The organism is Ferruginibacter paludis (assembly GCF_030409685.1).
Lineage (GTDB): Bacteria > Bacteroidota > Bacteroidia > Chitinophagales > Chitinophagaceae > Ferruginibacter > Ferruginibacter paludis.
This window is the reverse complement of the sequence record NZ_JAUFQJ010000024.1, coordinates 634,386-692,056: the sequence shown is the minus strand read 5'-3', so window position 1 is coordinate 692,056 and position 57,671 is coordinate 634,386. Positions and strand designations below refer to the sequence as shown.

The 57,671-nt window shown below is 40.5% G+C and carries 44 protein-coding genes (2 of these 44 cut by a window edge); 36 read left to right on the top strand and 8 right to left on the bottom strand.

Annotation, left to right across the window (positions count from 1 at the left end; translation table 11 throughout):
- Positions 1-16, top strand: the final stretch of a protein-coding gene (locus QWZ08_RS27310; protein WP_290340982.1) for a hypothetical protein. It extends 1,463 nt beyond the left edge of the window; the window shows 16 of its 1,479 coding nt (coding positions 1,464-1,479); its start codon lies beyond the left edge, outside the window; it ends in the stop codon at positions 14-16.
- Between the two features lie 31 nt (positions 17-47).
- Positions 48-1,133, top strand: a complete 1,086-nt coding sequence (gene selD, locus QWZ08_RS27305; protein ID WP_290341194.1) for a selenide, water dikinase SelD — start codon at positions 48-50, stop codon at positions 1,131-1,133.
- On the opposite strand, the gene QWZ08_RS27300 is transcribed toward selD, so the two are convergent.
- From QWZ08_RS27300 to QWZ08_RS27290, 3 genes are all read right to left on the bottom strand, one after another.
- Positions 1,130-1,360: a 4a-hydroxytetrahydrobiopterin dehydratase gene (locus QWZ08_RS27300; protein WP_290340979.1), complete on the bottom strand. Its 231-nt coding sequence runs from the start codon at positions 1,358-1,360 to the stop codon at positions 1,130-1,132. The genes selD and QWZ08_RS27300 overlap by 4 nt on opposite strands.
- Positions 1,361-1,513: 153 nt before the next feature.
- Positions 1,514-1,948 carry an IPExxxVDY family protein gene (locus tag QWZ08_RS27295; RefSeq protein ID WP_290340977.1) on the bottom strand — a complete coding sequence of 145 codons (435 nt, stop codon included), beginning with the start codon at positions 1,946-1,948 and terminating at the stop codon, positions 1,514-1,516.
- 60 nt (positions 1,949-2,008) lie between these two features.
- On the bottom strand, positions 2,009-3,646 hold the full coding sequence (locus QWZ08_RS27290; protein ID WP_290340974.1) for a M28 family peptidase: 1,638 nt from the start codon (positions 3,644-3,646) through the stop codon (positions 2,009-2,011).
- Positions 3,647-3,868: 222 nt separating this feature from the next.
- On the opposite strand from QWZ08_RS27290, the gene feoB reads away from it, so the two are divergent.
- The 8 genes from feoB to QWZ08_RS27250 all read left to right on the top strand — a co-directional run bounded on the left by feoB (position 3,869) and on the right by QWZ08_RS27250 (position 16,461).
- Positions 3,869-5,986, top strand: coding sequence for a ferrous iron transport protein B (feoB, locus tag QWZ08_RS27285; protein WP_290340972.1), 2,118 nt, complete (start codon positions 3,869-3,871; stop codon positions 5,984-5,986).
- Positions 5,987-6,213: 227 nt separating this feature from the next.
- On the top strand, positions 6,214-6,666 hold the full coding sequence (locus tag QWZ08_RS27280; protein ID WP_290340970.1) for an Hsp20/alpha crystallin family protein: 453 nt from the start codon (positions 6,214-6,216) through the stop codon (positions 6,664-6,666).
- A 432-nt stretch (positions 6,667-7,098) separates the two neighbouring features.
- Positions 7,099-7,467 carry a PadR family transcriptional regulator gene (locus tag QWZ08_RS27275; RefSeq protein WP_290340968.1) on the top strand — a complete coding sequence of 123 codons (369 nt, stop codon included), beginning with the start codon at positions 7,099-7,101 and terminating at the stop codon, positions 7,465-7,467.
- Positions 7,468-7,530: 63 nt separating this feature from the next.
- On the top strand, positions 7,531-9,753 hold the full coding sequence (locus tag QWZ08_RS27270; protein WP_290340964.1) for a PspC domain-containing protein: 2,223 nt from the start codon (positions 7,531-7,533) through the stop codon (positions 9,751-9,753).
- A 235-nt stretch (positions 9,754-9,988) separates the two neighbouring features.
- Positions 9,989-11,074 carry a glycine cleavage system aminomethyltransferase GcvT gene (gene gcvT, locus QWZ08_RS27265; protein ID WP_290340960.1) on the top strand — a complete coding sequence of 362 codons (1,086 nt, stop codon included), beginning with the start codon at positions 9,989-9,991 and terminating at the stop codon, positions 11,072-11,074.
- Positions 11,075-11,269: 195 nt separating this feature from the next.
- The gene (locus QWZ08_RS27260) at positions 11,270-11,743 is read left to right on the top strand and encodes an SRPBCC family protein (RefSeq protein WP_290340958.1); all 474 of its coding nucleotides are present in this window, start codon (positions 11,270-11,272) and stop codon (positions 11,741-11,743) included.
- A 10-nt stretch (positions 11,744-11,753) separates the two neighbouring features.
- Complete coding sequence (locus QWZ08_RS27255) at positions 11,754-12,503, top strand: 2-phosphosulfolactate phosphatase (protein WP_290340956.1); 750 nt, start codon at positions 11,754-11,756, stop codon at positions 12,501-12,503.
- 205 nt (positions 12,504-12,708) lie between these two features.
- Positions 12,709-16,461, top strand: coding sequence for a DEAD/DEAH box helicase (locus QWZ08_RS27250; RefSeq protein WP_290340955.1), 3,753 nt, complete (start codon positions 12,709-12,711; stop codon positions 16,459-16,461).
- A 332-nt stretch (positions 16,462-16,793) separates the two neighbouring features.
- On the opposite strand, the gene lspA is transcribed toward QWZ08_RS27250, so the two are convergent.
- A complete protein-coding gene (lspA, locus tag QWZ08_RS27245; protein WP_290340954.1) occupies positions 16,794-17,303 on the bottom strand; it encodes a signal peptidase II in 510 nt (169 codons plus the stop codon).
- Positions 17,304-17,427: 124 nt separating this feature from the next.
- The gene (gene mqnC / locus QWZ08_RS27240) at positions 17,428-18,552 is read right to left on the bottom strand and encodes a cyclic dehypoxanthinyl futalosine synthase (protein WP_290340953.1); all 1,125 of its coding nucleotides are present in this window, start codon (positions 18,550-18,552) and stop codon (positions 17,428-17,430) included.
- Between the two features lie 190 nt (positions 18,553-18,742).
- Here mqnC and QWZ08_RS27235 point away from each other — a divergent pair, with 190 nt between their 5' ends.
- From QWZ08_RS27235 to QWZ08_RS27210, 6 genes are all read left to right on the top strand, one after another.
- Positions 18,743-19,933 carry an aspartyl protease family protein gene (locus QWZ08_RS27235; protein WP_290340951.1) on the top strand — a complete coding sequence of 397 codons (1,191 nt, stop codon included), beginning with the start codon at positions 18,743-18,745 and terminating at the stop codon, positions 19,931-19,933.
- Positions 19,934-19,969: 36 nt separating this feature from the next.
- Positions 19,970-21,208, top strand: coding sequence for a M16 family metallopeptidase (locus QWZ08_RS27230; protein ID WP_290340949.1), 1,239 nt, complete (start codon positions 19,970-19,972; stop codon positions 21,206-21,208).
- Positions 21,209-21,249: 41 nt separating this feature from the next.
- Positions 21,250-22,527 carry a M16 family metallopeptidase gene (locus tag QWZ08_RS27225; protein WP_290340947.1) on the top strand — a complete coding sequence of 426 codons (1,278 nt, stop codon included), beginning with the start codon at positions 21,250-21,252 and terminating at the stop codon, positions 22,525-22,527.
- A gap of 142 nt (positions 22,528-22,669) precedes the next feature.
- The gene (locus tag QWZ08_RS27220; RefSeq protein ID WP_290340945.1) at positions 22,670-23,029 is read left to right on the top strand and encodes a phage holin family protein; all 360 of its coding nucleotides are present in this window, start codon (positions 22,670-22,672) and stop codon (positions 23,027-23,029) included.
- 291 nt (positions 23,030-23,320) lie between these two features.
- Positions 23,321-25,309 carry an alpha-ketoacid dehydrogenase subunit alpha/beta gene (locus QWZ08_RS27215; protein ID WP_290340943.1) on the top strand — a complete coding sequence of 663 codons (1,989 nt, stop codon included), beginning with the start codon at positions 23,321-23,323 and terminating at the stop codon, positions 25,307-25,309.
- A 70-nt stretch (positions 25,310-25,379) separates the two neighbouring features.
- Positions 25,380-26,657, top strand: coding sequence for a hypothetical protein (locus tag QWZ08_RS27210; RefSeq protein WP_290340941.1), 1,278 nt, complete (start codon positions 25,380-25,382; stop codon positions 26,655-26,657).
- A 170-nt stretch (positions 26,658-26,827) separates the two neighbouring features.
- On the opposite strand, the gene QWZ08_RS27205 is transcribed toward QWZ08_RS27210, so the two are convergent.
- The 3 genes from QWZ08_RS27205 to purN all read right to left on the bottom strand — a co-directional run bounded on the left by QWZ08_RS27205 (position 26,828) and on the right by purN (position 29,165).
- The gene (locus QWZ08_RS27205) at positions 26,828-27,370 is read right to left on the bottom strand and encodes a DUF8685 domain-containing protein (RefSeq protein WP_290340940.1); all 543 of its coding nucleotides are present in this window, start codon (positions 27,368-27,370) and stop codon (positions 26,828-26,830) included.
- A 34-nt stretch (positions 27,371-27,404) separates the two neighbouring features.
- Positions 27,405-28,121: a peptidase associated/transthyretin-like domain-containing protein gene (locus QWZ08_RS27200; RefSeq protein WP_290340937.1), complete on the bottom strand. Its 717-nt coding sequence runs from the start codon at positions 28,119-28,121 to the stop codon at positions 27,405-27,407.
- 114 nt (positions 28,122-28,235) lie between these two features.
- The gene (purN, locus tag QWZ08_RS27195) at positions 28,236-29,165 is read right to left on the bottom strand and encodes a phosphoribosylglycinamide formyltransferase (protein ID WP_290340935.1); all 930 of its coding nucleotides are present in this window, start codon (positions 29,163-29,165) and stop codon (positions 28,236-28,238) included.
- Between the two features lie 172 nt (positions 29,166-29,337).
- On the opposite strand from purN, the gene QWZ08_RS27190 reads away from it, so the two are divergent.
- The 20 genes from QWZ08_RS27190 to phnA form a co-directional block, all read left to right on the top strand.
- Entirely contained in the window at positions 29,338-30,579 is a 1,242-nt protein-coding gene (locus tag QWZ08_RS27190) for a c-type cytochrome (RefSeq protein WP_290340932.1), read from the top strand.
- Positions 30,580-30,673: 94 nt separating this feature from the next.
- Positions 30,674-33,877, top strand: a complete 3,204-nt coding sequence (locus tag QWZ08_RS27185; RefSeq protein WP_290340930.1) for a TAT-variant-translocated molybdopterin oxidoreductase — start codon at positions 30,674-30,676, stop codon at positions 33,875-33,877.
- Positions 33,878-33,984: 107 nt separating this feature from the next.
- Positions 33,985-35,436 (top strand): NrfD/PsrC family molybdoenzyme membrane anchor subunit, encoded by a 1,452-nt coding sequence (nrfD, locus tag QWZ08_RS27180; RefSeq protein WP_290340927.1) that lies wholly within the window; start codon positions 33,985-33,987, stop codon positions 35,434-35,436.
- Positions 35,437-35,471: 35 nt separating this feature from the next.
- On the top strand, positions 35,472-36,065 hold the full coding sequence (locus tag QWZ08_RS27175; protein ID WP_290340925.1) for a DUF3341 domain-containing protein: 594 nt from the start codon (positions 35,472-35,474) through the stop codon (positions 36,063-36,065).
- 53 nt (positions 36,066-36,118) lie between these two features.
- Positions 36,119-36,769, top strand: a complete 651-nt coding sequence (locus QWZ08_RS27170) for a c-type cytochrome (protein WP_290340923.1) — start codon at positions 36,119-36,121, stop codon at positions 36,767-36,769.
- A 32-nt stretch (positions 36,770-36,801) separates the two neighbouring features.
- Entirely contained in the window at positions 36,802-38,040 is a 1,239-nt protein-coding gene (locus QWZ08_RS27165) for a quinol:cytochrome C oxidoreductase (RefSeq protein ID WP_290340921.1), read from the top strand.
- Positions 38,041-38,108: 68 nt separating this feature from the next.
- Complete coding sequence (locus QWZ08_RS27160) at positions 38,109-39,170, top strand: cytochrome c oxidase subunit II (RefSeq protein WP_290340919.1); 1,062 nt, start codon at positions 38,109-38,111, stop codon at positions 39,168-39,170.
- Positions 39,171-39,198: 28 nt separating this feature from the next.
- Positions 39,199-41,001: a cytochrome c oxidase subunit I gene (locus QWZ08_RS27155; protein ID WP_290340917.1), complete on the top strand. Its 1,803-nt coding sequence runs from the start codon at positions 39,199-39,201 to the stop codon at positions 40,999-41,001.
- 141 nt (positions 41,002-41,142) lie between these two features.
- The gene (gene cyoE / locus QWZ08_RS27150) at positions 41,143-42,072 is read left to right on the top strand and encodes a heme o synthase (protein ID WP_290340914.1); all 930 of its coding nucleotides are present in this window, start codon (positions 41,143-41,145) and stop codon (positions 42,070-42,072) included.
- 95 nt (positions 42,073-42,167) lie between these two features.
- A complete protein-coding gene (locus tag QWZ08_RS27145; RefSeq protein WP_290340912.1) occupies positions 42,168-42,734 on the top strand; it encodes a cytochrome c oxidase subunit 3 in 567 nt (188 codons plus the stop codon).
- 57 nt (positions 42,735-42,791) lie between these two features.
- Positions 42,792-43,529 carry a cytochrome c oxidase subunit 3 gene (locus tag QWZ08_RS27140; RefSeq protein WP_290340910.1) on the top strand — a complete coding sequence of 246 codons (738 nt, stop codon included), beginning with the start codon at positions 42,792-42,794 and terminating at the stop codon, positions 43,527-43,529.
- Positions 43,530-43,577: 48 nt separating this feature from the next.
- The gene (locus QWZ08_RS27135) at positions 43,578-44,012 is read left to right on the top strand and encodes a cytochrome C oxidase subunit IV family protein (RefSeq protein ID WP_290340908.1); all 435 of its coding nucleotides are present in this window, start codon (positions 43,578-43,580) and stop codon (positions 44,010-44,012) included.
- Positions 44,013-44,100: 88 nt separating this feature from the next.
- Positions 44,101-44,817, top strand: coding sequence for an SCO family protein (locus QWZ08_RS27130; protein WP_290340906.1), 717 nt, complete (start codon positions 44,101-44,103; stop codon positions 44,815-44,817).
- 64 nt (positions 44,818-44,881) lie between these two features.
- On the top strand, positions 44,882-45,478 hold the full coding sequence (locus QWZ08_RS27125) for a DUF420 domain-containing protein (protein ID WP_290340904.1): 597 nt from the start codon (positions 44,882-44,884) through the stop codon (positions 45,476-45,478).
- 123 nt (positions 45,479-45,601) lie between these two features.
- Positions 45,602-46,177 (top strand): helix-turn-helix domain-containing protein, encoded by a 576-nt coding sequence (locus QWZ08_RS27120; RefSeq protein WP_290340901.1) that lies wholly within the window; start codon positions 45,602-45,604, stop codon positions 46,175-46,177.
- Positions 46,178-46,328: 151 nt separating this feature from the next.
- Positions 46,329-49,712, top strand: a complete 3,384-nt coding sequence (locus QWZ08_RS27115; protein WP_290340899.1) for a SusC/RagA family TonB-linked outer membrane protein — start codon at positions 46,329-46,331, stop codon at positions 49,710-49,712.
- A gap of 29 nt (positions 49,713-49,741) precedes the next feature.
- Positions 49,742-51,319 carry a SusD/RagB family nutrient-binding outer membrane lipoprotein gene (locus QWZ08_RS27110; protein ID WP_290340897.1) on the top strand — a complete coding sequence of 526 codons (1,578 nt, stop codon included), beginning with the start codon at positions 49,742-49,744 and terminating at the stop codon, positions 51,317-51,319.
- Between the two features lie 126 nt (positions 51,320-51,445).
- Positions 51,446-54,250, top strand: coding sequence for a bifunctional YncE family protein/alkaline phosphatase family protein (locus QWZ08_RS27105; RefSeq protein WP_290340895.1), 2,805 nt, complete (start codon positions 51,446-51,448; stop codon positions 54,248-54,250).
- Positions 54,251-54,257: 7 nt separating this feature from the next.
- A complete protein-coding gene (locus QWZ08_RS27100; protein WP_290340894.1) occupies positions 54,258-56,441 on the top strand; it encodes a TonB-dependent receptor family protein in 2,184 nt (727 codons plus the stop codon).
- A 72-nt stretch (positions 56,442-56,513) separates the two neighbouring features.
- A protein-coding gene (phnA, locus tag QWZ08_RS27095) for a phosphonoacetate hydrolase (RefSeq protein WP_290340890.1) crosses the window boundary here: on the top strand, positions 56,514-57,671 show its 5' portion. The gene runs 81 nt beyond the window's last position; the window shows 1,158 of its 1,239 coding nt (coding positions 1-1,158); the start codon lies at positions 56,514-56,516; the stop codon falls past the right edge of the window.

Genomic DNA, 57,671 nt, shown 5'->3' with positions numbered 1-57,671 from the left:
GAAAAAGCGGGAATAAATTTTTTAATAAGATGAATAATGACGATTTGATGAATAATGATGGAACAATAATTTCATTGGATAATATACCGGTTCCGGTTTTTAAGCTTACGCAATATTCTCATGGTGCCGGCTGTGGATGTAAAATTTCGCCTAAAATATTGGATGAAATTCTGACCAGTAATATAGCCCGCCCAGATAATGATAAACTCATTGTAGGCAACCACAGTAAAGATGATGCTGCGGTGTATGATTTGGGCAACGGTACCGCACTTATCAGCACCACAGATTTTTTTATGCCTATTGTGGATGACCCGTATGAGTTTGGCCGCATCGCTTCAGCCAACGCCATCAGTGATGTGTATGCCATGGGCGGAAAACCCATTTTAGCAATTGCAATACTGGGCTGGCCCATCAATGTGTTGCCACCCGCGGTTGCACAAAAAGTAATTGAAGGCAGCAGAAGCATTTGCCTGGAAGCCGGAATACCATTGGCTGGTGGCCATAGCATTGACAGCCCGGAACCCATTTTTGGACTGGCCGTAAACGGCCTGGTCTCAGTGCCAAACATCAAACAAAATAACCTGGCACAAGAAGGGGATCTGTTGTTTTTAACCAAACCACTGGGTGTTGGAATATTAACTACGGCAGAAAAAAAAGGGTTACTGAAAGAAGAACACAAAGGCATGGCTGCAAAACAAATGATGCAGTTGAACAAAGTGGGTGAAGCATTGGGAGCTATTAAAGGCGTTCATGCAATGACCGATATTACAGGCTTTGGTTTATTGGGCCACCTGGTTGAAATGGCAGAAGGCAGCGGTGTATCTGCTGTTATTCAATTCGACAACATACCCTTGATTACTCCTGAAATTAAAGACTATCTTGATCAAAACTGTGTGCCCGGCGGTACGCATAGAAACTGGGATAGTTACGGAGAAAAGATCGGCACCATTACAACTTATCAAAAAACAATTCTTGCAGATCCGCAAACAAGCGGCGGTTTGCTGATTGCTGTAAGTGTAGCTGCAGCGGACGAAGTAAAAAATATCTTAAAACAGCATGGACTTGAAAAATTCACGACACCGGTCGGTAATATAATTGCTGTACAAACAGATAGTGTGCTGGTACAATCTTAAGCCAGCGCATCAATTTTAATGGATAGCATTCTGTCTTTTTCTGTAATGGTATCCCCCGCATCATGCGTACTTAACCAGATTTCCACCTTGTTGTACACATTGGTCCATAGCGGGTGATGGTCCATTTTTTCTGCCGCTAATGCCACCCTTGTCATGAATCCAAAAGCTTCAGAAAAATTTTTGAATTCGAATTTTTTATAGAGCGTATCGTTTTTTTCTTCCCACATAGTGTTTAATTGAAAATGATTGAATGGATAATTGATACTATTTCCGGTTTGAAAGCTATTTATCGCTTTAACCAAAAACATGATAACAGCGTATCTAATCTGGTGCCAGTATTTTAAAGGAGGCTAATAATTTAACAGGCAGTAGGGTAGTTATCAAAAAATAAGGTGCTGCTTGTGCTTTATTTTTTCGTTGGTCATTTCATTTACCAGCTGTACGCCGGGCAATGATTTAATAGAATAAATGAGGGCTTTTAATTCTTCCTTACTCACATATTCGCCCTTCATCAGCCATAAAAAATCAAGGTGTTTAAATTCGGGCAATAAATATTCTCCGTCAAACTGGTTATTGTATAAATAGTGTATAAGACAGGTAGATGGCACCTGGTATTCGTAAATGGAAAAGAAATATTTCCGTTCTTTTTTACTCAGCTGAATTTCAAAATCATTGTTGATACGAAAATCAAAACCCAGCACCTGGTTTAGCTGCCAGCATAACTGGTAATCCTTAACCGGCGCAACAATGCCAAGCAGGATGGAATCTTCAAAAAACTCCTGGGCAATTGTTTCATTGTCTATTTTAAGTTTCATATTCAATTTCAAAGTAAATAGCAGCTATCAATACAATGGTATAATGTAGATGCAACAATATTAAAACACAATATCAAATACAAGTTCCTCAGTACCTCTTTTTACTTTTACTTTAGTGGCATCGCCTTTATTAAATTTGCTCAATGCCTCCATATAAGTTTGTACATCCGTAAATTTATAATCGCCCAGTTGTACAATTACATCACCTGCTTTTATGCCGACTTTTTGGGCTGTTTTTCCATCACTGATGCCATCCGCCCTTACGCCAATACCGCTGAAAGTATAATCAGGCATAATACCCAATGTAACCTTAAAGCTGGTCTTACTGCTGGTAGCGCTTTCTCTCGTTTTGGTAAATGCAAGCTTCCCCTTTTTATCGGTATTTTCAAGTAAAGTATAAATATATTTCATCACCATCAATTCCCCTGTATAGTTCAGCTTGTCAGCATCATCCGTAGGTTTGTGATAATCGCTGTGAATACCGGTAAAGAAAAATAAAACGGGAATATCTTTCCTGTAAAAAGAAGTATGATCACTTGGTCCTGTACCGCTGCTATCGAACTTTATTTTAAAAAATTTATCGTTGGGACTGAGTGTTTGTCCCCACACAGGCGATGTGCCATAACCGCCAATATTCAATCCATGCGTGGTGTCATTTAATCGGCCTACCATATCCAGGTTGATCATAAAATTTACTGTGGATAGGTCGATAGTTGGATGGTCTGTAAAGTATTTTGAACCAAACAAACCCAGCTCTTCGCCACTGAAACAAATAAATAAATAATTGTTGTTTTTTAGTTTGGATGCTTTTAATTGTTTACTCAATTCTATAACCGCCGCAGTGCCGCTGGCGTTATCATCCGCACCATTGTGTATCTGTGGCGTACTGCCACTGTATAAAGAATTATGGTCTTCGCCATAGCCCAGGTGATCATAGTGGGCGCCGATGATGATGGTATTGGGTGCGTTATTATCAATGTAACCAATCACATTATGGCCATATCTTTTTTTATCGGTGATGAATATTTTTAGTTGAATATCCAGCGAAGCAGTTTCATCTTTCAAAAATTTTTCTTTACCAGCTTTGGTGATATAGATAACAGGAATAGCAGACAGTTCAGATTTTGCTTTCGGATCAAACTTCAATTCATCCGCAATGGCGGAACTGTTATAAATAAAAAAAGCGGTAGCCCTTTTTTTTGCAGCATCTGCGGCTTTCGTTTTAATAGCATCAGTCAAATCGAAATGAGGATTGTTCTTATTGGCTTCCATTATTTCTTTTAAATCATAAAACCAGGGTGACCCATTTTCCTGTAAGGCGATTGACCCTACTGCATTTAAAGAAGCATTGCAACTGAAGGCAAGCGGAAAATAATCTTTGTCAGGGGCAAGATCATTACCATTGATGAGCAGGTGCGATGTATTGGCAATCATCTTTCCATCATTCACTTCAAACTCCTGCAGGTAGCTGCCATCGCTACCCTTAGCTGCAAGGCCAGCCTTTAAAAATTCTGTGCTGATATATTCGTAGGCCAGTTTCTCGCCTTTGCTGCCTGTTCTTCTTCCTTCAAGTGCATCGCCTGCAAGGTATGCCGCGTGGGTTTGTAATTGAGCTATTATAGCTTTATCTGCTTTTTTTAATTTTTGAGCGTAAGTAAATTGTACGGAAAACAGGAGGCAATAAAAAATACATTTCATAAAATGTGTTGGTTAAGGAATTGCAAAGATAATTCACACAAGGGCTATTGGAAGCAAGGTGATATACAAAAATTATAATACCAAAAGCATGCCTTAAATTTACCAGCTTATCAAACTGGGCCGCCTTTATCATCCACATTATGTTCCGGATTGCGGGGGTGATCTTTCCAATTTCGTAATATTTAAACAACGATAGCCGTTACTTTTGCATCTAATTTAATTTTGATAAAAAAAATAAACATAGCATTAGTAGGTAACCCTAACAGCGGCAAAAGTTCTTTGTTCAATGTATTAACCGGGTTAAACCAAAAGGTTGGAAATTTTCCCGGCGTTACCGTTGATAAAAAAACCGGGCAATGTACTATTTCTGAAACGCTTTCAGCTACGCTGATTGATTTGCCTGGTACGTACAGTTTATATCCCAAACGTGCAGATGAATGGGTTGCCTATAAAGTATTGCTGCAACAGGATGATGACATTAAGCCGGATATGGTTTTGCTGGTGGCTGATGCCAGCAACCTTAAAAGAAACCTGTTGTTTTGCAGCCAGATCATTGATTTAAAAATACCGGTGGTACTGGCCCTAAGCATGATGGATCTTGCTGGTAATAAAGGAACGCAGATTGATTTGGCCGGCCTTGAAAGGGAGTTGGGCGTGCCGGTTGTAAGCATCAATCCCCGTAAGGGAAAGGGCATACCGCAGTTAAAAAAAATAATTGATCAAACCGCGGCGCATATCACCGCAGCACCCAGAGAGTTTATCAACAATGCTGAACTGGCGGAAAGTCCGGTATTCGCAGTAAAAAAATTATTTCCATCCATAAGCGATTATACGGCTTTACACTATTTAATCAACCACGAACATTTTAAGCTGGGCCACTCAATGCAGGATAGAATTGAAGCCATAGAGCAGGAAAATAATTTCAATCCTACCCGTACCCAGGCCGAAGAAATCATGCAACGCTATGGCCGCATCAAGCAAATTATGCAGGTTACGGTGGTAGAAAATGATCCGCTCAAGAAAGCATTGTTTACTGAAAAGCTTGACAATATTTTGCTGGACAGAAAATGGGGTTATCTTATTTTACTGGCAGTTTTATTTCTTTTATTTCAAAGTGTATTTTGGATTGCGCATTATCCCATGGATGCCATCGAATGGATTTTTGGTAAACTGAGCGGCTTTTTAAGCAGCACGCTTCCGGATACCTGGTGGAGTGATTTGTTGATCAATGGTGTTATTGCCGGTCTTAGTGGCATCATGGTTTTTATTCCGCAGATCATGATTTTGTTTGGGCTGATTACATTGCTGGAAGATACCGGCTATATGGCAAGGATAAGTTTTTTAACCGACAAGCTGATGCGCAAAGTAGGATTGAATGGAAAAAGCGTAATGCCGATGATCAGTGGCTTTGCCTGCGCCGTGCCTGCTATTATGAGCGCACGCAATATTGAAAACCGCAAGGAACGGTTACTCACTATTATGGTTACCCCGTTAATGAGTTGCAGCGCCAGGTTACCGGTATATACTATTTTAATTGCACTTGTAATTCCTTCTAAATTATATTTTGGTTTTATTAGTGTTCAGGGGCTGGTGATGATGGCATTATATTTATTGGGTACAGTAATGGCACTGATTGTAGCCTATGTAATGAAATGGTTTATTAAAATAAAAGAGAAGAGTTTTTTTATTTTAGAACTGCCTGTTTACAGGGCGCCCCGCTGGAAAAATGCATTAACGACAATGATTGAAAAGGCAAAAATATTTGTATTCCAGGCAGGTAAAATAATAATGGTGATCAGTCTTTTGTTGTGGGTATTGAGCACTTTTGGGCCGGCAAAAAATATGGCTGCTGTTACAACCAAATATGATCAGCTGGTACGGCAAAATCCGCAGTGGGCAACCGAATTGAACCGGGAACGTAAAACAGCTTTATTGCAAAATTCATTCGCCGGTACACTCGGTAAATTTATTGAACCCGCCATTCGCCCATTGGGTTATGACTGGAAAATTGGCATTGCCCTGGTTACCTCCTTTGCCGCCAGGGAAGTTTTTGTGGGTACCATGGCAACACTGTACAGTGTAGGTGAAGATGCCAGTGACAACAGCAGCACGTTGCGCCAAAAAATGAATGCCGCGGTAAGATCGGATGGCACCAAGGTTTATAACCTGGCTACCGGTTTATCGTTATTGGTTTTTTACGTACTGGCCATGCAATGCATGAGTACAATGGCAGTCGTTAAAAGAGAAACCCGGAGCTGGAAATGGCCGCTTATACAATTGGCGTATATGACCGGACTGGCTTATCTATTAAGCTGGGGGATTTACACGATGTTTATATAGGACTGCATATAGATTTCTATCATAATCCTTTTTAAAAATTCGATTTGTACTGTAAAAATTTCAGTTTACATACTGATAAAATTTCAGTGTTTTTAACTACCGCTGCTTTTCAGCAAAGTCAATGCTGACAATGATTCAGATTACACTTTAGTGTTTTCAAATGGCATATTGCTTGATGAATAGATGGTATAAATATTTTCTTTAACCAATTTAAAAAGGAGGTAATTATGACACTCGTAAAAAGAAACGGAAACCTGATGCGTGCATTTCCAACACTGTTTGATGATTTTTTAAACAGGGATTTATTCAATTGGGGCCAGTCTAATTATTCTAATACTGGTACTTCCCTGCCTGCTGTAAACATTAAAGAAACCAACGAAGGTTTTGAAGTGGAGATGGCAGCACCTGGAATGAAAAAAACTGATTTTAAAGTTCAGCTGGAAGGAAATATGCTTACCATCAGCTCCGAAAAAAGTAACCAAACTGAAGAAAATGAAGGAGACCGCTACTCCCGTAAGGAATTTAGCTACCAGTCATTTGAACGTTCTTTTACCTTGCCCAAGGATGTCGTGGACGTAGAAAAGATCAATGCGAAATATGAGGATGGGGTATTGCAGCTACACATTCCAAAAGTGGAAGAGGCAAAGCAAAAAGCACCCAAAATGATCCAGATTTCTTAACTTCTTTAACCAATTAAATGGTATTACAATAGCTGCCTTCACTGGCGGCTATTTTTTTTGAGCCTTTGGTAAAATCTATTTTCGAATTTATTCCTGTAACCGCCATCTGGCTTAACATTCCTAAATATCACCAGTCTTTCCACCGTTCAGCATATAAATTTTACCAATTGTCATTATCCGGCAAATCTATTTAATCAGTTATTTTTCTATCAAACCCATAACAGTAAAGGATTGCACGAATTACGGCATTAATAGTCACCACCAACTACTAAAAAATAAATGGTACTATGTGTTGTATAGTACTGTAAAGTTTATATCTTTGTGTTGTAAAGGCGAGAGGGCAGTAAAACAACAGGTGTATTTCCGGAAGATCACTTGTCAATCACTAAACCCAGTAAACCCAACCAAATTGAATTTTAAAACATTGAAGCCATGAACATTGATAACACAGCCAGCCAGATGCGGAAAGGAGTTTTGGAGTTCTGTATTCTTTCGGTGATCAAACAGGGCGAAGCGTATCCATCGGATATCATCGACAAGATGAGAACCGCCAACCTGAACATCTTTGAAGGAACATTGTACCCGCTGCTAACCAGGTTAAAAAATGCAGAGTTTCTTACTTACCGTTGGGTAGAAAGTAACAGCGGTCCGCCACGGAAATATTTTTCCCTTACCGAAAAAGGAGATGCGTTTTACAGGGAACTGGAAGCAACCTGGAACGAACTGGCCAACGCTGTAAAAGCACTTTCAGAAGCCGAACAACAACATACCAGTAACACCAACTTCAACAACCCGGAATAGGAACGATAGGCATTGTTTTTATTGGGGCCCGAATCAACTAACGAATACGAAACACAATTAACCATGAAACAAGTAATAAATATCAACTTCCACGGACAAGTAGTGCCGATAGAAGTTTCTGCATTTGACTTGCTTAAACAATATACCGCCAGCCTGAATACTTACTTTGCAAATGAAGAAGGCAAGGAAGAGATCATTAATGATATTGAAAGCCGCATTGCAGAGTTATTCCAGGAAAGGCTGAAAAAAGGCGTTACCTGCATAACAGATGAAGATGTAAATGCTATCATTAAAAGTATGGGCCGTCCGGAAGAATTTGAGGGCGAAGACAGTACAGCTTATACACAGACTTCAACTGCTTCTTCATCAGCAACAGGCAATCAGCAATCCCAGCAAAATACTACAAGCGCAGGATTTAAAAGACTGTACAGGGATGAAACTGACAAAATTTTAGGTGGCGTTTGTGCCGGTCTGGCCAATTATTTTGGAATAGATGTAGTAATTGTCAGGATCATTTTTGTGGTGCTTGCCATCTCTTTTGGATTTGGTTTAATACCCTACATCATTTTATGGATAGCAGTTCCAAGCACGGCCACCAAAATAATCGGCGGTACACGCAAAAGATTGTTCCGGGATCCGGACGATAAAAAGATTGCTGGTGTGTGCTCCGGTATTGGTAACTATTTCGGCATCAATCCCTGGATACCAAGAGTATTGTTTTTGCTGCCCTTTTTAACTTTTGTTTTTCACTGGAGCCACTGGGGTTTTATGGAATTTCCTAATTTTTTAAGACTGGGATTTAGCCCCGGCGCACTTATCATCTATATTATTTTGTGGCTGGTAATACCCGAAGCCACCAGTACCGCGGAAAAACTGGAAATGAAAGGTGAGAAGGTAGATTTAAACTCCATTAAGAATTCAGTGGTGGAAGAAATGAAAGGAGTTCAGCAAAGAGCAGAAAGACTGGGCCATGAAGCAAGGGCTTTCGCCGAAGAAAAAGGAAAAACAATGGGTGCGGAAATGGGCTCTGCAGCCCGGAGAAGTGGCAGGTCGCTGGGTGATATCATCGTCTTTATTGTAAAGGGCTTTGCTTATTTTATTATCGGCTGTTTTGGTTTTGCTTTTGTAGTTGCACTGTTTGCTTTTGCAGTAGCTTCAATAGGCGTGTTTCCGCTGAAAGACTTTTTGCTGACTGATGGCCTGCAAAATTACCTGGCCTGGGGAACGCTGATATTTTTTATTGCAGTGCCTGTAATTGGAATTATCACCTGGATTATACGCAGGCTTGCAAAAATGAAAAGTAACCGCAAAGTATTACGCTTTACATTTATCAGTTTATACATCATTGGATGGGCCTGCTTTATATCTTTAATAGCATCCGTTGGGCGTGATTTTAAAAGCATGAATAATATTATTGAACAAGATGTCAACCTTGCAAATCCTGGTATTGCAAAGCTGGAAATCACTAACAATTCTCCGTTAAAAAAATACTACCGTAATAACTGGTTAAAGTTTGAGCCTTTTCAAAACCTGGATGATGATACTGTTTTTGTGGAAAATGTTTCTATAAAAATTATCAAAGCTACCAATGATAGTTTCAGGGTTACTATGATAAAGATGGCCAATGGCGAAAACAGGCGGTCGGCCGATACACTGGCAAGATTAATTCAATTCAGTGTGACACAACATGATTCTCTGCTGTTACTGGATAAGGGAATCCCAATCACAAAAGACGACAAATTCCGTAACCAGCGGGTAATTATTACGGTGTATGTACCTGTTGGAAAACAAATACGAATTGACCGGAACGTTGGCTGGAATAACAATATTCATTTTAGCGGCCCATGGAACGATCATTACAATGACCTGGATATTGATGATGAAGAAAGAGGTTGGCAAACGGATGTAAACTATGTGATGCGTGCAAATGGGTTATATACATTAACCGGAAAACCTGCCGATGAATGGAAGAACGGTGACAGAAACAAACGGGATGACAATGATGATGACAGAGAAGATAATGATACAAGTAAAAGTACAAATAACAGCGGTGGCACTTATCGTTACAACAGCGCACAAAAAATAGATTCTTTAAAAACTGACCTGCAAAAAGTGCAGCAGCAATACAAAGATTCTTTGTTGAAAGAACAAAATGACATTAAGAAAAAACAGGAAGAAAATAAAAAGAAACTTGAAAAATTGAATGTTACAATAAGCGATACAGAACCAGCCGGTGACACGTTGTTACAATCTTACAGTCCGGTGGCAAGCATTGGATTAATATAGTTTCAATAGTTGAGTTGAAGTGAAACAAAAACAGGGTCCCGCCGTAATTGGCGGGATTTTGTTTTTGCCTGCGGCAGAACTAAAGCATTGTCGCTGAGCGCTGCCCAATGGTATGCGGCAAAAGAAGGCGATGCAATCATGCTGCCCAAAGCTTCCCGGCCCGGACAATAATTTTTTATTTGCAATACCAGTTTACTCTATTTTTGTGGCTTCTATTTTTTAATAAAACTATACAATGAAGACCACTCCATTTACAGAAAAACACATCGCCCTGGGTGCAAAAATGGCTGAATTTGCCGGATACAACATGCCCATCAGTTACACCGGAATCAATGATGAACATGCAGCTGTGCGCAACAATGCGGGTGTGTTTGATGTAAGCCACATGGGTGAGTTTATTTTAAAAGGCGAACATGCGCTGGAACTGATTCAGCGTTTAACCAGCAACGACGCATCCAAATTAACTGCAGGCAAAGCCCAGTACAGTTGCCTGCCCAATGATGACGGCGGTATTGTTGACGACCTGCTGGTATATTGTATTGAAGAGAACAAGGTGTATATGCTGGTTGTAAATGCCGGCAATATTGATAAAGACTGGAAATGGATAAGCAGCCACAATACGAACGATGTAGAAATGCACAACATTTCTGATAAAACCTGCCTGCTGGCCATACAGGGGCCCAATGCCAATAAAATACTGCAACCACTTACCGATACAGATATCCTCAATTTAAAATACTACACATTTGTGAGGGGAACTTTTGCCGGCGTAAGCAATGTGTTGATAAGTGCAACAGGTTATACAGGTGCTGGCGGCGTGGAAATTTATTTTGAAAATAAAGATGGGGATGCCGATAAAATATGGGATGCTATTTTTGCGGCCGGAGCAGCGCAAGGTATAAAACCAATCGGGTTAGGCGCCAGAGATACATTGCGGCTTGAAATGGGTTTTTGCTTGTATGGCAATGATATAGATGATACAACGTCTCCGCTTGAAGCTGGCTTGGGATGGATTACTAAGTTCACAAAAGACTTTACATCAAAAGCCATATTTGAAAAGCAAAAGGCAAAAGGCGTTACTAAAAAACTGGTAGGTTTTGAAATGCTGGAAAAAGGTATTGCCCGCCACGATTACCTGATTAAGGATTTTGAAGGAGCCATTATTGGTAAAGTGACCTCCGGTACGCAGTCTCCGTCGCTTGGTAAAGCCATTGGAATGGGATACGTAGACAGCAAACACGCTGCGATTGATACAGAAATTTACATCAGCATACGCAATACGCTTCTAAAGGCTAAAGTTGTTAAAATGCCTTTTGCTTAATTACAATGCAACAGCAAATGAACAACGCCCTGTATAAATAAATTATTGCCGGGATAGTGTATAACAACAGGTGAAAGAAGAAGCAACCGGCATAATTGCATGCTGATTTGTTGATAACATTTTTTTGCTAAAATGGGCACCACAGGCAAAGGCAGCTAAATTTTCTTATCTTGAGAATCATATTTTATCTGACAAATGGCCCATATTCATTTAACTACATTTATTGCAGCGCCGGCCAAAAGAGTTTTTGATTTAAGCCGCAGCATCACGCTGCATAAAAAATCAATGGCACACACCAATGAAACTGCTGTCGCCGGAATAACCAGCGGCCTGATAAACAAAGGCGAAACAGTTACCTGGCAGGGAAAGCATTTTTTTAAAACACGGCAGTTCACTTCGGCCATTACCGAAATGCAATCACCGCTGATGTTTACCGATGAAATGACCCGGGGCGATTTTAAAAGTTATGTTCACGAGCATCATTTTAAACAGGTGGCCAATGGCAGCATCATGATAGACATTGTTGATTTTGAAACGCCGTATGGCGCACTGGGCAAAGCAGCCAATAGCTTGTTTTTGAAAAAGTACATGGAAAAACTGTTAACTAAAAGAAACCAGGTAATTAAAGAATATGCTGAAAGCGAAAAGTGGAAAGCGATATTAAATTAAATTTGCAGGAATGAATTCAGTAAAACCCTCGTTACATACTTCACTTTCTCCTGCCCTGTTGCACTTATATAACGTAAGCAACAGTATCGTGGTTATCATTGATGTTTTAAGAGCAACCTCTACAATAGCCACTGTTTTACACAATGGCGCGAAATGCATTATTCCAGTTGATAGTGTGGCGGCATGCATACGCATCGGCAAACAGATTGAAGGCATTACCGCCGGCGAAAGAGATGGCCAGATAGCAGAAGGCCTGGCACACGGTAATTCGCCTTTTGAATATCCCCGGGAATTTGTGGGTGGCAAAACGCTGGTGCTGACCACAACCAACGGTACCAAGTTATTACATATGGCCCTGGAGAAAGGAGCCAAAAAAATCATCACCGGTTCTTTCGGCAATTTAACCGCAGTGTGCGATTATCTGATTGAGCAAAAGCGGCATGTAATTTTGGGATGTGCAGCCTGGAAGGACAGGGTGAATATAGAAGATACCTTGTTTGCAGGGGCCGTCATCAACCGGGTAAAAGAACATTTTACTATCAACTGCGATGCGTCACAACTGGCCGAAACAATGTATACGGATGCCCGCGAAGATATGTTTGAATTTTTGAAAAATAAAAATGCCTCTCATTATCACCGCCTTACAAAATTTGGTCTTGAAAAAGATATCCGTTATTGCCTTACAGAAGATGCCGCCAATGTTTTATGCGTATACGAAGGCGGAAAACTGGTGGTAGGGGTACAGGGAGAACAGGTTTAAATAACTCCGCCATTTAATAAACAGATATAATTTTTGTTTTCTGCACAAAGCTCTTTCATACACCGCCTTTCTTTATTTTTTGTTACTTTTGCAAATTGCCTTTTCGAAAGCATGACTTTAATCTAACCCTTTCAACAAACCGGTTGCGACGGGGGTTAAATAATAATCTGCAGGAAGAAATCCAGGCTGGAATCAAAAACATTGTATGGCCCTTTCACATCTCATTAAATACGTTTACAATACCGGATCCGACGAAGTAATACGCCGTGGAAAAAAAATCCACGCTATCGGCTATGTAGAAATGGTGGAACATGATGAACTGATGAACAGTGTAGTGTTCCGGGTAAAAGATGATACCTACAGTACATTTTACAAAGTGGCTGTCAGCAAATACAATGATCCGCAGGCGCTTTCTCTCCGCTGCGGGTGTCCTTATAATTTAGGCGATATCTGCCGGCATGAAGTAGCTGCGCTTTTTAAATTGCAGGAACTGGTAGATAAAAATTTGCTTGGGTCATCTAACCTGCAGTACAGCCAGCTGCACACGGTGGCCAAGATGAAAAATATTGAGTTGAAAGTAATGCGGGTATTGTCATCCCCGGAAATTTTTGAAGCTGCTGAAAACTTCGTACTGAAAAATAAAGCGAAGATCATTGTCGCTGCCAATGAAAGAGTGGAAGCTTCGCTGGATTACGAGGGTCAGACTTACCCACTGGTAATACAAAAAAATGATGAGCGCAATTTTGATACGTCCTGCCGGTGCAGTGAAACAGACCATCCGCTTTGCGTGCATAAAACCATTTTGTTTTTACAATTGCTGCAAACATATGGGCCATACTATTTTGATACCATCCGTAACTGGGATAAAGAGAAAAATAAATTGCTGCAGATATACGGTTACAGTTTAACTGATGACCTTGCCGGAAAATTTGAATTTGTTTATAAAGATGGCAAGCCCTTTTTAAAAGTGCTGGATACCAGTATAAAAAGGGTGGCGGCAGTGGCGCCGGTTGAAAGACCATCTTATATGCACGAAGCTCCAAGAGCACAACCTGAAGTAGCCACGGTTGAAGTTCCTCTAAAAAGACTGGGGCTGATCTTTAATTTCAATACCACAGCCTATCCATATTTTGCTGTTGATGCGGTGCAGGGCGATGCTGATGAAGAAAACAAAAAGTTATTGGGCAAGATTGAAAAACTGGATCTTACAAAATATGTAAACACTGAAATATTCAGTGAGGATGATAAAATACTGCTGCAGCAGATACGCAAATTGCAGGCCTCGGAAGTAAATAAATACCTCAACAGGAATTCACCTTTCAGCGGCATTTGGGAAAATATTATTCAAACGGATGGTGATGAATTTCCTGAGGAAACGAAATTGCTGATAACTGAATACCTGCAACCAAAGCTGAAGAAGCTGTTTGAAGAGCAGCGGGAAAATCCTTTTGTATATTACCTGCCAAAACACAAGGCTTTTAAAACAGAAAACCTGGTTGAAGTAGCATTGAGCGATAATTTTATTGAACCGCAGTTTAAAATAGTAGCTAAAGACGATTATTTTGAGTTGCAGTGCCGCTTTAATATCAATGGTGCGGCGCAACCTGTTACAGGTAATGAATGCAGCAATAGCCTGTTGTTTTTATACAATCATATTTTTTACCTGTGGCAAAAAGCAGAAGATGTTTTGCAGGCAGAAAAATTTATTAAAAACGGCAATGTAAAATTGAGCAAGGAAAACTGGGCGGCGCAGATGCAAAAGACCATCATGCCTTTAACCAAGGAATACAAGGTGGAGTTTGACAAGTCGCTGGTAAAAGAAATAAAAAGCGGCGAACCGGAAGTGAAACTGATGTTGCAGGAAAAGGGAGATTACCTGGTTTTTCAACCCATTTTTACCTACCAGGGATTTGAAACAAGGGCTACCGATAAAGAGACCATTACCATCCCAGACGGTGATAAGATATTGATTGTCCATCGCAACAGGGAGGCAGAGCAACGGTTTACAGACATGCTGTCTTCCCTGCATTCCCAGTTTATTCAGCCGCAGGAAGGCAACAGTTTAATTTTAAAAGGATCGGATGTATTGCGCAATAACTGGTTCTTTTTGTTTGTGGATGCTATGAAGGAAGCCAAAATTCCTGTGTTTGGTTTTGAGGCTTTGCGCAACTTCCGGTTCAATACTGCCCGGCCATCTACGCATATACACGTCAGCAGCGGGTTGGACTGGTTTGATGCCAAAGTGGAGATTGATTTTGAAGGTCAGCGTGTGGGAATCAATGATATTAAAAAGGCCCTCGCAGCCAAACAATCTTTTGTACAGCTGGGTGACGGCACACTGGGCATTTTGCCGGATGAATGGTTGAAGCGATACTCGCTGTTATTTAAAGTAGGCGATGGTAAAAATGATAAACTGCGTTTGTCAAAATACCACATGAGTGTGATTGATGAGCTGTATGAAAACAGGGATGCCACAGAATTAAGCTTTGCGCTGGACGAGAAATTTCAACGCCTGAGAGAATACAAGCAAATACCGGAAATAGCTGTTCCGACTGAATTACAGGCTGTGTTACGTCCTTATCAAACTGCGGGTTATCAATGGCTGAATTATCTGAACGAAGTAGGCTGGGGAGGTATTTTAGCGGATGACATGGGTTTGGGTAAAACCGTACAGGCGCTCACCATGCTGCAACAATACAAAACACAGGAAGCCGGTCTAAGGGCGATTGTAATTTGCCCAACCACCCTGATCTATAACTGGGAGAATGAAATTAAAAAATTCACGCCCGAACTTACCTGGCTGATTCATCACGGCAGTATGCGTACCCGGGATGTGGCAGAATTGCAGAAAGTAAATGTGGTAATTACTACTTACGGAACGCTGCGCAGCGATATACAAACGCTGATGAAAATTATGTATGATTATGTGGTGCTGGATGAAAGCCAGGCGATTAAAAACCCGGCATCTAAAGTTACAAAAGCTGCCTGTTTATTAATAGCAAAAAACCGCTTGTGCATGAGCGGTACACCATTGCAAAACAATACGTTTGATATTTTTGCCCAGATGAATTTTTTGAATCCGGGCTTGCTGGGCAGTATGGATTTTTTCAGAAATGAGTTTGCAACACCGATTGATAAATTTGGCGAACAGGAACAAAAAGACCACCTGCGCAAATTGTTATATCCATTTATTTTAAGGCGTACCAAGGAGCAGGTGGCTAAAGATTTGCCGGAAAAAACAGAAACCATCCTGTTTTGCGAAATGGAAAAAGAGCAGCGAAAAATTTATGATGCTTACCGGAACAGTTACCGGGATAAGATCATGGGCGTAATCGATCAGCAGGGTATAGATAAATCACAGTTGACCATTTTACAGGGCTTGATGAAACTTCGACAGATATGTGATAGTCCTGCTATTTTGAACGAAGAAGAAAAATATCCCAATCACTCGATTAAACTGGATGAATTAACCAGGGAGATATTTGAAAACATTGGTGAACACAAGGCGCTCGTATTTTCGCAGTTCCTGGGCATGCTTGCACTTATAAGAGAAAAACTTACGGAGCAGGGTATTCCTTATGAATATTTTGATGGTAGCACCAGTATTACCGACAGGCAGAGGGCAATAGACAATTTTCAGAACAACGATGAGTGCAGGGTATTTCTTATCTCATTAAAAGCCGGAGGTGTGGGTTTGAACTTAACTGCAGCAGACTATGTGTATATCGTCGACCCATGGTGGAACCCGGCTGTTGAACAACAAGCTATTGACCGTACACATCGTATCGGGCAAACAAAAAATATTTTTGCTTACCGGATGATTTGTATAGACACGATAGAAGATAAAATTCTGCAGCTGCAGGAACGTAAGCGCAAACTCGCGAGCGAATTAATTTCTGACGATATTAATTTTGTCAAAGCACTCAGTAAAGCAGATGTGGAATATTTATTCAGCTAAGTAATGGCAACCTTTTTTCTTAATAGGTATTTATTAAGAGGCAATAAAATTTTTAAGTCTTGAAAATTCGTTCTGCGATTCCGAAGTAAATACACTTTTAAAAGCGTTGAAAAAAAATTTTACAAAAGAAGGCATGGAGGAGGATTTTGGTTGGTTTGGGTTTTTCATATCATTGGTTTTTAATTCATAAAGCTAATTGATAGGATCAAGCATTGCAAGCGTGGATGTTCGTAATTTTACAAGTAGTATTTTCCGAAATTTTATTCACAATTGTGGCCGTTATGTTAATAACTCAGCAATGAAAAAAATATTGTATACCAACAAGATTTTTTTTAAAAAGAAGTTTTAGCCTGCGCTGGCCTTTTATCATGGTAAAAAAGAAGCAGCCCGATAGCGCCAGCTGTCACACACATATCTGCTACATTAAAAATGCCCGTCCTTATACTTCCCAGTCCCACATTCATAAAATCGGTAACATGCCGGTCAAATAAAATACGGTCAACAATATTACCGATACCACCTGAAAACAAAAGGGCCAGGGAAAAGACTTTCATGGGATTCATGTTACGGAGATTTTTCAGCGTATATGTAAACAGGCCCAACAAAAAGGCAAGCGGTAATATACTCAACAGCCAAAAGCTGGCTTTTACCGGAAGGTCGTCGCCCAAACTCATTGCTGCGCCAGTGTTTTCAACGTATTCCAGTCTTACCGTATCATGCATATAAGACAACGGTTCCTTGTTTTTAAGTTGTTCTTTTGCAATGTCTTTTGTAATTCTGTCGCAACTGATGAATGCAAAACAGCTAACGCAAAACAGTAAAATTTTAATCCTGGTTTTCATATCATTAATGTGAAAGTGCATAATATTGGGTTGCCTAGATACCAAGCATTATCAAAAAGAAAGAAAGTTTGTTGATCAATTAACCAGCCCTTAAAAAACCTACTCACTTCAGATCAACACCTGTTTAATAATCAATTACCTGTTCTTCCATCATAACCGGCATCTGCCTGAACTCATATTGCTGGTTGCGTAACTGTGGTTCAAAGCCAGCTTCTTTAATGGCATCCTGTATTCCTTTGCTGGTAAAGCGGTGCGGGGCGCCCGCGGCACTTACCACATTTTCTTCAATCATGATACTGCCAAAATCATTGGCGCCTGCATTTAAACACAACTGGGCTGTTTTTTTACCTACCGTAAGCCAGCTGGCCTGGATATTTTTTACATTGGGCAACATAATCCGGCTCATCGCAATCATTCGTATGTATTCCTCGGCTGTTGTGAGGTTGTGTACACCCCTTATTTTGGCCAGCAATGTATCTACATCCTGGAAAGTCCATGGAATAAAGGCAATAAAGCCTTTCGCATTTTCCGGTTTGCGGCTTTGTACTTCTCTTATTTTTGCTAAATGCTCAAAACGTTCGGTAATGGTTTCTACATGCCCAAACATCATGGTAGCACTGGTTGTAATGTTTAATTCGTGTGCTTCATGCATAATATCCAGCCACTCCTGACTGCCACATTTTCCTTTGCTGATCAGGCGACGCACCCTGTCTGTTAATATTTCTGCTCCGGGACCTGGTAAACTGTCGAGACCGGCTTCTTTTAACGCCATCAAAACTTCTCTGTGCGTACTTTTTTCCAACTTGGTAATATGAGCTACTTCCGGTGGCCCAAGCGTATGCAACTTTATGTTAGGATATAAGCTTTTCAATTCTTTAAACAAGCCTGTGTAATAGCTTAAACCTAAGTCGGGATGATGACCACCCTGCAACAGCAATTGTTCACCACCATACCGGATGGTTTCATCAATTTTTCTTTTATAGGTTGCTATATCTGTTATATAGGCTTCAGGATGCCCGGGAACACGGTAAAAATTACAGAATTTGCAGTTGGCAATACATACGTTGGTAGTATTTAAGTTCCTGTCAATAATCCATGTCACTTTTCCATGAGGTACTTGTTTTATCCGCAGTTCATTGGCCACAAACATTAATTCCGCCAGGGGCGCATGTTCAAATAAAAAAACACCTTCTTCTACCGTTAAAAATTCAAAAGCCAGCGCTTTCTGATATAATTCGTTTAGTTGCATAAACACCTTTTAAATAATAAGTAACAAAATTACACTCATTAGGTTGTATATTTATTTACAGGCAAAATAATTATACCTGCCTTCTGCTGCCTGTTACAGCATTTGCCATACTGAAGCTGCCTGCAGGTTATTTTATACGTATCAGTGTCGGACTTAATTGATAACCGCGATAACGTAAATATATTTTGGGATGATTAGGAAAATCTGCTTACTGATTACAATACTTTTTGCGGTAAATTGTTATGGGCAGGAATTGTTGACACCCGTGCTTAAAGCAAATTATCTTACTAAATTTCCGTTTAAACAATTTAGTGGCGGTGTAATGGTAATAAAGGCAAAACTGAACAATATAAAAGATTCCCTCAATTTTATACTGGATACAGGCAGCGGCGGCATCTCCCTTGACTCTTCCACTGCTGCTCATCTTAATATTAAACTAACACCCTCCGACACCATCATCACCGGTATGGGTAATAGTCATAAAGTTAGTTTTGCTTTTAACCAAACACTGCATTTTCCTGGTCTATCTATTGAACGGTTAAATTTTCATATAAATGACTACGACGTGTTAACCAGTGTCTATGGTGAAAAGGTGGATGGCATTATCGGATATAGTTTTTTCAGGCGCTATATTATAAAAGTAAATTTCGACAGTTCAATAATAGAAGTGTATAGCCCCGGGGAAATAACTTATCCTAAAAATGGCTCGTTGCTTCATCCGCTGTTTACTACCCTGCCTATACAAAACCTGGCTATAAAAGACAGGCGTAAAATTGATTTCAATTTTTATTTTGATACCGGAGCCGGGCTTTGCTTTTTAATGAGCGACAGGTTCGCTGAGGACAGTGCCATCCTGCTTTCAAAACGAAGGCCGATGTTGACACAGGCGGAAGGAATGGGCGGTAAAATCCAGATGAGGGTTACCGTGATAAAAATGTTGCAGGTAGGCCGATATAAATTCAGAAACGTTCCAACTTATTTATACAGTGATGAATTTAATGTAACCTCTTATCCAAATGTTGGCGGATTGCTGGGCAACGATCTGTTACGGCGCTTTAACCTGGTTATCAATTACCCCAAACGCGAAATTCACCTGCAGCCAAACACTCATTTTGCTGATCCCTTTGATTATTCCTATACGGGCATGGCTGCTTATTTTGTTGATGGCAATATCCTGGTGGATGATATTATACCTGGCTCACCGGCAGAAAGGGCCGGTATCTTTAAAGATGATATTATTATTAGTGTCAACAATAATTTCAGTAATAATATCATGCAATACAAAGACATCTTACAATCTGCCAAGGAGAAAATTAAAATTATCGTGCGGCGAAAAGGAGAATTGAAACAACTTTTTATTAAACCAAAAACTATTTTATAGCAAAAGTTTATAACAACACTACCCTAACTTTGCCCAATGATTCAATATGAGAAATTTACCCTTGATAACGGACTAAGGGTATTGGTACACACCGATACGAGCACCCCAATGGCAGTAGTAAATGTTATTTATGATGTAGGTGCAAAAGACGAAAACCCCGAAAAGACAGGCTTTGCACATTTATTTGAACACCTGATGTTCGGCGGCAGCATCAACATTCCCACTTATGATGAGCCTTTACAGGTGGCAGGTGGCGAAAACAATGCTTTTACCACCAATGATCTTACCAATTATTATTGCCAGTTACCGGCTGAAAATATTGAAACTGCTTTTTGGCTGGAAAGTGACCGTATGTTAAGTCTTGCTTTTGATGCCAAAAGCCTGGATGTACAGCGTAAAGTGGTATGCGAAGAGTTTAAGGAGCACTACATCAATAAACCCTACGGTGATGTTTGGCATAAAATGCGGGAACTGGCTTACAGCAAACATCCCTACCGCTGGATGACCATAGGTAAAGAATTGAAACACGTGGAAGATGCCACTTTGCAGGATGTAAAAGATTTTTTTTACAAGCATTATACACCGGCAAATGCCATATTGGTAGTTGCAGGCAACATCACTACAGAAGCGGTAAAAGCGCTGGCAGAAAAATGGTTTGGGCCAATTCCTTCAGGCACAAAATACATTCGCAACTTGCCTGTTGAACCGCCACAAACCGCGCCGAGAACAGCAGAAGTAAAAGCCAATGTACCGATAGATGCCTTGTACAAATGCTGGCATATTTGCTCCCGGTTGGATGATCGCTACTACGTGACCGATCTAATTACGGAAATATTAAGTGGCGGAGGTTCGTCCCGTTTATTCCAGGCCCTGGTTAAGGAAAAACAATTGTTCAGCAATATTGAATGTTCACATTCGGGTAGTACGGATGCCGGTTTGTTGAGTATAGAAGGTAAACTGGTAAAAGGCGTACAAATGAAAGATGCCGAGGCGGCGCTGATGGAAGAAATTTATACCCTTCAGCAAAAAGGCATTACCGAAAAAGAGCTGCAAAAAGTAAAAAACAAAACGGAAAGCAGCCTGGCTTTTGAAGATATGAGCGTGATGAGCCGTGCTACCAATCTGGCGATGTACGAATTACTGGGCGATGCTGAACTGATCAATACTGAGCTAAACAAATACCAGGCTGTTACAACGGAAGAATTGCTGAATGAAAGCAAAGCCATTTTTAATGAAAATAATTGCAGCACGCTGTATTATTATTCCAATAACTAAATAACGTTTCCTGTTGCAGGAACATGAAAAGCAAACATTACATGCTAAACAGAACAACGCCGCCATATATAAAAGATGCCATTGAATTTGACCTTCAACTGAAACCATACGAAAAAATGGTACTGGATAACGGGGTTGAAGTGTACGCTATTGATGCCGGTGCCCAGGATGTACTGCAGATGGAAATGATATTTTATGCAGGTAACAGTTTTGAAAAAAACAATGCGGTTGCCGCTGCCACAAGCTATATGCTAAAAAACGGCACTTCCACCAAAACAGCTTTTGAGTTAAATGAGCATTTTGAATATTATGGTGCATATTGTAACCGTACCTGCAAGCACGAAACAGCTTCGCTGACACTGCACACACTAACCAAACATTTGAGTGCAGTGTTGCCAGTTGTAACGGAGATGATTGCTGATTCAATTTTTCCGGAACAGGAGCTGGCCATTTATAAACAAAACAGCAAGCAAAAGTTATCAGTCAATCTGCAAAAATGCGATTTTGTTGCTAACCGGTTGATTGACGCTTATGTGTTTGGTGAAGATCATCCATATGGTAAATATATTGCAGCTGCAGACTACGATGCACTAACTACCGCACAACTCAAAGAGCATTTCAATCAATATTATTTAAACGGACACTGCGTAATATTTGTAGCGGGTAAACTGCCCTTCAATTTATTCGATTTATTAAATACACAATTTGGGAAACTAAGTCTGAAGCCAGGCGCACTGTTGGTTACAAAAACGATTGTGCCTGCACCTGCAAAAAAATACCGGGTTACCAACGATGCCGAAGGTGTGCAGGGAGCTATCAGGATTGCCCGTGACTTCCCCAACCGTCACCATCCGGATTTTATGAAGATGATGGTGCTTAACACAGTGTTCGGTGGCTTTTTCGGTTCCAGGTTAATGAGCAATATCAGGGAAGATAAAGGCTATACATACGGCATTCACAGCTATGTACAAAACCACCTGCAGGATTCCGCTTTGCTCATCAGCACAGAGGCTGGTAAAGATGTGGCAGAAGCAACTGTAGAAGAGGTTTATAAAGAAATGGCAATATTGAGGGAGGAGTTGATTGATGAAGAGGAATTACTGTTGGTTCGCAACTACCTGATCGGTAGTATTCTCGGCGACCTTGATGGTCCATTTCACATCATTGGCCGCTGGAAGAACATCGTGCTTAATAATTTAGATGAGCAGTATTTTTATGATTCGGTAAAAATGATTAAAACGATACCGGCAGAAGCTTTGAGAGAACTGGCTAACAAATACTTGCAGCCCGAAGCTTTTTATGAGCTGGTTGTTATTTAAAAAATGCCGGATTAGCAACTTGAATAAAATGAATATCTTCTGCAGCTAATTTTATTGGCCGTTTTTTGATATCAATCAAATTTTAATTACCTGTTTAGAATTAATAAATAATACTATTATCTTTAAAGGATAAGAGCAGCAAATGAACTTTGTATATAAAATTCTGATTACGACGGTAAACGTTTTTATACTCGCAGCCATTTTACCCGGGGTAGAAATTGTAAACAATAATATTGTAACCGCCGTAATAGTAGCACTGGTACTGGCGGTGCTGGATGCGATAGTAAAACCCCTTCTGATTTTGTTGACATTGCCCGCCACCATTTTAACCCTCGGTCTCTTTTTATTTGTAATCAATGCCTGCATCATTTTACTGGATGCGCATTTTGTACACGGTTTCCAGGTGGATGGTTTCTGGTATGCGTTATTGTTTAGCGTAGTACTTTCCTTCTTTAATTCGTTTGTACACAAGCGGGCTTTTCCCGATCAAAAAAACAGGTAGTTGCAAAATACAGTTACCTTCTCTCAAACCTTGTTTTTTAGTTGGCCTCAATAAACCATCACTACTTTTTGGCGTTTCAATACTCTATAAAAAGCAACTCAATTTTCCTTCACTGGCTGTTAAGGTTCACACCAGACAATAGTTTATCACGCTCTCAGATAAATAACAAACCGGGAAATGTAAAGAAATCAGCCATCAAAAAATCAGCCATCAGACATTTCTTCAAAGCGTTTGTGCGCTCACCAACATCCATTAACTTCACGTTCTGAATCATCCATTAAATAAACGGGTATGCAATTCCATAGAAAAAATTATTCCGGCGAAGAACTTATCAGCCTGTATAAAAATCTGTTGCTCCCGAGAATGATTGAAGAAAAAATGCTGGTATTATTGCGCCAGGGAAAAATTTCTAAATGGTTCAGCGGCATCGGTCAGGAAGCCATCTCCACTGGTGTTACCATGGCATTGCAACCCGATGAATGGATCATGCCATTGCATAGAAACCTGGGTGTATTTACAACAAGAAAAATGCCCCTTAATAAATTATTTAAACAATGGCAGGGCAGTAAAGACGGATACAGTAAAGGCCGTGAAAGAAGTTTTCATTTTGGCAGTAAAGAGCACCATATCTGCGGCATGATATCACATCTTGGTCCGCAAATGGCCATTGCTGATGGAGTAGCACTGGCGTATAAATTGTCGGGGAGCGATAAAGTAGCTGTAGCATTTACAGGTGATGGAGGTACCAGCGAAGGTGATTTTCATGAAGCATTAAATGTAGCCGGCGTATGGGATCTGCCGGTAATTTTTGTAATAGAAAACAATGGCTATGGGTTGAGCACACCCGTGAGTGAACAGTACCGTTGTTTCAGCCTGGTAGAAAAAGCCCGTGGTTATGGCATGGAAGGTATTCAGATTGACGGCAATAATATCCTGGAAGTATACGACACCATCCGGGGGGTAAAAGACTATTGTATCCATAACCAAAAACCTTACCTGGTTGAGTGTATGACTTTCAGGATGCGTGGTCATGAAGAAGCCAGCGGCACCAAATATGTACCGGCGCATTTATTTGATTTGTGGCAGCAAAAAGACCCCATCAAAAATTATGAAGATTACCTGCTGCAACAGGAAGTGTTGACGGAACTAACTATTATGGATATCCGCAATGAATGCAGGGAATATATCGAGAGCGAATTACACACCGGGTATGACTCAACACCTGTTATTGCCGACACGGAAGAAGAGCTGGAAGACATTTACGCCTGGCCGGAAAAGAAGCCGGTTTACTTTCAGGAAACGCCCGGTAATACCCATCCTGAAAAGCGTTTTATAGACGGGATTAAAGAAGGGTTGTATCAATCAATGCAACAGCATGATAATTTAATATTGATGGGCCAGGACATTGCGGAATATGGCGGCGCTTTTAAAATAACCGAAGGATTGGTAGAAAAATTTGGTAAGGAAAGGGTACGCAATACGCCTATTTGCGAAAGTGCCATTGTAGGTGCAGCGCTTGGTTTATCAATGGAAGGCTACAAGGCGATGATGGAAATGCAGTTTGCTGATTTTGTTACGGTGGGCTTTAACCAGGTAATTAATAACCTGGCAAAAATTCATTACCGCTGGGGCCAAAATGCCGATGTAGTAATACGAATGCCAACGGGCGGTGGCGTGGGGGCAGGTCCATTTCACAGCCAGAGCAATGAGGCGTGGTTTGTACATACACCCGGTTTGAAAGTGGTATATCCATCCACTCCCATCGATGCCAAGGGGCTGTTAATCGCTGCAATCAATGACCCTAACCCGGTGTTGTTTTTTGAACACAAAGCTTTGTACAGAAGCATCAGCGGGCCTGTGCCGGAAGCCTATTTTGAAATTGAAATAGGCAAGGCGAGACTGGTACAAACCGGCGGCGACCTCAGCATTATTACTTATGGCGCAGGCGTACACTGGGCGACACAATATGCAAAAGACCATCCCAAATTAGCTGTGTATATTTTGGATTTGCGCACATTATTACCACTGGATTATTCCGCAATCAAAGCTGCGGCACAAGCTACGGGAAAGGTCTTATTGTTGCATGAAGACACGTTAACAGGCGGTATCGGTGGCGAAATAGCCGCCTGGATTGGGGAGCACTGTTTTGAATTTCTCGATGCACCTGTGATACGATGCGCAAGTCTTGATACACCCATTCCCTTCAATATTGAACTGGAGAAAAATTTTATGGCCTACAGCCGGTTGCATGAATGTGTGGAGAAACTGATGAATTATTAACGGTAAGGATTGCTGTAAGCATAATAGCATTTTATAAGGTCAGGCTAGCTGATTGTATAATTTTATTTGTATGAAACAGTGTATTTTACTTACGGCATTTCTTCTTGCCCTGTATACAGGCAATTTCAGCTATGCGCAAACGTTGAAAGCTGCAGCTTCTGTAAGAATAATTACTCCCAATCCGTTGTTACCCGTCTCCGGCGGTGTTGGTTTACCCAACGCAGTTACTTCTAAAAAAGGAGATTTGTTTGTGCGGGCATTGGTATTGGAAAAAGGAACTAACCGAATAGCCATTGTAAGTATTGATAATCTTGGCTGGTCGTCTATCCTGGGCAATAAATCGAGGGCGCTGATAAAAGGGATTACTCCGGCAAACATTCTGATCGGCTGTACGCATACACACAGTGCACCGGATGCCTACGCTTTTCCCGATGAAAAAGGAAAAACCGGAGCCGATTTAAAATACCTTGACTGGTGTACACAACAAATAGCGGATGCTGTAAATGAAGCAGTAAAAAAACTGGCCCCGGCAACGTTAAAAATTGCAGTAGGTGAAGCCAAAGGTAAGATTGCCTACAACTACTATGCTAATGAATTGTATGATCCCCGTTGCGGCGTGATACAGGCGATTGCGGCTGAAGGAAATAATAAAGGAAAACCCATTGCTACGCTTGTAAATTATGCCATACACCCCGAAGTGATTGGTTCGGAGCAGGCCATATTAAGTCCCGATCTCTGCGGTCCTTTGTATGAAAGAATTGAATCTGCTGTTGGAGGTGTTGCATTATTTATGAACAGTGCGCAGGGTGGCATGGTAACGGCAGACAACCGACGTGAAAATGGTAAAGAGGCAAACGACTGGCAGGAATGTATACGCATTGGAAATTTGCTGGCGGACGAAGCGCTCCGCCTGGTTGGTGCAGCCCCGGAACAAAAAGATCCTGTTTTGTATTGTGCATCCAGGATGATTGAATTTCCGGTGGAGTCGCCCATGATGCAATACATAATTGAAAACTCGCCCTTAAAACATCCGCATGCAAAACCGGGCATTGTCACCGCCCAATTAAACCTGCTCAACATAGGCACAGCAGAGATTGTAACAGTTCCCGGCGAAGCACTTCCCAATATTGGCTATTATGTAAAAAGGCATATGAAAACCAGCCATCCTTTTCTTTTCGGCCTTACAAATGATGCCTATGGATACATATTGAGCAAGGTTGATTTCAACAGTTTTAAACGCTATGATTACATCAGCCAAACATGTCTCGGTGAATTAACCGGCGAAATTTATATGGATGCTGCTTTGAAGCTGATTGCTGAAAGTCCGGCAGCGGAATCAGTAAAATAGGAGGCAGTGTCTTTCTGCACTGTACCACAATTTTTCAAATAATATTGAACTTTTAGTCCAAATTGTTTTGCAGCATTTGTAAATAAAATTTGTCAAGTTGTTTATAGTATTAAATAATAACAACAAAAAACAACCAGGTTTTCTGGTTCTTAAGCAACTCATTTAATGGGTTAATTATCGGAGCCCTTATCTCCTACAAACCAATGCTCTTTATCTTTAAACAACACATTAAATGTGGTAAGCGAACCGTAGCAACGCGTAATGTATTGTTGCATGTTTACTTTTTCTTCATCGCTTAATTTTTTATTGCTGTTGATATTCTGTTCCAGCACCCGCAACCTGTCACGCAGCATAACTATCTTATGAAAAAAATCTGCTACAGGAACCTCCTTCGGCTTTAAATTTTTATCAGCTGGCTGCAATAATAAAGTGCCACCAATCCACTTTTCGCCCAGTGGAACCATTTCTGTCACGTTGCCCCATAAGCGCAGTATTTTTAAAAGTGACTTTTCAGTTTCAGAAACGGTCTCCACTTCAACGGTACAGTTTTCAGGTATAATTTCATCCAGGCTATTGTCAGTTTTATCAATTTCTTTAATGCCATGATGAATAAAGGAGATCATATAAGTTGCGTAACGAACGCCGATAATAACGCCTGGTCCAAATTGAGTATGTTGCAACCGGGTGCCTATGCCAAGGGTAGTTTGATCCATATATTTTTTTTCAAAAATATCATTTTCAGAATAATCAGGGCGTTTCTTTTTTTGCTTCCCCGGTTAACAATTCTTTTTTAAACTGGTAAGATGCATTGAGAATATACTGGTAAAAAACGGCGGTAGAAGTACGTTGCGTAAAATCATAGTCGGGACGGTAGCGAATCATGAAAGTATCCAGCGCTTTACCCTCCAGCCGTGTTATTCTTTTTACCAGCGTTTTATTAAAACGGTAATTGATGTAAGTGTCCTGCTCCTGTTCCAGCAGCCGGTTCTGCATATACTTTAACCGCTTGTTTCTTTTAAAACGAAAGATATTTATGAATTCATCCAGGTCAAGTCCGCCGCCACCGGAATAATCTGAAACCGAAGTGCTGATACCTGGCCGCTGGTAATTGAATATCTTCGCATACTCTTCCCTGTTGGCAATGGAATCTTCTTTAAAACTGCGGGTAAACACCCTCACTTCCTTTAAAGTCCGGAATTTTTCTGTTAATCTGATGTGCAGTGAAATATCAAAACTGCCAATATTTTCAATATTCTTTATTGCGAACCTGGCGGTGGGTTTATTATTGTAAATGAAAGTAAGCGAATCTTTGTCGGATGCGCCAATTTCATAATGTCCGCTTGAATCTGTAACAGCGGTCATGCCTCCACTGCTTTTTACCAGTACGTTTTTAACAGGGACCGTTCGGCTCGAATCGTATACCGTACCACTGATAGTTAACTGGGCTGCAACCGACCCAATCATCAGCCAAAAAAAAAGTATACAACAAAGAGTTTTTATAAAATGCTGCAAGAGGATGAAAATTATATAGCGCAATATTACACGAACATAGGCTGTTCCTGTAAAATAACAGGCCTTTTAACTGCGATTTTGCAATTTTAATACTTGTTCAATAACTGTCGGGTAATGTTGATGTTCCAGTAAATGAATTTTTTGTGCCAGTATGCCTGCATCGTCTGCTGCATCAATTTTACAGGTTGCCTGATAAATAATGTTGCCATGGTCATATAGTTCATCCACATAATGAATGGTAATACCACTTTCTTTTTCGCCTGCCGCAATAACGGCCTCATGTACCTTGCTGCCATACATCCCTTTACCGCCATATTTGGGTAACAGGGCAGGATGAATATTTACAATTTTATTGGGGTAGGCTTTGATCAGTGAGGAGGGGATTTTCCATAAAAAACCAGCGAGTACAATAAATTGTATACCTAGTTTTTTAAATTCACTTATATAATTATCTGAATGAAAAAATTGTTCTTTATCCAGCAGCATTGTATTAATGTGATGTTGTTTTGCAATATCCAGCACACCGGCTCCGGGTTTGTTACAAACAATCAGCGCCACTTTACCTGCTCCAGAATGAGCGTTAAAATAGTCTATAATTTTTTGGGCATTGCTGCCTGCACCACTGGCAAAAATGGCTATTAATGGAGGGTCTGGTATTTTTTTACCCGATATTTTGTCCCAGACCTTTACAAGATATGCTTTAAAAAAGGAAAACTGGCCAAACGGAATGCTTACCACCATCACACAGACTGGCCATAACAGACTGACCAGTACTATATAAGAAAATATCCAGATCGTTTTCTCTTCAATGGAGATAATAGCCAGTATTTTTCTTGCTGCAAGGCCGCAAAAACTTCCTCCTATGGCAAAAGTGAATATAATAAGAATGAGGTTAATGCCATTTACTTTCCAGCGTTGTTGTAGTTTTTGCAGCATCCGGCAAAAATCAATCAAAAAACTGGTAGTTGCTAACCAACCTGCAAAAATTATCAGCAAAAATCTGTTTACAAAAAGATGACAATATGTATTATAAGTGTAAAACAATCCGCTGAAAATCAAGCTGGACGCGGAAAAATTTTTTTTTACAATGTTGATATTATGTGGGTATACTAACTTATTTTTGCACCCACAGAAGGATATTCTTCCACTTAAGCATTCGAATAACTGTATGAGTCGCTATAGAAAAATCTTAACAAAAGTCTTCGCAAGTTTACTTTTCATCGCATTGGTTTCGTCAAGCAAAATAAGTTTCGCCGCTGATGGTGAAGCCTTATTTAAAGCGAACTGTGCCAACTGCCACAAACCGCTGGAAGATTATACAGGTCCGAAATTACAGGGAGCAAGAAGCAGGGAACCCAACCCAACATGGGCATATAAATGGGTAAATAATGTAAATACCATGGTGGAAACAGATCCTTACGCTAAAGGACTCTTAGCCAAATATGGTGCCAAAATGACCCAGTTTAACCTGAAGGAAGAGGAGATAAAAGCGATATTGGATTATGCAGATAATTATAAAGCCCCTGCTGCCCCAACCGCAGGTACAGCAGGTGCTCCGGCCGAAGACAATTCTTTATTATTCGGTATTTTAACGCTGGTACTTGCCGTAATTGCCTTAATATTATTACAGGTAAATAGCAGCCTGCGCAAACTATCAGACGAAAAAGATGGTATCATCCGTACTGAACCTGTTCCTTTTTACCGCAATAAGACTTATATCATGATGGGTGTGCTGGTATTGTTTTGCCTGGGTGGCTACATTACGATTAATGCGGCAATTGGCCTTGGCCGTATGAAAAATTATCAGCCTGAACAACCTATTTACTATTCCCATAAAGTACACGCAGGTACTAACCAAATCAGTTGTTTGTATTGTCACGGTGGCAGCCAGGATAGCAAACATGCAAACATTCCATCTGTAAACGTATGTATGAATTGCCACATGGCAATTAAGGAATACAAAGGGGATCCCATTGTAAGAGAAGACGGCAAATCGGTAAATGGAACAGCCGAAATTCAGAAATTATATCAATATGCAGGATGGAATCCTGACGCGAAAAAATATGATAAGCCGGGTAAAGCTATTGAATGGATAAAAATCCATAACCTGCCTGATCATGTATATTTCAACCATAGCCAACACGTTAAAGTAGGTAAACAACAGTGCCAAACTTGTCATGGTCCAATACAGGAAATGCCCGAGGTGTACCAGTTTGCTGATTTAAGCATGGGCTGGTGTATCAATTGTCACAGGGAAAGCAAGGTTAATTTTTATAATAAAGAATCTGGCGAAGGCAATAAATTTTACAGCATCTACGAGAAATTTCACAAGGATATCAAAGAAGGCAAACTTGACAGTGTGACGGTAGAAAAAATCGGTGGAACAGAATGTCAGAAATGTCACTATTAATTTAGCGTGCCTACGGGAAGTTAAGCAGGGAGAAAATGAAGCGCATCTGTAGTCATTTTCAAATTTTCAAATTTTCGAATTTTCAAATTGTATTATGAGTAATAAAAAGTATTGGCAAAGTTTTGGAGAATTAAACGAGTCAGACGCTTTTAAAAAGGCGGCTAAAGATGAATTTAAAGAAAATTTGTTGCCATTAGAAGATCTGGACGATGGTTTGCTAAATGCCAAAGCGCCCCGCAGGGATTTCCTTAAATACTTGGGATTCAGCACTGCCGCAGCAACTATTGCAGCGAGTTGCGAAATGCCTGTTCGCAAAGCCGTGCCATATCTGCGCAAACCAGATGACGTGATTCCGGGTGTTGCCAATTATTACGCTTCAACATATGTCAATGAAGGCGACGTTGTACCAGTATTGGTAAAACAAAGAGATGGCCGCCCGATTAAGATTGAGGGAAATGAAGCTTCTGCTATAACCGGCGGTGGAACCAGCGCCCAGGCACAGGCATCCGTACTGGATTTATACGATACCACACGCTTGCGTTACCCGATGCAGCACGATGGCAAAGATTTTAAAGAAGTAACTTCTTTTGACGCATTTGATAAACTGATTGCAACTGCAATGGGTGCAGTAGCAGCAAAGCCAACAGTGATTCTCACTTCTACTATTACTTCTCCTGTTACACAACAAATAATTACTGAATACCTGGCGAAAAGCCCCGCTGGCAGTAAACATGTCCAGTATGATGCTATTAGCTACAGCGGTATGATATTGGCCAACCAGGCTTGTTATGGAAAAAAGGGTTTGCCCTCTTACCATTTCGATAACGCTAAAGTAATTGTTAGTCTGGGTGCGGATTTTTTAGGAACCTGGTTAAGCCCGGTGGAATTTTCCGGCCAGTATGCCAAAACCAGAAGAATTACAGGCGAAAAGCCGGAAATGAGCCGCCACATTCAGTTTGAAGGCGCACTGAGTTTAACGGGAAGTAATGCCGATGACCGCTATTTACATAAACCTTCTCAAACTGGTGCGATAGCGCTGGCCTTGCTGGCAAAGCTGGGCGGAGCTGTAAGTGCAGCCGCAATAAATGACCCTGCCGTGGCTAAAGGAGTTGATGCCGCAGCCGCAGCTTTAAATGCTAATAAAGGGGCTGGCCTGGTAGTTTGCGGAAGTAACGAGGTAAATATTCAGATTATCGTAAATGCTATCAATGAAGCAATTGGTGCAAATGGTAAAACTATTAACTGGGCAGTAACGAGTAATTACCGCCAGGGAATAGACTCAGATATAGTGAAATTGACAGAAGAAATGAATGCTGGCGCAATTGGTGCGTTATTGATATATGAAAGTAACCCGGTGTATACCTATTACGACAGCAAAAAGTTTGCTGATGGTTTAAAGAAAGTTCCTGTTACAGTATCTTTCAACGGAACAATGAATGAAACCACCGAATTGTGCAAATTCAGTATTCCTTCCAACCACTGGCTGGAAAGCTGGGGTGATAGCGAAGCAAAAACAGGCTTCATCAGTTTACAGCAACCTACAATTAACCCCCTGTTTAAAACAAGACCGTTCCAGGCTTCCTTGTTAAAATGGAGTGGTAATGCTACAGATTACGAAACGTATTTTAAAACATACTGGACTGCCAAAACCGGTTCAGCAGATAATTATGATAGTGCTTTACAATCCGGTTTGATTCAGCCTGCAGCAATGCCCGTTGGCGCAGCTACATTTAGCAGTGGTCCGGTAACAGAAGCCGCAGCAAAAATTGCCGCTGTTAAAGGAGGCAATTATGAAGTAGTAATCTATCAAAAAGTTTCAATAGGTAGTGGCAAGCAGGCAAACAACCCCTGGTTGCAGGAAACACCGGATCCAATTTCAAAAGTAACCTGGGACAACTACGCTATTATGAGCCCGGCTATGGCTAAAGCTGTGCTGGCCCTGGATGTAATAGGCAGTCAATACCAGGGAGACGGATACGAAGTACACCCGGAAAAACCAACGGTGAAATTAACAGTCAATGGAAAATCACTGGAACTACCGGTATTAATATTACCTGGTGTTCATCCAAGTGTAATTGCCGTTGCACTGGGTTACGGCAGAGAAAGTGCGGATAAAAACAGAACCAGTGAATACATAGGGAAATCAGCAGCAGGAGCAGGATTTAATGCTTACCCGCTGGTTGGATTTGATGGTACAGGATTTAGCTATACCGGTGCTGCAGAAATTGCTAAAACCGGCAATACTTATCCGCTTGGACAAACACAGGTTCACGGGTCTTCAGAAAGCCGCCCCGTTATTTACGAAACAAGTCTTTCGAAATTTATTGCCAATCCGGAACAGGTTTGTGCAGAACCAAATGAGGAAAGAGCAAAACTCATTCCTTTCGGTGGAACAGAATATAGAAAAGATGCTACCATATATCCGGACCTGATGGAAGAAAAGCCGGGTATCAAGTGGGGTATGAGCATTGACCTGAATACATGTACCGGTTGCAGCGCTTGCGTGGTAGCTTGTACTGCAGAAAACAATGTGAGTGTGGTGGGTAAAACACAGGTAATGCGGGCACACGAAATGCACTGGTTGCGTATTGACCGTTATTTTACCGGTGATATGAATAATCCGGATGTTGTTTTTCAACCGATGATGTGTCAGCATTGTGATAATGCACCTTGTGAAAACGTTTGTCCGGTAGCAGCTACAAACCATAGCAGTGAAGGGTTAAACCAGATGACTTATAACCGGTGCATCGGTACAAGATATTGCGCCAATAACTGTCCGTTTAAAGTACGTCGGTTTAACTGGCTTGATTTTAATGGTGCTGACAGCTTCCCTGACAATCAGAACCCACTACTGGGAGTAGATCTGAATGATGTAACGCTTCAAATGAATGACGATTTAACTAGGATGGTGTTGAACCCGGATGTAACTGTTCGTTCAAGAGGTGTTATTGAAAAATGTTCATTCTGCGTACAGCGTTTACAGGAAAATAAACTGATTGCAAAAAAAGCAGAAGACCCGACGCTTATCCGCACGGTGAAAACAGCGTGTATGCAGGCTTGTCCAACACACGCTATCAGCTTCGGGAATGTACATGATAAAGAAAGCGATGTTTATAAGATCAGGTTCGTTGATCAGAAACACAGAAACTTCTATGTGCTGGAACAACTGCACGTATTGCCGAATGTGAGCTACCTGGCCAAAATTAAAAATTCAGACAGGCACGTGACCAACGAAAAAGAAGAAGGCGAAGAGGAAAAGCATGAAGGTGCAAAAACGGCAGAAAAGGAACACGCATAAAAGATTCACTAATTATCCCAAAGGGGATTTTAGCATGGCTTGACAATAAATAAAACGTAATATCCCCATTACTTCTTTTTTGGAGATTGGGGCAAATTAAAGATACTATGTCATTATTAAAGTACGAATCACAAATCAGGGAACCACTTGTTGATGGTAACAAAAATTACCACCAGGTTACAGAAGACATTATACGTCCGATCGAAATGAAGCCAACCCGTTTATGGTATATTGGTTTTTATATCAGTGTAGCCTTATTATTGTTCGGGGTGTATAGTATTTATCGTGAGGTAACTTATGGTATCGGTCAGTGGAACCTGAACAAAACAATCGGATGGGGTTGGGATATTACCAACTTCGTTTGGTGGGTAGGTATTGGTCATGCCGGAACATTGATCTCTGCGATCCTGCTGTTGTTTCGCCAGGGCTGGAGAACGGGTGTAAACCGTGCCGCTGAAGCAATGACAATTTTTGCTGTAATGTGTGCCGGTCAGTTTCCGATATGGCATATGGGGCGTGTTTGGCTGGCTTTCTTTATCATGCCTTACCCAAATACAAGAGGCCCTTTATGGGTTAACTTTAACTCGCCGCTGTTGTGGGACGTGTTTGCAATCTCTACTTACTTTACGGTATCATTGCTATTCTGGTATTCTGGTTTATTACCTGATCTGGCAACTGTAAGAGACAGGGCTAAAACTAAACTGCGTAAATTATTATATGGTGTAGCATCTTTTGGCTGGACAGGAAGTACCAAACACTGGCAGCGTCACGAGTCGTTATCACTTGTATTAGCTGGTTTGGCAACACCTCTTGTATTGTCAGTGCATACCATTGTATCTTTTGACTTTGCCACTTCAGTAATACCGGGCTGGCACACTACAATCTTTCCTCCCTATTTCGTTGCCGGAGCTATCTTCAGCGGATTTGCCATGGTGCAAACGCTGATGATCATCTTGAGAAAAGTATTTGCTTTGGAAGATTACATTACACTGGGCCATATAGAAGCAATGAATAAAGTAATTGTATTGACCGGTTCTATTGTGGGTATCGCTTATATCACAGAATTATTCATCGCGTGGTACGGACAAAATCCTTATGAGTGGTATGCGTTTAAAGAAAACAGGGCTAACCTGTTCAGTCCTTATGGCTGGAGTTATTATTTGATGATGTTCTGTAACGTGGTATCTCCCCAGATGTTCTGGTTTAAAAAATTAAGAAGGAATATTGGTTTTACTTTCTTCATGAGTATCATTGTAAATATTGGTATGTGGTACGAGCGTTTTGTAATCATAGTTACTTCTACTTACAGGGATTACCTTCCATCTTCCTGGAGTACTTACTATAGCCCTTCTATTTATGAGATCGGCTTTTATGTGGGAACTTTCGGATTGTTCTTTACCTGCTTTTTCCTGTTTGCAAAATACTTCCCGGTAATTGCCGTAGCTGAAATTAAGAGTGTATTGAAAACAACCGGCGAAAGTTATAAAATGAAGATGACTGATATAGAAAAAGCAGACGCAGAAAAGTTTTACATAGAAGAGGTTGAACACGCACACTAGAATTAATAATTGATAATTAATAATTAATAATTAACATGGCTGGAGGAATTAAAAAATTTGTAGTTGGGTGTTTTGATGATGAAGCAGTGTTGTTTCCTGCGGTGAAAAATGTTCGCCGTAAGGGTTACAAAATTCATGATGTCTACACTCCGTTTCCTGTACATGGTCTGGATCATGCGATGGGTTTAAGAGAAACCAGTTTACATACCGCCGGCTTTATATATGGTATTACCGGAACAGCTACTGCATTAACCTGCATCAGCTGGATCTTTACAAAAGACTGGCCGTTGAACATTGGCGGCAAACCCCATTTCGCCCTGCCGGCATGGATACCAATTACTTTCGAGTTGACAGTATTGTTTGCGGCGGTAGGTATGGTGCTTACATTTTGCTATCTGTGCCAGCTGTCTCCTTTTGTGAAAAAACATCATTTTCATTTAAGGGCTACTGACGATCTTTTTGTAATGGTAATTGAGTGCACTGATAAAACAAATGATGAAGAAGTGCAGGCTTTTTTAACGGCGGCCGGTGCATCTGAAGTAAATGTACAGGTTGCTGAAACCGGGTGGTGGTTAGGCCGCTACGACAGGGAACAAAAATTATACAGGGAGTTGGAAAAGGGATACTAAAAGACTCGCTTACTTAGTTTTAAAAGATTTACACAGATATTACAACACAGGCAATGAAAAAAAATAATGTTCTTATCGTTTTAGCGCTGGCAATAACCGCAGGAGGTGTTATAACAGGTTGTGATAGCAAACGTCAGCCTGGCAAAATTTATATGCCCGACATGGCATATAGCCGGGCTCTGGAAACATACGCTTTGCTAAACGACACAGTATTTACAGATAATCCCGCCAATCCGGGGCATGAAATATTTTATAACCGTAAGCCGGTAGATGGTACTATTCCGGTAGGTGAATTATTTCCCTATACACTGCCAAATGACAGCAATGGGTACAAGTTAAGTGCTGAAGTAAAAAATCCTTTACCACCCCTGAATAAAAAGGATATGGATGAGGCAGGAAGGTTGTTCAACATCAACTGTGCTGTTTGCCATGGTGCTGGTGGAACCGCCAATGGACCATTATCCACGAAAATCGGGGCAATTGCAAATCTAACAACACCGCCTTATGTTGCTATGGCTGACGGAACTATGTTCCACTCTATCAATTATGGCAAAAATAATATGGGGAGTTACGCTTCTCAATTAAGCAGAAAGCAGCGCTGGATGATTGTACAATATATCAGAACACTACAGCCTAAACCAGAAAGTACAAGCGGGGCAACACCGGCAAAGACTGACAGTACTGCAGCAGTAAAAAAAGCATAGAAATAAAAGAATTCACTCAAAATAAAGATTAGATGAATCAGTCATTCGAATTACCAGGCAGTTATAAAAAGTGGACGATGGGCCTCATAATCGTTGGTGCGGTTGCGTTGCTGTATGGTTTTATTATGTATCATCCTTTTGGGCATTCAGCAAGAGGTGTAAATGTAAGCGGCACACGCTTTTGGGCTGTGTTGTTGCAAAATAGCGTGTATTGGTTACTGGTAGTAAATGCAGCAATGTTTTTTATAGGAGTAACAACATTGGCAATGGGGGGATGGCAGGTAGCCTTGCGCCGGGTGCCCGAGGCAATATCAAGCGTGGTTCCAGTATTAGGTGTGATTGCATTTTTTATATTAATGGCGATTGTCTGGGGCGGCCACGATGATATTTATCCTTGGGTGAATGAAGCGACTGTAAAGAGTGACAAAATAATAAACGGTAAAAGTGGTTTTTTAAATCCAAAGTTCTTTACCGTCTGGAGCGCTATCACAATCGGTCTTTGGTCATTCCTTGGATATAAAATGCGCTCATTGAGTTTACAGAGTGATCAGGATGGACCAATGGATTATGAAACTGGTAATGCGTGGGTGAAGAAAAATATTTTATGGGCTTCTTTGTTCATCGTTTTCTTCGGCTTAACAGTTGGTTCAACAATTCCCTGGCTTTGGTTAATGAGCATTGATGTTCACTGGTACAGTACTATGTTTAGCTGGTACACTTTTGCAAGTACTTTTGTAGCAGGTCTGTCACTAATTGCTTTATTCATTGTGTTTCTGAAAAATAATGGTCAGCTGCAATATGTTACCGACGAGCACATACATGATATTGGTAAGTTTATGTTTGCCTTTTCAGTTTTTTGGGCTTACCTGTGGTTTTCACAGTACATGCTGATATGGTACGCCAACATTCCCGAGGAAACAGGCTACTTTAAGATTCGTGTTCAGGGGCCATACAGAGGCATATTCTTTTTAAACCTGATACTCAATTTTGGGTGTCCGCTGTTGATCTTAATGAAGAAAAGTTCGAAGCGTAATTATACATTATTAACCTTTATGGCGATATTGATTATTTTTGGCCATTGGATAGATTTCTGGCAAATGGTGATGCCTGGTACAATGTATGAGAATGCCCAAATAATGCCTTTTGAATTTGGAATTGCACTGTTGTTCATCGGTATCATTATGTGGAGGGTAGGCGTTTATTTCAGCACCAATTCACTGACTGCCAAAAATCATCCTTTCCTGAAAGAAAGTATGATTCACCACGTTTAAATCTCTGAGGAATACTTAGCAAATAAGATAATACATAAGAATACTAATTACAGAAAATAACTTTGAGCATGACACAATTTTTGTTAATAGCGATCGTAGTAATGATATTCGTAGTCATTTTTCAGATTGCGAAAGCCAGTGAATACGTGAGCGTATTAAAGGGTGAAGAGAAGGCACGCAAGCAGACGAATAAGATCAATGCTTTTATGTTGATTTCTTTTTTGATTGTAGGCCTGATAGGTGTTTGGTGGTGCAATGATCTGTTCTTTGGAAGAACGTTATTTCCGCAGGGAGCAGCATCAGAAATGGGCCAGAAAATTGATTTGATGCTTTACATCACCATCGGAGTTACGGGTGTGGTATTTGTAATTACCCAGATTTTATTGTTTTGGTTTGCATTTAAATACCAGGAAAAAGACGATCGTAAAGCCTATTACTTTCCACATAATACCAAACTGGAACTGTTGTGGACAACTGTACCAGCTATATTCCTTACCGTGCTGGTTGTTTTTGGTTTAAAATACTGGTTTAAAATTACCAGTGATGCGCCCAAAGATGCTGTCGTGGTTGAAGTAACCGGCCACCAGTTTGGATGGGAATTCCGGTATCCGGGCGCTGACGGAATTTTAGGGAAGAAAGATTATAAATTGACAAAGGGCGCAAATGGCCTTGGCGTTAACTTCGATGATGAAGCCAGCCATGATGATATTCATGTATCGACCACCATGCACATTCCAGTTAACAGGCCAGTAAAATTTGTAATCAATGCACAGGACGTTATACATGATGTAGGCTTAACTGCTTTCAGAATAAAAATGGATGCTGTACCCGGAATACCAACAACACTTTGGTTCACTCCGTTGTATACTACAGAGGAAATGAAGGTGAGAACCGGTAACCCCAATTACGTATATGAAATCAGTTGCGACCAGATGTGCGGTAAAGGTCACTTTTCAATGAGAGGCGTTATTATCGTTGAAAGCGAAGCAGATTACAAAAAATGGCTGGCTACCCAGGAGCCGGAATACTTTACCATTTTCCCTGATAAAAAACCTAAGACAGATACACCAGCCGTAGCAGACAGCAGTGCGAAACCGGCACCGTTTGCAGCAATGGTTGATAAAAAATAATATTGGTTATCAAAAAATAGTTTAAGAAATGAGTACCACTGCAGTATTACACGGAGAAGATATTCACGCAGCACATGATGCAGCGCATGAACATCACCATCACGAAACATTTATCAGTAAATATGTTTTTAGCCAGGATCACAAGATGATCGCCAAACAATTTCTTATTACGGGAATGATTTGGGCTATCATTGGAGGTTTATTTTCTGTGTTATTCCGTTTGCAATTGGGATACCCGGAATCTACTTTTCCGTGGCTGGAAGATTTACTGGGCCATTGGGCTAAAGGCGGCAAATTGCAGCCCGAGTTTTACTATGCGCTGGTAACAATGCATGGTACCATTTTGGTGTTTTTTGTTTTAACCGCAGGATTGAGCGGAACTTTTGCCAACTTTTTAATTCCATTACAGATTGGTGCAAGAGACATGGCTTCGCCGATGCTTAATATGCTTAGCTATTGGTTTTTCTTTACCGCTTCTATTATCATGTTTGCTTCTTTATTTGTGCAAACAGGTCCTGCATCGGGTGGATGGACAATTTATCCTCCCCTGAGTGCATTGGGTGATGCTTCAAGTGGTTCCAAAATTGGTATGGATCTTTGGCTTGCCAGCATGGCTATGTTTATTGTTAGTTCGTTGTTGGGGGGGCTTAATTATATCTCTACTATTCTAAACCTGCGTACCAAAGGTATGAGTATGACAAGAATGCCACTGACAATATGGGCGATTTTATTTACCGCCATCCTTGGTGTGTTATCTTTCCCTGTATTATTATCCGGTGCTATTTTACTGTTGTTCGACAGAAATTTGGGTACCAGCTTTTTCTTAAGTGATATAGTTGTTAACGGAAAAATATTGCCTAACGAAGGTGGTAGTGCTATTTTGTTCCAGCATTTATTCTGGTTTCTTGGCCATCCTGAAGTGTACATTATCATCTTACCTGCGATGGGTATTTCTTCAGAAGTAATGTCAGTAAATTCCAGGAAACCTATCTTTGGTTACATGGCGATGGTAGGCTCTATGTTTGCTATTGCAATCCTTGCTTTTCTTGTTTGGGCGCATCATATGTTTGTAACGGGATTGAACCCGTTCCTGGGAGCATTCTTTGTATTACTTACATTATTAATTGCCGTGCCATCAGCGATTAAGGTATTTAACTGGCTTACTACTTTGTGGCGGGGAAATATCAGGTTTACAGTTGGTATGTTATTCTCTATTGGCTTCGTAAGTATGTTTATCTCTGGCGGTCTAACAGGTATTTTCCTGGGTAACTCATCGTTGGATATCCATTTACATGATACCTATTTTATCATTGCGCACTTTCATATTGTAATGGGTGTGGCTGGTTTCTTCGGTATGTTTGCCGGGGTATACCACTGGTTCCCTAAAATGTACGGCAGGTTCCTGAATTCAACATTGGGATATATCCATTTTTGGGTTACTTTGATTGGTGCCTATTTAATATTCTGGCCAATGCACTACGAGGGTTTGGCCGGTATGCCACGTCGGTATTATGATTTCAGCGGATGGGAATCATTCAAAATGTTCGCGGAATTAAACCAGTTTATCAGCTTTGTGTCGATACTTGTGTTTGCTGCACAATTGCTGTTTGTGTTTAACTTTTTTTACAGCATATTTAAGGGAAGAAGAGTTACCAGCGAAAATCCATGGGGATCAAATACGTTGGAATGGACCACTCCAGTCAATGCAGGACATGGCAACTGGCCTGGCGAAATTCCTGAAGTTTACCGCGGTGCATATGACTATGGTAAAGATGGAAGAGACTTTATTCCGCAGACTGAACCTGTTGGTGAAAATGAAAGTCACCACTAATTAAGTAACAATAGCGGGATAACACGGTTATTTATAGATATCGTGTTTACGTATCGCTGCCTATTTTTGAAATATTTATAAAAGTTCATTTAAAATAGTATCCTTCTGGTCGAACTTGTTGGAAAAAAGAGGGTAAGGCATATGTCGAAGGAAAATACAACTATAGCCAATTCAACATCGTTTGCGCTGGCAGCCAAAGTGAAAGATTATTTTCAGCTAATCAAATTCACTTTGAGTTTCATGGTGGTATTTAGTACAGTTGTAAGTTTTTTGATTGCACCCAATGAATTGTATTATGTGCGGTCAAAAGTAATATCAGTTCTTTTACTTTTTATTGGTGGTATGCTAATCACAGGGTCAGCCAACGCAATTAACCAGGTGCTTGAAAAAAGTACCGATGCAATAATGAAACGCACTGCCAGCAGACCAGTCGCCAGTGGCAGAATGCACGCCAATGAGGCAACAGTTTTTGCGGTGATAACAGGCATCATCGGGATTTTTATTTTGTGGTACTTTTTTAATTACCAGTGCGCCCTTGTGGGGTTATTTAGTTTATTGCTGTATGGATTTATTTATACGCCGTTAAAAAAAATTAACTCGATAGCTGTTCTGGTTGGAGCAATACCTGGAGCACTGCCCTGTTTAATAGGCTGGGTGGCAGCTACAGGAGATTTTAGCATTGGGGGATGGATATTATTTGGCATCCAGTTTTTATGGCAGTTTCCGCATTTTTGGGCAATTGCCTGGCTTGCGCACCAGGATTATACAACAGCAGGATTTAAATTGTTACCCGGCGATAAAGGACCAACAAAATTTACAGCATTGCAAACCATCATTTACAGCGCAATGATGATTCCCTTTGGTTTGTTGCCTTATTTTGCAGGCATTACAAATACAGGCACACGCGGAATTGTTTGTACGGCTATATTGTTTGTTTGCAATTTATGGATGGTATATGTAAGCATATTATTGTTTAAGAAAATGGATTTAAAGAGCGCAAGAAAAGTGATGTTCAGTTCTTATTTTTATCTGATGATTGTGTTGCTGGCATTGCTGGTAGGAAGAGCGTAATTTGATTCGGAACTTACGTCCTCAGCTTTAAAAGAATACAGTTTTCTTCAGTATAAAGTATTTTTGTTTGAATTGGGTTTAGTAAAAAACAGCAGATGAGTACAGTGGTAATGGAGCAAAAAAAACGAATACATCCACATAAGTTTACACTTTGGGTTGGCCTTGCAAGCATTATTATGATGTTTGCTGGTTTTACAAGTGCTTATATTATAAAGCGCAACCAGGCAAACTGGGTTACATTTGACTTGCCCGGAGTATTCTGGTATTCAACTGCAGTCATTATTATCAGCAGTGTTACCTTGTGGCTGGCTCAGAAGGCTTTTAAAAACCGTGAAATGATCCAATACCGGAAACTGCTGGTTGGTACTTTGGTATTGGGAGTTCTTTTTATAGTATTGCAGATTATCGGTTTCAGGCAACTATATGTTAACGGCATGACGTTGAAGACGAATGTGTCATTTTCATTTTTATATGTTATCGTCGGTCTGCATGCGGTTCATGTGCTGGGTGGAATCATTGCTTTGATGATTATGTTTGCAAAAGCGTTTAATAAAAAGGTTAGAAACTATGATATGGTACCGGTGGAAGTAATGAGTACTTACTGGCACTTTGTTGATTTTTTATGGATTTATTTATTGGTATTTTTGATACTGATCAAATAACACAATGCGGAATTAAGGTTAGAATAGCAGTTTTTCAAATAACATAAAGTTTTATTAATGTCTACAGTAGCAGTACAACAAGGAACAAAATGGTGGAGTGGCGGAAAAAGCCCCTTCAATGCCAGCTATGGTAAAGTGATGATGTGGTATTTTTTAATGAGTGACGCTTTTACCTTTGGCGCATTTTTGATCAGCTATGGAACCATTCGTTTTAGCCAGAATCACTGGGTTGATCCTAACCATGTGTTCAATTCTTTTCCTTTTGCAGGACATGCTAATTTGCCACTGGCTTTTGTAAGTTTAATGACCTTTATTTTGATTGCCAGTTCTGTTACTATGGTATTGGCGGTGCACGAGGGACATAAAATGAACAGGCTGGGTGTTGAAAAATATATGCTTTGGACCATCCTGGGAGGTATCTGCTTTCTTAGTTGCCAGGCATGGGAATGGACGCATTTACTTACAGGACAACATGAAGTATTGGTTAACGGGCATCTTGAATTGTGGAATACAACTGTTTCTCATAATCCATTCGGACCGGAAGTAATGTTTAACGGGAAAGAAGTTGCGACACCAGGTCCCATTGCCTTTGGTAGTTATTTCTTTGAAATTACCGGCTTCCATGGTTTCCACGTTTTTAGTGGTGTTGTCATCAATATTGTGATGTACATTAAAACCAGAATGAAGCATTTTGAATTAAGAGGTCATTATGAAATGATCGAAAAGGCCGGATTGTACTGGCACTTTGTAGACCTGGTTTGGGTATTCGTATTTCTTTGTTTTTATCTTATCTAATTTATTTATCCGTAACAACAACAATTGAATTTCAATAAATAAAAAATTATGTCAGCATCAGTCACGTCTTCAGAAATATCCTTTCACCCGGAGCATGCGGATAATACCAAAGCCATCTGGAGAACTTTTTGGATACTATCATTTTTAACAATTGTAGAATTAACCATAGGGCTGGTAATTTACAACATACATAAGGGAGAGCATCCCAATGCTACACTGGTATTGGCTTTTAAAGGAATGGTGTGTATTTTAACGCTGGCAAAGGCATACTATATTGTTTCCGTGTTTATGCATTTGGGTGACGAGGTGAGGAATATGATTATGACCATCATTGTACCTTTGTGTTTGTTTGTATGGTTTATTGCTGCTTTTTTATGGGATGGTACCAGCTGGAAAAACCTTAAAAACCGGTATAACAGGGTAGACGTTAACCAGACAGAACAGGTAGCTCCGGCAGCAAAAGAAAAAGGGGCGAAAGACTAGTTTGCAAACTGAATAAAATTATAATAAACCATCGTTCCATTTATATGAGCGATGGTTTTTTTTGTTATAAAAAGAGGAGAAAAAAGATATGAATAAGCGGGCGGTACTCGGATTAATGCTGGCAATTATACTGCCTCTGGCAGGATATTATATTGTAAAATCTTATGGCGAATCGGCAACGCAAATGCCGCGTCGTTATTTTTTTGACAGCGTTGTTACCAGCACCAATAATGGTAAACAAACCATCGATACTATCTGGCACCAGGCAAGTAATATCAGCCTTACCAACCAGTTGGGAAAACAAGTAACGTTTGATGATCTGAAAGGGAAAATTTTAGTAATTGATTTTTTCTTCACCCGCTGCCCCTCCATTTGTCCCAGGATGGCAAAAGCCATGAAACGCCTGCAGAATTCTTTTATTAACAGCAACGATAGCATCGTACAGTTTATTTCGCTTAGTATAGATCCCGAACATGACTCGGTAACACAGTTAAGAAATTTTGCCAACCGTTATACATCCAATCACGACAGCTGGTGGTTTGTTACCGGCAACAAAAAACAGATTTACGACTTTGCACTAAATGAAATAAAGGCAAGTGTTGCCGATGTAAATGTCGACACGGCTTTTATTCATACAGAAAATTTTTTCCTGCTGGATAAAAACAGGGTGGTAAGGGGATGGTACAATGGGCTTGATACACTAGCACAGGCGAGACTTGTAAGGGATATTCCTCTGCTGATGCTGGAAAAGAATAAGAAAAAAACGTTTAAAGAATTTTTGAAAGAGTTGTTTGGGCGGAGTTAAAAATGACTTTACACCTGCGTTAACGGCGAATAAAATTATCTAAGTACACAGAAAAAGAAATGAAATGACTCCAGAACTATTTCCTCCCTCGATGGAAAAAAATGATACAAGAGCAAAGACATTTATATGGATTGTTTCTGTTGTAGTATTTGCTGCCGTTGCTTTTTTAGCCAAATTTAGATTATCGGTTGACCTTGGGTTTAACGTACATTTTTTTGCGCAATTAAATGCCATCATCAATTCTGCAGTAGCCATTTTATTGATTGCCGGCCTGGTAGCAGTAAAGCAGCGAAACTACCAGCTGCATAAAAAAATTATGCTGACTGCCATCATTTTATCAGTATTGTTTTTGGTTTCTTACATCTGTCATCACTTACTGGCAGGCGATACCAAATTTGGCGATCTCAATCATGATGGTATTTTAAGCGAAGAAGAAAAATCAGCTGCCGGTAGCTTGCGTATTTTTTATTACATCATACTGATAACACATATACCTTTGGCTGCAATTATTTTGCCTTTTATTTTATTTACAGCTTACAGGTCGTTAATTGGTGAATACGAACAACATAAAAAATTGGCGAGAATTACCTGGCCAGTTTGGCTGTATGTAGCAATAACCGGTGTGCTGGTCTATGTAATGATCAGTCCGTATTATAGTTAGGGAAGAAATCGTTCATCTTTATCAGTAAAGAATAAGAATAAGCCTTAACAATTTCTTCTTTTAGCCTGGGGTCTGTACTACTTTTTTATTGTTAAGTTTGGGTTGTAAAGCAAAATATTGTCTATGCAGGAAGATATCATTGTTCAGATTATGGCTAAACTGAAGGATATCCGTAAAGAAAAAAACATCACTTTACAGGAGCTTGCCGAGTCAGCGGGCGTAACAAAAGGGATGCTTAGCCAGGTGGAAAATAACCGCACTATCCCTTCTCTCACTGTTTTTTTGAGCATCATTAAATCGATGCACATTGACATCAATGATTTTTTTACCGATTTTAATACGCCTCAAAGCAGCAAAGTAATTTTTAAAAAAGCAGCGCAATACCATCCCTTCGAAAAAGAAAACACGGTGGGTTTTCATTACCAGCGCATCATGTCTTCTACGATTGAGCAATACCATGTAGACTTTGTGTTGCTAACCCTGATGCCCGATGCTCAGAGGGCATCAGTACAAACAGATGCCTTTGAATTTAAGTATATATTAAAAGGAAAAGTTGAATACACCATCGGCGAAGAAGTTTTTTTAATGGAGGCAGGGGACTCCATTTTTTTTGACGCAACAGAGCCACACAATCCAAGGAATGTAGGAAACACAGAAGCCCAACTACTTGTATTATATATATTCAACACACCCAAATAGCAAGCGCCTGCTAATATAAACTCCCCCGTAAGTTTACCTTCATTAAACATTTTAGAAAAAATATTGCCATAAGTTTACTTTAACTTAACTTAGAGACAACAATTTGTTAAAACTGCACGCATATTTTTGTCACCTAAACTAAAAACTGTTTATGAAGCAAACCAAAATTAAACTATTCAGGCGTATACTGGCTTTTGCCATATTGTGCCTGCCGTTATTTCTACACGCACAAAACGTAGAGGTAAAAGGCAAAATTTCAGACGCCGCTACGGGTAAACCAATCGAAGGAGCAACCATCCTTGTAAAAAATGCAAAAACCGGAACCAGTTCAAATTTAACAGGTGAATTTTCAGTTTCCGCTCCTAAAGGCACAAAGTTAACTGTTAGTATTGTTGGCTATGAAAGCCAGACTGTTACTGCATCAGCTAATTTTTTAAACATCCTTTTACAGGCAGACAACAAGCAATTAAACGAAGTTGTTGTAACGGCACTTGGAATTAAGAAAGAAGCAAAGAGAATTGGTTATTCAGTGCAGGAAGTGAAAGGCACTGAGTTATTAAAAGCCCGTGAGTCTAATCCAATAAACGGCCTTGTAGGTAAAGTTGCTGGCTTAAACGTTGGTATCAATGCAGAATTACTTGCAAGCCCCACTGTATTATTGAGAGGTTCTCCATTGAACTTTTATATAGTAGATGGTATTCCAATTAACTCAGATACATGGAACATTAGCCCTGATGATATTGAAACTTATACTGTGTTGAAAGGCCCAACAGCTGCGGCTTTGTATGGTAGCCGTGGTATTAACGGCGCTATTATGATTACAACAAAACGTGGTAAAAGAAACACTAAAGGTTTTACAGTTGAGGTAAATAGTAGTACACAGATCAATAGCGGATTTATCGCTATTCCTAAAGTACAAAATCAATACGGGGGAGGAGATAATCAGAAGTATGCTTTTGGAGATTACAATAGCAATGGAACAGGTTCGGGTGTAAATGATAAAGATTATGATGTTTGGGGACCTCGTTTAGATGCAGGCTTATTATTACCACAATATGACGGAGCTTACGATCCTAATAAGGATTATATAACAGTATTTCCTGATGATCGCCCAGGTCACCCTTCCAAGTATACAGGACACATTCAACCAACTCCATGGGTTGCACGCGGTGTTAATAATCTGGAAAATTTCTTACAGGCAGGAATATTGACAAAAAATAATATTAATTTTTCTTCAGTTACGGATCGTTCTAATATTCGGATGTCCGTATCAAACGGTTACCAGCGTGGTATTACACCGAATACAGGTTTAAGTACCATCAATTTAAATCTGGTGGGTAGTTACGATGTAACCGATAAATTTAAGGTTGAGGGAAATATCAATTACAACCGCCAGGATTCAAAAAATATTCCTGATGCGGTGTATGGTCCAAACAGTATTATCTACAATATGGATATCTGGACGGGTGCGGACTGGAACGTGAAAGATCCCAATATTATCAACTATTGGCAGCCGGGTAAGGAGGGTATTCAATCTAATTTTGTTGAATATAAACGTTACCACAATCCTTATTTCCAGAGTTACGAATGGTTAAGGTCTCATCATAAAAATGATCTGTATGGATGGGTAGCCTTTACCTATAAGTTCAATAAGGATCTTGATGTAATGTTAAGATCTAATGTAACCACCTATAACGTTTTAAGAGCTGAAAAGGAGCCGTTTTCTGCCCACCCTTATGGAGATGAGCATAACCATGGAAACTACCGGGAAGATCGCAGGGATCTTTGGGAAAACAATACGGAGTTGTTACTAAGATTTAATAAAGATAATGTGGCAAATTCTGGATTTTCTTTAAGTGCTTTTGGTGGAGGTTCTGTACGTAATATGAAATATGCGTCCAGCTATGTAAGTACAGATCAGCTCATCGTGCCAAATGTGTATACTTTCTTAAATTCAGTTAAACCAATTCGTGCTTACTCTTTTGGTTCTGACCTTTTGGCGATGAGTGCTTATTACTCAGTAGATCTTACCTACAAAAAATATTTCACTGTTACCACTACAGGCCGTCTTGACAAAACATCTGCATTGCCCGTTGGTAAAAACGCTTACTTTTATCCATCAGTAACATTAAGTTCAGTAATCTCAGATTATGTTACCCTACCAAAGGCAATTACTTTCCTTAAAGTAAGAGGTGGCTTTACCAACGTGAAAGATGGCGGAACACGCGCTTTTGCAGGTGCGGCATTCCAGGATTTGGGAACAGGTAGTCCTGTTGGTTACGGAAACGGTTATTATACTCCATATGATGGCCCTTCTTACAAGTTACAGCAACCTCCATTTGCAACATCACCTGTTTACAACAATCAAACCGGTGCTTATGCCCCTAATTATACCATTGATCCGGGTATTACACCTTCTTCAAGAAGTAACATTGAAGCCGGTATGGACATCCGTTTTTTACAAAATCGTCTTGGATTAAGTGCTTCTTATTTTCAATATAAGGATGGTCCGCAAATCAGTAATCAGTCTATATCAGAAGCAAGTGGCTTAGGTTACTTTGTTACAACCGGTTTAACTACGAAAAGAACGGGTGCTGAACTTTCTTTAACAGGAAGTCCAATACAGAAAAAAGATTTCCGTTGGGATGTGATGATCAACTGGGCTACCTACAAAGAAGTATTTTATAAGTTTGCAGGTGGTGCAACAGAAGCAGGTAATGGCACAGGCTATCCTTATCATATTGGAGACAGGGTAGATCAATTATTTGGTTCAATGGAAGCAATGACACCAGACGGAAAAGTAATTCATGATGAAAGTGGTTTCCCGATTTATCTTCCTAAGGCACAATATCTTGGCCATGCAGATCCGGATTGGAGCTGGGGTATTCACAATAAATTTTCTTACAAATCTTTCAGTGTTGCGTTTCAATTTGATGGAATGGTTGGTGGAAAAGTCCAGGACCGGGTATTACGTAAGTTAACAGAAGGCGGTCGTGGTGCCAATACCAACAGCGGGAAAATTGGAGAAGCACGGTTGTATGAATCTAACCATTGGGGCGAAGCAAATTACGCGGGTGCAGTTGATGCCAGTGGGTTACCTATTTTAAGTAGTGATGGAGTACAGGTTGTTGGTGGCAGTGGCCTTATTAATTACGATCCAACAACAGGCGTAATTACCAATAGCAAAACACTTTCCTATGCGCAAAACAAAACTGCCACTTTCTGGATTCAGGATTACGTAAGCAGTTTCTTTAATGATCCGCAGCATACAATGGTTAATAAAACTTACGCAAAATTGCGGGAAGTGGTAATCAGTTATTCATTACCAAGTAAGCTTTTTGGAAAGACAGGTATTAGTAAAGTAGATATTTCTTTGGTGGGCAGAAACCTGTTGTACTTTTTTCCTTCTGCATTTAAAGATATGGACGTTGACCAATATCCCGGCCGTAATCAGTTTAACAGCATAAGCAGAGAGTACGACCTGCAAACACCTACAACAAGAAGTTACGGATTTAATATCAATGTTGTTTTCTAAAACATAATACATCAATAAAAACTATTTGTATGAAATCGATTAAATATAAAATAACGCTTGCGCTTACAGCCCTTGTAATAATTTCGGGTTGTAGCAAAAAGTTTGAGGAGAATTCAATCAATCATAACCTCCCCTTATCTGTTCCGCCGGGCGTTATATTGAGAGCCGTATTAAATGATATTGTTGTTTATCCAGGCGGAAGTGAGGATAAAGCAGGTCAATATATTGCTTCTAATTACACCTATTATGGCGACAACAAATATTGGAATGGAAGTGCAGGTTTTAATTTTGGCACGTTAAACAATGTGATATCAATGGAAAATGTTGCCAGCAAACTGGCAGGAACCAGTGATAACCCGTACCACGCTTTGGGCTTATTTTTCAGAAGTTTTTTCTTTGTTAATATGAGTGAGAAGGTAGGTGACGTGCCAGTGAGCGAAGCATTGCAGGGCATAAATAACATTGCACCTAAATATGATTCACAAAAGGATGTATTCAAGCAATCGCTTGTCTGGCTTGATTCTTCGAATATTATTTTGACAGGCCTTTTAGCAAATGGGTTTAAAGAATTTTCAGGTGACTTTTATTATAATCCAAGCGACAATGCCAGCAGCGCCCGTGCAGCATTGGTTAACTGGCAGAAAGCGGTGAACAGCTACAGGTTAAGAGTGTTGATTGAATTAAGTAAAAAAACCGGGGAAGCTGATCTGAATGTAAAAGGCCAATTCAATGATATTGTAAGTAATCCAACTAAATATCCCGTTTTTACAAGCAATAGCGACAACTTACAATATGTGTACAATGACAAGTTTAATTATTATCCTGATAATGCTACCAACTATGGTAATAACGCAGGACGTTTAAATGTAGGGGGTACATATCTGAATACATTAAGTTCTTTGAATGATTTGCGTGCGATGGTATTGGCAGAACCTGCACGTGGTTTAGGATTTGCTGATACTGATTTTAAATCGTACAAAGGCGCTCCGCTTGGTGAAGATTTAAGTTATCTGGCAACAGAGTCAGGAGCAGGCAGACTCTCTTTATATAATTACAACCATTATTATTCTGGCCTCACCGGCGAACCTACGTTTATAATAAGTTATGCGGAAGTTTGCTTTTGTATAGCGGAAGGAATTAACAGAGGCTGGACGACAGGTGATGCGGAAACGTGGTATACAAATGGAGTTAAAGCGATGTTTAGTTTTTACGGAATCAAAGACGGAGATAACGTTATTACATTGCGTAAGGCGGATGGAACAGGTAATCTTACTTACACTGTGCCTTTTAGCTTTACTACTTATTTTAACCAACCGCTTGTTAAATACAAAGGAGATAATGCCGACGGGTTAACGCAAATACTTACACAAAAATACCTGGCCTACTTCCGTAATTCTGGATTACAGGGATATTACCAATGGCGCAGAACCGGCATACCGGCGTTTAGTATTGGCGCGGGTACAGGAAATGGGGGGAAAATTCCAAAAAGGTTTCAATATCCAAGTAACGAATTGTCTGTTAATGGTACCAATGTGAAAGCTGCAATATCAAGCCAGTTTGGTGGTGCAGGAGATGATATCAATCAGGATATATGGTTAGTTAAGTAAGAATATCTTTCATCAATCCGCTGCGTCTAGCATTTCGGAAAAGTCTTTTAATTACCTAAAGCGAAACTACTAAAAGTAGTTTCGCTTTAGTCTTTGCTTTGATTGTTTACACTTAAATCAAATCCCTTGCAATCCATCACTAAGCAAATCGTTGCCACAGTATTTTATGCGGCAATATTTGTAACAAATTTAGAAGCCCAGCAAAAAAAAGTCAGCATCCTTTCTGTACCGGGTAGTAATCAATATTGCAAAATAGATGCTGCCGGAACTTCAGTATTGCCCAGCGGCCGATATGTTACACCGGCTGGAAATTTAGTTAGAATTACCAACGACCCTTTTGGCATGGCCATTTCACCCGATGGCAAAAAAGCAGTAACTCTTCACAACGGCGTATTTACTATCATCGACCTTACTACATTGAAGGACACAAGAATTCCGGGCTATGAAAACAAAATCAATTCCCCGCTTACACACGAGCCATTAAACAGCAGCCCTTTCCCTACAGATTCTGCCAACAACAATATTATACCAACGGCCTTACCGCAAGGCTCTTTTTTAGGCGTTGCTTTCGCGCCAGATTCCAAAACAGTTTACCTGAGCGGTGGTGATAATGGCGCCGTAATTGTGTACGACATTGAAAAATTGCAACGCATCGATTCCATTTCTTTAAATGGAAAAACAGGCGGCATTGACTTCGGTGACAGCTTCACCTCAGACCTGTTGCTGAATGAATCCAACCATGAATTACTGATTTTAGACAGGGGCAATTTCAGACTGGTGCGCTACGATATTACTGCTAAAAAAATTACGGCTTCCATACCCGCCGGCCGCCAGCCTTTTGGCCTGGCATTAAGTGCCGATAAAAAAATGGCTTTTGTTGCCAACGTTGGCGCCTATTCGTATCCGCTCGTAGAAGGGATGACGAAAGACAATTACAACTCCATGATGATATCGCATCATCCTTATGGAGATAACACAAAAGAAGCTATCAACGGAACAGAAATAGAAGGAAAAAAGATTCCGGGTGTTGGAAGTCCGCACTCGCCGGAAGCAATGAGCGTTTTTACCATGGACCTCACCACTAACAAAGTGATTGATAAATTTAAAACCGGTTTCCAGGTGGGGGAAATGATTGAAGAAGCAGAAGTAGTTGGCGGGGCAAGTCCTAACTCCATCGCAGTAGGAAAAGAGTTCGCTTATGTAACCAATGCTACCAATGATAACATTTCTATCATCGATTATAAGAAACATACAATACTCGGCCATATTCAAATAACTGTTGACAAACGGATTGATAAATTTCGCGGTCTGCTGCCATTTGGCATTACATTGAGTAAAGATGAAAAAACTTTGTATGTAGCATTGCTGGGTTTTAATGCAGTAGCAGTAATTGATGTGGCAACAAAAACAACCAAAGGATTAATTCCCGCAGGCTGGGGCCCGACAAGGGTTAAGTTAAGCGCTGATGAAAAAGAATTGTACATCATCAGTTGCCGCGGCCTTGGTGCAGGACCCAATGGTGGCGATGGTTTTGTTGCGCCGCCCCAGGGCACTTATATCGGTGATATTCAACTGGGTAGTTTTCAAAAAGTGAAAATGCCTTCTGCGGGTGAATTGGCTGCGTACACAAAACAAAGCATCAGCAATACTTTTGTGAGCAACCTCGTAACTGATGATACTAAAAATCCTTTGCCCTCATTGCCCGGCTCACATCAAACCCCCATTAAATACATTGTATACATCACCAAAGAAAACAGGAGTTATGATGAAGTGTTTGGCCAGTTAAAAAATGCCAAAGGGGATACCACCCTGGCAAGATTCGGAGTTGATTGCGACTTTACTTTGCCCGATTCTTTAAAAGCAAAATATGCACATTTAAAAGTTACTCCCAACCACCACAAGGCAGCCAAACAATTTGCCTTCAGTGATAATTTTTACTGCGACAGCGATGCTTCTATTCACGGCCATCACTGGATGATGGGGGTAATACCCAACGAATGGGTAGAAGCCAATTCAAGCGTTGATAAAACAGCCAACTTTTTCTCAAAGGCACCCGGCCGCCGCTTTCCCGGTTCTACCGGTAGTATGGATCCGGAAGATTACGGCGAGATAGGTGGTATGTGGGAAGCAATGGAAAGAAAGAAAGTAAACTTCTACAATTTTGGCGAAGCCAATGAAACAGCGCACGTACGTGAGGAGTGGATGGATACCGCAACAGGCGCCGCACACGGTGTAATGGTACCTATGCAAAAAGCATTGTTTACCCGAACTAGCCGCAATTACGCAGGGTTCAATATGAATATTCCAGACCAGTTCCGCATGAACCAGTTTGAATCAGAATTCACAAAAATGTGGATCAAAGGAAAAAAGCCATTACCTTCTTTAATTACTATGCAGGTTCCCAATGACCATACTGCAGGACCAAGGCCGGAGGACGGATACTATTTTCCACAATCTTTTGTAGCCGATAATGATTTGGCCGTTGGCAGAATTTTACATTTTTTATCCCGTACCAAATACTGGAAAAATATGCTCGTCATCATTACAGAAGATGACCCGCAGGGAGGTGTTGATCACATTGACGCACACCGCAGCATTTTAATGATGGCAGGACCTTATGTAAAGAAGGGGTATGTAAGTCACACGCATGCCAACTTTGGTTCTATCTTAAAAACCATTTACAATATTTTGGATGTAAAGTATGTAAACCAATATGATGTAACTGCTTCTTTATTACAGGATTTTTTTACTGATAAACCGGATTATACACCCTATACTTTAGTGCAGCACGACCCAAGGGTTTTTGATGTTGAAAAGGCCATGAAAAAATACGGCCGTTCAGTAGACTGGCGTAAGGTAATACAGGGGCCAGATATGGATGATGAAGACGACATGCGCAAAAATCATTACAAACAAACCAAGGGAAAGTAAAAATAGTATGAATCCTGCGTGCAATCAATTGTTGGTGATTTTTCTGCTGACCTTTTTTATAACCCTGCAAAGTAAAGCTCAGGTGGAAGATACAACGATTGTCACTAACCTTAAAGATCTAAAGGTTGTTGGCTATAAAACCATCAATGGTATTGGTCATTTTAATGAAGTACATGGACCGGTTATTTATGCAGGAAAAAAAACGGAAGTGATTGAAGTAGATAGCCTGGATGCTAACAAAGCCATCAACAATACCCGCCAGATTTTAGGACGGATACCAGGTTTATACATTGTAGAAAGTGAAACAGGCGGCTTTGTCGCCAATGGAATCGGCGTACGCGGATTGAATCCTGTACAGTCGCTGGAAATGAACGTGCGGCAAAACGGATACAACGTAGCCGCGGATGTGTACGGTTACAATGAGACGTATTATCTTCCTCCAATGGAAGCTGTGTCGAGAGTTGAAATTATCAAAGGAGCATCCGCAATACAATTTGGGTCTCAATTGGGCGGCATGGTAAATTATGTTTTGAAAGAAAGTAGTATCAATAAAACATTTAATTACAGTACCATGCAAACGGCAGGTAGCGATGGTTTATTTAACAGCTACCATGCAGCTGGTGGTACCATCAAAAAGTGGAGTTATTTTACTTTTCTGAATTACCGTACTATGGGCGGTTGGCGGCCTAACTCTGAGCAAAAGCAATTGACGGGTTATGGAAAAATTAATTACCAGGCCAGTGAAAAAATAACCTATGGCCTGGAGTATTCGTTATTGCGCAATAGGATTAAAATGCCTGGCGGTTTAACGGATGATCAGTTTGAAACAGATAACAAAACATCTGTGCGTTCCCGCAACTGGTTACAAAGCCCCTGGAATGTGTTGACTGCTTCAATGGATTATCAAATCCGGCCTACTACTTCTTTACAAATTAAATCAACCTATTTAGCCGGCGAAAGAAGCCTCGTATGGTTTAATAAATTACCGGGTGAAGCGGATAAAATTGATCCCGCAACCGGCAACTACAGCGACAGGGAAATAGACCGGGAAATCATGAAGAGTTCAGCAACGGAAATACGATTGCTGCACAACTTTATTGTTGGTAAAATGGAAAGTACACTGGCAACAGGTATTCGTTTTGCCAGGGCTTCTTTTCACAGAAATGAAGAAGCGCCTGGGACAAACAAAAGCAATTTTGATTTATCCACCACCGGGGAGTTTGAAGAAAATTTTCATTTTACAACGACCAATATTGCTGCATTTGCAGAGAATACCCTGAAGCTAAATAACAGGCTTTCCATTACACCCGGTATTCGCTTTGAATCATTGGGTTCTGAAGCAGAAGCAGAAATTGAGGTAAACGGTGTTGAGAAGGAAACAGAAACAGAAAAGGAAAGAGGCTTTTTATTAATGGCACTTGGCCTGCAATACAAGGCTGGAAAAAACAGTAATCTGTACGGCAATATTTCACAGGCTTACCGCCCCGTAGACTATGCGCAGCTTGTACCGCTGGGTTCTGTTTCAAAAGTTGACCCTAACATGAAAGACCCTAAAGGCTGGAATGCCGATCTGGGTGTAAGAGGAAATGTTGGGAATTATTTTAATTATGATATCAGCTTGTTCTACCTAAGTTACAGCAACCGCATAGGGTTGGTTAATATGAAAGATGAAACCGGAGCCGATTATACGTTGCGGACAAACACTGATAAAAGCATTCATAAAGGAGTTGAGAGCTATGTTGAATTGAATATCACCCGTGCTCTGGCAATCAATAAAACAGCAGGCGAATTGAGAGTCTATAATTCGTTTGCATATACAAGGGCAAGGTATAATAAAGGCCTTTACAAAGGCAACCAGGTGGAGTATGCACCCGAAGTGATCAATCGCATCGGTATTAATTATGCAAAAAAAGCATTCTCAACTTCTTTCCAATTTTCAAATCAGTCGAAAGCATTTGGAGATGCTGCCAATACGGAAAGAAGCAGCAACCCCATCATTGGCCGTATACCAGGTTACAGCATTATGGATTGGTCAGCAACTGTAAGCATTAAAAAATTCAAGTTCAAAGGTGGCGTCAACAATCTGGCTGATAAAAGATATTTCACCCAGCGCACAGATGAATATCCTGGCCCGGGAATTATCCCATCTGTTGGCAGAAGTTTTTATGCAGGTATAGGATACAATTTATAAAACCTGGTAGTTGCATTAAGTCATCAAGATTACAAATGAAAAAAAATATTTTATTTAACAAACAACATAACGATGAGTATTTCAACCAATGAATTTTCTGTAAACGGCAAAACGTACAAGCCTGCCGCCAAACCAATTGTGGTGATTTGTATAGATGGGTCAGCCGACGAATACCTGGACATCACCATGGCACACGATCGTATGCCTAACCTAAAGGCCATGACGGTAAAAGGTTACAGGGGAATGGTAAGAGGTGCGTTGCCTTCTTTTACCAACGTGAATAATTCTTCCATTGTAACGGGGGCATCGCCTGCAGTGCATGGCATAAGCGGTAACTTTTTTTACAATGCTGCTATCGACCAGGAAGTGATGATGAACTCATCTGAATACCTGCGTGCTGAAACCTTGCTGGCTGCTGCTGCCAATGCAGGCCGGAAAGTGGGCGTGGTAACAGCTAAAGAAAAATTGAGAGACATTCTGTCTTATAAATTAAACGGCATTGCCTTCTCTGCAGAAAAAGCTAACCTCGCAAAAAAGGAAACACACGGAATTGAAAATGCCGAAGAAGTAATTGGATTTCCTACTCCGGCTATTTACAGTGCTGATGCCAGCTTGTTTGTATTGCGTGCCGGCGTTGCCTTGATAGAAAAGGGAATCGCAGACTTTTTATACTTGTCTTTAACTGATTATATGCAGCATACCTATGCACCCGAAGCAGAAGAATCCCTGGCGTTTTATGAAGCGATGGATGCAGAGATAGGAAAGATGATAGCGCTTGGTGCAGTGATTGGTGCCACTGCAGATCATGGAATGAACGCTAAAGTAAAAGCAGATGGTTCGCCCAATGTTTTATTTGTGGAAGATATGCTAACGGAGAAGTTTGGCGAAGGTTTCAGGGTGATTTGCCCTATTACAGATCCGTATGTAAAACACCACGGCGCATTGGGTTCTTATGTAGTAGTACATGTACCCGATCAGTCAAAAGTTATAGAAATAAAAGACTGGCTAATGATTCAGCCCGGTATTACTGAAGCCTATGACAGGGCAACTGCAGTAAGGGTATTGGAACAGCCGGAAGATCGTATCGGTGACATTGTTGTAATGTCTGGCAGAGATGTGGTGGTGGGAAGAAGACCGCAATACCATGACCTGTCTGCATTGGATGGCTCCCTCCGTTCTCATGGTGGCCGGTACGAGGAAATGGTACCGATGATTATCTCCCATCCATTA

Excerpts from the sequence above, each read along its gene's own strand:
- selD (WP_290341194.1), top strand. The coding sequence starts at position 48 with ATGAATAATGATGGAACAATAATTTCATTGGATAATATACCGGTTCCG.
- QWZ08_RS27300 (WP_290340979.1), bottom strand. The coding sequence starts at position 1,360 with ATGTGGGAAGAAAAAAACGATACGCTCTATAAAAAATTCGAATTCAAA.
- QWZ08_RS27295 (WP_290340977.1), bottom strand. The coding sequence starts at position 1,948 with ATGAAACTTAAAATAGACAATGAAACAATTGCCCAGGAGTTTTTTGAA.
- QWZ08_RS27290 (WP_290340974.1), bottom strand. The coding sequence starts at position 3,646 with ATGAAATGTATTTTTTATTGCCTCCTGTTTTCCGTACAATTTACTTAC.
- QWZ08_RS27280 (WP_290340970.1), top strand. The coding sequence starts at position 6,214 with ATGACACTCGTAAAAAGAAACGGAAACCTGATGCGTGCATTTCCAACA.
- QWZ08_RS27275 (WP_290340968.1), top strand. The coding sequence starts at position 7,099 with ATGAACATTGATAACACAGCCAGCCAGATGCGGAAAGGAGTTTTGGAG.
- QWZ08_RS27270 (WP_290340964.1), top strand. The coding sequence starts at position 7,531 with ATGAAACAAGTAATAAATATCAACTTCCACGGACAAGTAGTGCCGATA.
- gcvT (WP_290340960.1), top strand. The coding sequence starts at position 9,989 with ATGAAGACCACTCCATTTACAGAAAAACACATCGCCCTGGGTGCAAAA.
- QWZ08_RS27260 (WP_290340958.1), top strand. The coding sequence starts at position 11,270 with ATGGCCCATATTCATTTAACTACATTTATTGCAGCGCCGGCCAAAAGA.
- QWZ08_RS27255 (WP_290340956.1), top strand. The coding sequence starts at position 11,754 with ATGAATTCAGTAAAACCCTCGTTACATACTTCACTTTCTCCTGCCCTG.
- QWZ08_RS27250 (WP_290340955.1), top strand. The coding sequence starts at position 12,709 with ATGGCCCTTTCACATCTCATTAAATACGTTTACAATACCGGATCCGAC.
- lspA (WP_290340954.1), bottom strand. The coding sequence starts at position 17,303 with ATGAAAACCAGGATTAAAATTTTACTGTTTTGCGTTAGCTGTTTTGCA.
- mqnC (WP_290340953.1), bottom strand. The coding sequence starts at position 18,552 with ATGCAACTAAACGAATTATATCAGAAAGCGCTGGCTTTTGAATTTTTA.
- QWZ08_RS27235 (WP_290340951.1), top strand. The coding sequence starts at position 18,743 with ATGATTAGGAAAATCTGCTTACTGATTACAATACTTTTTGCGGTAAAT.
- QWZ08_RS27230 (WP_290340949.1), top strand. The coding sequence starts at position 19,970 with ATGATTCAATATGAGAAATTTACCCTTGATAACGGACTAAGGGTATTG.
- QWZ08_RS27225 (WP_290340947.1), top strand. The coding sequence starts at position 21,250 with ATGCTAAACAGAACAACGCCGCCATATATAAAAGATGCCATTGAATTT.
- QWZ08_RS27220 (WP_290340945.1), top strand. The coding sequence starts at position 22,670 with ATGAACTTTGTATATAAAATTCTGATTACGACGGTAAACGTTTTTATA.
- QWZ08_RS27215 (WP_290340943.1), top strand. The coding sequence starts at position 23,321 with ATGCAATTCCATAGAAAAAATTATTCCGGCGAAGAACTTATCAGCCTG.
- QWZ08_RS27210 (WP_290340941.1), top strand. The coding sequence starts at position 25,380 with ATGAAACAGTGTATTTTACTTACGGCATTTCTTCTTGCCCTGTATACA.
- QWZ08_RS27205 (WP_290340940.1), bottom strand. The coding sequence starts at position 27,370 with ATGGATCAAACTACCCTTGGCATAGGCACCCGGTTGCAACATACTCAA.
- QWZ08_RS27200 (WP_290340937.1), bottom strand. The coding sequence starts at position 28,121 with ATGATTGGGTCGGTTGCAGCCCAGTTAACTATCAGTGGTACGGTATAC.
- QWZ08_RS27190 (WP_290340932.1), top strand. The coding sequence starts at position 29,338 with ATGAGTCGCTATAGAAAAATCTTAACAAAAGTCTTCGCAAGTTTACTT.
- QWZ08_RS27185 (WP_290340930.1), top strand. The coding sequence starts at position 30,674 with ATGAGTAATAAAAAGTATTGGCAAAGTTTTGGAGAATTAAACGAGTCA.
- nrfD (WP_290340927.1), top strand. The coding sequence starts at position 33,985 with ATGTCATTATTAAAGTACGAATCACAAATCAGGGAACCACTTGTTGAT.
- QWZ08_RS27175 (WP_290340925.1), top strand. The coding sequence starts at position 35,472 with ATGGCTGGAGGAATTAAAAAATTTGTAGTTGGGTGTTTTGATGATGAA.
- QWZ08_RS27170 (WP_290340923.1), top strand. The coding sequence starts at position 36,119 with ATGAAAAAAAATAATGTTCTTATCGTTTTAGCGCTGGCAATAACCGCA.
- QWZ08_RS27165 (WP_290340921.1), top strand. The coding sequence starts at position 36,802 with ATGAATCAGTCATTCGAATTACCAGGCAGTTATAAAAAGTGGACGATG.
- QWZ08_RS27160 (WP_290340919.1), top strand. The coding sequence starts at position 38,109 with ATGACACAATTTTTGTTAATAGCGATCGTAGTAATGATATTCGTAGTC.
- QWZ08_RS27155 (WP_290340917.1), top strand. The coding sequence starts at position 39,199 with ATGAGTACCACTGCAGTATTACACGGAGAAGATATTCACGCAGCACAT.
- cyoE (WP_290340914.1), top strand. The coding sequence starts at position 41,143 with ATGTCGAAGGAAAATACAACTATAGCCAATTCAACATCGTTTGCGCTG.
- QWZ08_RS27145 (WP_290340912.1), top strand. The coding sequence starts at position 42,168 with ATGAGTACAGTGGTAATGGAGCAAAAAAAACGAATACATCCACATAAG.
- QWZ08_RS27140 (WP_290340910.1), top strand. The coding sequence starts at position 42,792 with ATGTCTACAGTAGCAGTACAACAAGGAACAAAATGGTGGAGTGGCGGA.
- QWZ08_RS27135 (WP_290340908.1), top strand. The coding sequence starts at position 43,578 with ATGTCAGCATCAGTCACGTCTTCAGAAATATCCTTTCACCCGGAGCAT.
- QWZ08_RS27130 (WP_290340906.1), top strand. The coding sequence starts at position 44,101 with ATGAATAAGCGGGCGGTACTCGGATTAATGCTGGCAATTATACTGCCT.
- QWZ08_RS27125 (WP_290340904.1), top strand. The coding sequence starts at position 44,882 with ATGACTCCAGAACTATTTCCTCCCTCGATGGAAAAAAATGATACAAGA.
- QWZ08_RS27120 (WP_290340901.1), top strand. The coding sequence starts at position 45,602 with ATGCAGGAAGATATCATTGTTCAGATTATGGCTAAACTGAAGGATATC.
- QWZ08_RS27115 (WP_290340899.1), top strand. The coding sequence starts at position 46,329 with ATGAAGCAAACCAAAATTAAACTATTCAGGCGTATACTGGCTTTTGCC.
- QWZ08_RS27110 (WP_290340897.1), top strand. The coding sequence starts at position 49,742 with ATGAAATCGATTAAATATAAAATAACGCTTGCGCTTACAGCCCTTGTA.
- QWZ08_RS27100 (WP_290340894.1), top strand. The coding sequence starts at position 54,258 with ATGAATCCTGCGTGCAATCAATTGTTGGTGATTTTTCTGCTGACCTTT.